Source organism: Actinoalloteichus caeruleus DSM 43889 (genome assembly GCF_000429185.2).
GTDB classification, from domain to species: domain Bacteria; phylum Actinomycetota; class Actinomycetes; order Mycobacteriales; family Pseudonocardiaceae; genus Actinoalloteichus_B; species Actinoalloteichus_B caeruleus.
The window spans coordinates 2,421,091-2,478,761 of the sequence record NZ_AUBJ02000001.1 but is presented as its reverse complement, the minus strand read 5'-3'; the positions used below and the strand labels follow the sequence as shown (position 1 = coordinate 2,478,761).

The window sequence follows — 57,671 nt, the reverse complement described above, 5'->3', positions numbered from 1 at the left end:
GCTGGAGCGACGGTCTTCCCTGCTAACAGGTCTGGACTACCTCCTGCGATGCTCAACATCTTCGCCCGCGCACCGGTGTCGCGGCTGACGGACCCGGTCGGCGCGTGGTTGGTGCGGCGGGGCCTGTCACCCAACGCGGTCACGGTCTTCGGCACGGTCGGCACCGTCGTCGGCGCGCTCTGGCTGATCCCGACCGGTCACCTCTTCCTCGGCGCCTTCGTCGTGACGCTGTTCGTGCTCTTCGACCTGCTCGACGGGGCGATGGCCAGGGCCAACGGTGGTGGCACGAGGTTCGGCGCGGTGCTGGACTCCTGTTGCGACCGGATCGCCGACGGCGCGCTGTTCGCCGCGATCACCTGGTACTGCTTCGTCCTCGCCGAGGACACGACGCTCGCGGCGCTGGCCCTGGTGTCCCTGGTCAGCGGGCAGGTCATCTCCTACGTCAAGGCGCGGGCCGAGGCGTCCGGGCTGAACGCCGACGGGGGGTTGGTGGAGCGCGCCGAACGGTTGACCTTCGGACTCGTCGGTGTCGGACTGCACGGTCTTGGCGTTCCCTACGTGCTGCCCGCGTCATTGTGGCTCCTCGCGGTGCTCTCGGTGATTACGGTGGTGCAGCGGCTGGTCGCCGTGTACCGATCCGCGAAGGAGAACGCAGCGTGAGTGACACGGTCGCGCGGGGGGCCGACTGGCGGGCCGCCCTGGCCGACAGGGGCTACGGGGCCGGCTGGGCGCTCGTCCGGACGGTGCCGCCACCTCTCGCCGACCGGCTGTTCACCCTCGGTGCCGACCTGGCCTTCGAACGGCGGGGCCGGGGGGTCCGGCAGCTGGCCCGCAACCTGCGCCGGGTGGTGCCCGACGCGGGACCGGCGGAGCTCGCGCGGCTGGTGAGGACGGCGATGCGTTCCTACGCGCGGTACTGGCGGGAGGCGTTCCAGTTGCCGGCCGTGGACCACGCCGCCGTCCGCCGGACCTTCGACCGGGGTATCGAGAACCCCTCGGCCCTCGACGAGGCGATGTCCGCCGGGCGCGGGGTGGTCGTCGCGCTGCCCCACAGCGGGAACTGGGACATGGCTGGCCTGTGGGCCGCCCACCGCTACGGGGGCCTGACCACGGTCGTCGAGCGGCTGCGCCCCGAATCCGTGTACGAGCGGTTCGTCGCCTACCGGGAGTCGCTCGGGTTCGAGATCCTGCCGGCCGATGGTGGGCGTCGCACGATGATGACCATGCTGGAGCGGCTCCGTGCGGGCGGGCTCGTGTGCCTGGTGGCCGACCGGGACCTCAGCAGTGGGGGCGTGCCGGTCGACTTCTTCGGGGAGCGGACCAGGATGCCGGCCGGGCCGGCCTGGCTCGCGGCCCGCACCGGGGCCACCCTCCTGCCCGCGACCACCTGGTTCACCCCGTCTGGTTGGGGGTTGCGGTTCGCGCGGCCGGTGGCGGCGGCGGGCGGCGCGGCCGGGGTGGCCGGGGCGACCCAAGCGGTGGCGGACGCGTTCGCCGAGGAGATCGGCCGCCATCCCGAGGACTGGCACATGCTCCAGCCCCTGTGGCTGTCCGACCTGCGGGCACGCGGCCGGCGGGCGGAGCCGGGGGACGCGCGGGTGGCGCCGCGCACCGGTCGGGAGACCGTGAAGGAGCCGCGACCGTGAGGGTGGGACTCGTCTGCCCGTACTCGCTGGAGGTGCCCGGCGGGGTGCAGGCCCACGTCGCGGACCTCGCCGCGACGCTGCGCGGCCTGGGGCACGAGGTCGACGTGCTGGCCCCGGCGGCCGAGGACGCAGAACTCCCCGAGTTCGTCACCTCCGCCGGTCGGTCGCTGGCCATCCCCTACAACGGTTCGGTGGCCAGGCTGTCGTTCGGGCCGAGGTCCTTCGCCCGGGTGCGGCGCTGGGTGCGGGAACACGAGTTCGACGTGCTGCACCTGCACGAGCCGGTGGCGCCGAGCCTCGCGCTGCTGGCGCTGATGGTGGCCGACGGGCCCATCGTCGCGACCTTCCACACCTCCACGCCCCGGTCGCGGGCGCTCACGGCGTTCCAGGGTGTGCTGCGGCCGTTCCTGGAGAAGATCACCGCCCGCATCGCCGTGTCCGACCTGGCGCGGCGGGTGCAGGTCCAGCACCTCGGTGGGGACGCGGTGCTCATCCCGAACGGGGTGGACGTCGGGTTCTTCTCCGAGGCGGCCCCGTTGGCCGGCTATCCACGAGCCGGGGGGACGGTCGGTTTCGTGGGGCGCTTCGACGAGCCCCGCAAGGGGATGCCGATCCTGCTCGACGCGTTGCGCCGCATCGCACCCGACCGGCCGGACCTGCGGCTGCTGGTCGTGGGCCGGGGGGACGGCGAGGAACTGCTCCGGGCGGCCGGGCCGGTGCTCGCCTCCCGGATCGACCTGCTCGGCCAGGTCGACGACGAGACCAAGGCCCGGGCTCTGCGCAGCGTCGACGTCTACTGCGCGCCCAACACCGGGGGGGAGAGCTTCGGCATCATCCTGACCGAGGCGATGGCCGCCGGCGCGGCGGTGCTCGCCAGTGACCTGGACGCGTTCCGCCGGGTCCTCGCGGGTGGCGGTGCGGGGGTGCTGCACGCGGTGGGTGACGCCGGCGCGTTGGCCGGGGAGCTGGCCGGGTTGCTCGACGACGACGACCACCGGGCGGGGATCGCCGCCCAGGGGCGACGGCAGGTGGAGACCTTCGACTGGCCGGTCGTCGCCAGGCAGGTGATGCGGGTCTACGAGACCGCGATGGCCGCGGACCCCCGGCGCGTCGCCGAGGCGGACGGGGAGCGGGCCGGATGACGGTGACCACGCTGCTCACCCTGGCGCTGGTGCTGCTGGTGTCGTTGGTGGTGCTCGGTGGGTGGTCGGTGCTGGTCGCGAACCGGCTGAACCGGCTGCACGTCCGCACCGACGCGGCGTGGGCCGCAGTGGACTCGGCCCTGGCGCGCCGGTCCGTGGTGGCCAGGGCCGTGGCGGAGGTGTGCCCGGACCAGGCGTTGGCGACCCGGCTGCGCACCGCGGCCGACCGGGCGGAGACGGCCGACCGCGACCGGCGGGAGGACGAGGAGAACGCGGTCGGGCGGTTGCTGGCCGAGTGGGACCGGGTCGCGCTGTCCCCGGGGCTGCGCGCCGAGCTCGAGGAGGCCGAGCTGCGGGTGATCCTGGCCAGGCGGGTGCACAACGACGCGGTGCGCGACACGCTGGCGTTGCGCCGGCACCGGGCCGTGCGGTGGTTGCGGTTGGCGGGTGGCGCCCCACCGCCGACCTACTTCGAGATCGCCGAGCCCGAGGGCGGGATGGACGCCGCCGGCACGGCGAGCCTGCGGTTGCGCCCGGCCGCCCGCGTGCTGCTCGTGGACCCCGACGACCGGCTGCTGCTCTTCGAGGGGATCGACCCGGTCCGGCCGACCGCGCCGTTCTGGTACACCGTCGGTGGCGGCGTGGAGGACGGTGAGAACCCCCGGACGGCCGCCGCGCGGGAACTGACCGAGGAGACCGGGCTCGCCGTCGCCCCGGCGGCGCTGGTCGGACCGGTGTGGCGGCGGTACGCCGTCTACAGCTTCGACGAGCAGGAGACGGAGACCGAGGAGTGGTACTTCCTCCTGCGGATCGCCGACCAGCTCGCCCCGGACACCTCCGGGTTCTCGGACCTGGAACGGCGGACGGTCCTGCGGCACCGGTGGTGGGACCTGGACGAGCTGGCCGCCTCCGACGTGACGGTCTACCCGGTGCGGCTCGCCGAGATGTTGCCGGAGGTGCTCGCCGGGGAGTGGGACGGCCGGACCCGGACCGTCCACTGACACCCGCGGCGTCGGCGTCCCGGCGTGCCCTGGCGGCCGTGCTGGCGCACCGGTTCGGGGGCCGCTGTCGCGGGCGACCGGCGTGTCGCCGACGGGGGTCGCGGCGGCCCGGTCGTGCGGACTCCGCCGACGGCGCCGGTGAGGTGGGAGGCCCGGGCCCCTCGTCCGCTGCTCGGTCACGCCTGGCGGCGGGTCAGCGATGTCGGCGGAGGAGCCGGGAGAGCGTCCACCTCCTGGGCACGGCGCCCTCGCGGACGAGCCAGCGGTGGAACCTCCGGGTGTCCTCGCGGGCGCCGACCCCCACCTCGCGGGGGTGGTCCTCGGCGTAACGGGCGAACAGGTCGGCGAAGGCATCCCCCAGGGCCGCGACCAGGTCGGGGCGGAGACGGCCCGCGACCCGCGTGCGTTTGGCGACCAGCGCCCTCGCCTGCGCCGCGATCCGGTCCGGCGGGAACCCCGGTGGCACGGGACCGGTGCCGAGCAGCGCCGCCACCAGCGCCCGTTGCCGGGCGGCGAGCTCGGCGCGCCGTGCCGTCAGCGGTTCCTCCGGGGTGGGCGGGTCGGAGGGGAGCGCCCGCCCGGCTTCGCGCCGCTGCCCGGGGTCAGCGGTCATCGTCGGCCCGTCGTGCGGGGGACCGGGTGGCGGTGCCGGCGAGGGCGGCGGCCCGGATCCCGGCGAGTTCGTCGGCCAACTCCGCGTCGGTGGGGTAGGCGTCGTCGCGTTCCACCATCACCCAGGGTGGCGCGGGTGCGCGTGCGGCCAGCTCCCGGACCAGGGTGAGCACCTCGCGGGGCACCGGGTGGGCGTGGGTGTCGTGGTACAGGCCGTCCCGCCACACCCCGCCGGCGACGTGCGCGTAGGCGAGGCGTTCCCAGGGCAGGGTGTCCAGGAACGTCGAGGGGGTCGTTCCGATGTTGTGCGCGTTGGCGTGGAGGTTGGCCAGGTCGACCAGCAGCAGGCAGTCGGTGCGTTCGACGAGTTCGGTCAGGAAGTGCTCCTCGCTGAGTTCCCGTTCTGGCCAGTCGAGGAGGGCGGCGATGTTCTCGAGGGCCAGCGGTCGGGGGAGGTCGCGTTGGACCGCGTTGACGTTGCTGACCAGGACGTCCAGCGCGTCCCTCGTCCTGGGCGGCGGGAGCAGGTGGCCGACGTCGAGGCCGCCGGCCCTGACGAAGGCGATGTGGTCGCTGACCACGGGGGCGTCCAGCGCCTCGCCCAGCTCGGCGAGGTGCCGGACCCGCCGCGGATCGACGGGTTCGGCCCCGGCGAGTGACAGCGTGACCGCGTGCGGGATGACCGGGGTGCCCCGGCGGCGCAGGACCTCGATGGACTCCGGGAGTTCGGTGGGGCTGAGGTTCTCGGCGACGACCTCGACGAAGTCCACGCCCGGGAGTCGTTCGACGGTCAGGTCGATCTCCGGGCGCCATCCGATGCCGATCCGGGGGGCCGGCTCCTCCGGCGTGTTGGGTGACGTCCTCACGTGTCCTCCTCCAGGGTGATCGTCCCACCGCCTCCGGGCAGGTCACCGGGTCTTCTGCCCAGGGCCGAGATGGCGCTCACCCGCCGCAGCCACCACCACCGCCGCCGCCACTGTCACCGCCGCCGCCGCAGGAGTGCGAGCTCCCTCCGCCGCCACCGGAGGAGGTACTCGCGGTGTGCAACGCGTCGCGCACCTCCGGATCCGGGTGGCCGGCGAAGCCGAGCAGCGCCACCGAGGTCAGGGCGGCCGGCCCGGCGGCCGACCCGCTACGGCTCCGGGCGGAGGTCGTCGGCGTGCCGCCCGGGAACCGGCCACGTGCTTCGGCGACGACGGCCTCCCCCAACGGGGTGCGGTCCGGCGCCCGGAGTGCTCGGAGGAGCACGAGCGCGACCAGCGCCAGGTTCACGACGACCAGCCCGATGAGGAAGCCGACGGGGCGGCCCGCGTTGACGCCGGTCACGAGGCGGAGGACGCCGAGGACCAGGGCCAGGTCCAGCGGGACCATCGCCAGCAGGCGCAGGGCGTGCCGCCCGGAGGGCACCACCAACCCCCGGTCCCTGAGGTCGGTGAGCAGTTCCCGTGCGGCGACGGTGCCCATCAGGGCCACCGGGCTGAGCCGCCGCCGTTCGCGGCCCGAGCCCGTCGACACCTCGACGGCGGCGAGGTGCAGCCGGTGGGTGGGTGTCGCGCCGGTGGCGTGCAGCCGCCCGCCCCGGGACACGCGCCACACGCCGTCGGCGATGAGTCCGGCGGTGACCGTGTCGGTGAGGCGCCTCGCGCCGCCGGCCAGGTAGGCGAGGCGGTGCGCGTCCACCTCGGGCGGCGGCCCCACCGCCGCCGTCCTCCGGCTCCAGCGGGGGATCGCCAGGCCCAGCAGCAGCCCGAACAGGAGGAGGACCGCGTACAGGGCCAGGAACGCCGGCCCGCTGATGCCCCAGGTCTGAGTCATGGTCTTCCCCCGACGGCGCACCGCCCACTCGACCGTGGGGCGCCCGATGTGATGGTAGGTGCCCGATCGGACGGGGGGAGCGGCTCGATGGTTCCGATCGTGTCACGCGGGTGGTCGACACCGGAGCGGCCGGGGGTGGTGGTCGACGGTCGGGACGGCGCTGGTGTGACCCGCTCCGGGGGCGTTCGGCCGGTGTTTCCTCGCGCAACCGAGCGGTCGCGCGGACGAGTCCTCCTCGCCGCGGTCGACACCCGGAGCGGCGTCGTCGGTCTCCACCGGTGACCTCCTCGGCCGGGTCTCCCGGCGTTCGGCGGGCGGGGGTGGCCGTCGCGGTCCAGCCCGGCTCAGGCGCCCCGCGCCTCGTAGCCCCAGAACGCGCGGCTGAAGTCGGCCCGTCCCGAGGTCAGCTGGTTCAGTTCCACCAGGTACCTGCTCAGCTCGGCCGCCGGGACCTCGGCCCGGACGACGGTCCAGCCCGCCTCCGGCGCGGGATCGGTCCCGAGCACCTGGGCCCGGCGTGCGGCGAGGTCCCCGAGCACCGAGCCGAGGCAGTCGTCGGGGGTGTGGATGGCCACTTCGTCGACCGGTTCCAGGAGGGGGAGGGCGACCTTGTTCGCCGCGTCGCGGAGCGCGAGCGCGCCCGCGGCCTGGAACGCCGCGTCCGAGGAGTCGACGCTGTGCGCCCGTCCGTCCAGCAGGGTGACCCGCACGTCCACCAGGGGCACGCCTTCGGTCAGGCCACGAGCCATCAACGCGCGGACGCCCCGCTCCACGCTGGGGACGAACTGGCGCGGAACCGACCCGCCCACGGTGCGGTCCTCGAAGTCGAAGCCCGCGCCCCGGGGCAGCGGTTCCACCTCGATGTCGCAGACGGCGTACTGGCCGTGGCCTCCGGTCTGCTTGACGTGCCGGCCGTGCCCGCGCGCGGGGCCGGCGAAGGTCTGGTGGAGCGCGACCCGCACCGGTTCGACGCGCAGGTCCACGTCCCCCACCCCGAGACGGGCCAGGACCAGGTCGGCGTGCCCTTCGCCGGTGCACCAGAGCACGAGCTGGTGGGTGTCCTCGTGTTGTTCGATCCGTAGCCCGGGATCGGCCGCCGCCACCCGGGACAGGTTCCTGCCGAGCAGGTCCTCGGTGGCCGGGTCGGCCACCGCGACGGCGATCGGTAGCAGCGGCTCCGGCAGGGCCCAGGGGCGGATGGTGAGGGGGCGTTCCGAGGCGGAGACCGTGTCGCCGGTCTCCGCGTTCGCCAGTCTGGTCACGGCGCAGATGTCGCCGGCCGCGCAGTGGCCGGTCTCCCGGAGCTCGGTGCCCAGCGGCGAGTGGATCCGGCCGACCCGTTCGGTGGTCGCGTGCTCGGGGCGGCCCGCCCCGTCCAGGCCGTGACCGGCGACGCGCACCCGGTCGTCGGGATGGAGCGTGCCCGAGAAGACGCGGAGCAGCGTCACCGGTCCGAGGTAGGTGTTCGCGAAGGAGCCCACCGCCTCGGCCAGCAGCGGGCCGTCCGGGTCGCCGCACGGGACCGTCTCCGGTGCGCCGTCCGCCCCCGTGACCTCGGGGCACTCCCGGTCGGCCGGGGAGGGGAGGACGCGTGCCACGACGTCCAACAACTCGGTCAGGCCGACCCCCCGGGTGGCGGAGACCGGGATGACCGGGTGGAGGTCCCCGGTGAGCACCGCCCGCGCCAGGTCGTCGAACAGCTGGTCCTGGGTGGGGGATTCGCCGAGGAGGTAGGTCTCCATCAGCGCCTCGTCCTCGCTCTCGGCGATGATGGCCTCGATGAGTTCGCGGTGGGCCGCGGCGGGATCCCGGAGGCCGATCCGGCCGCCACCCCGGGTGTCGGCCCGGGCGAGGACCGGGTGCGGAGCGGCCGGTTCCCCACTGGGGGTGGTGACCGGCAGGTACAGGGGGAGGACGCCGGGACCGAAGGCCCGGGCGCACTCCGCCAGCACCCGCTCCGGGTCAGCCCTCCGGTGGTCGAGCTGGGTGATGACCACCGCTCGCGGTGTTCCGGCCCTGGCGCACTCCCGCCACAACCGCGTGGTCGCCTCGTCCACACCGCCGTTGGCGCCGAGGACGAACAGGGCGGCGTCGGCGGCGCGGAGCCCGGCCCGGACCTGGCCGAGGTAGTCCGGGTAGCCCGTCCTGGTCGGTGACGGTGGTGCCCTCGTCCACCGAACCCGCCCTGGGGATGGTGCGGGTGGCCGCGAGCAGGGCCTCGACGAGAGTGGTCTTCCCGCCGCCCGACGGGCCGACGAGGACGACGTCGCGGATCCGTGTGGTGTCCACCGGCGGGGTGGCGGGCCGCCGGCCCTCTCCCGATCGCCTGTGTGCCATCGTCCGCACCTCCGACCCGTTGGGCGGGCGCGCCCCGCCGGCTGTCCCTCCCGGTCGGTTACCCGCCGGGCCGGTACGAATGCGCGCCGTCGACCGGCGTCCCGTGCCGGGGCTGGCGCTGCTGCCCGGGGCGGGCCGGCACCCCCGAGTGGTCTGCCGAAACGCGGTCGAACTGGCCACCTTGGTAGGCCACGTCGGACGTACGATGACGCCGACCAGGTAAGACGCGGTGCCGGTGGCCTGGCCCCCGGTGCCGGGTGACGCGAAAGGCGCGAGGCAGTGAGCTCGGTTGACAGCACGACGACGGACCCCACGAACGAGCAGGCGGCGCCGGTGACCGGGACAGCCCGCGTCAAGCGGGGCATGGCCGAGATGCTCAAGGGCGGTGTGATCATGGACGTGGTCACCCCGGAGCAGGCGAAGATCGCGGAGGACGCCGGCGCGGTCGCGGTGATGGCGTTGGAGCGGGTGCCCGCCGACATCCGCGCGCAGGGTGGCGTGGCGAGGATGTCGGATCCGGACATGATCGACGGCATCATCGACGCGGTGTCCATCCCGGTGATGGCCAAGGCCCGCATCGGTCACTTCGCCGAGGCGCAGGTCCTCCAGTCCCTCGGTGTGGACTACGTGGACGAGTCCGAGGTCCTCACGCCGGCCGACGAGGCGCACCACATCGACAAGTGGGCCTACACGGTCCCGTTCGTCTGCGGTGCCACCAACCTGGGCGAGGCGCTGCGGCGGATCGCCGAGGGCGCGGCGATGATCCGGTCGAAGGGGGAGGCCGGGACGGGCAACGTCGTCGAGGCGACGAGGCACATGCGGCAGATCCGTGCCGACCTGCGCCGCCTGACGGTGCTGGACGAGGAGGAGCTGTACGCGGCGGCCAAGGAGCTGCGGGCGCCGGTCGAGCTGGTGCGTGAGGTGGCGTCGCTGGGCAAGCTGCCGGTCGTGCTGTTCACCGCCGGCGGCATCGCCACCCCGGCCGACGCCGCGATGATGATGCAGCTCGGCGCCGAGGGCGTGTTCGTCGGGTCCGGGATCTTCAAGTCCGGCGACCCGGCCAGGCGCGCGGAGGCCATCGTGAAGGCCACCACCTTCCATGACGACGCGGACGTCGTCGCCAAGGTCTCGCGTGGCCTGGGCGAGGCGATCGTCGGCATCAACCTCAGCGACCTGCCCGAGGAGCGGCGGTACGCCAGCCGCGGCTGGTGACGTCGTCGGCGCGACCTGATCCGCCGGTGGTGGGTCCAGGTCGCGCGTCGACGGCTCGCGGTCGGAGGGGGTGGACCGGTTCCCGGTCCCTCAGACGTGTTCCATGATCAGCACCGCGCTGGTCCCGGGTTCCAACGCCTGGTAGTGGTGCGGCACGTCGCCGGGGAAGCTCGCGTAGTCGCCGGGGCCCAGGTCGATGACGTCGTCGTGGGGGCCGCAGCGCAGGCGGCCGTTGCTCACCACCAGGTGTTCGACGGTGCCCGGGATGTGGGGGTCGGCCTCGCGGGAGTTCCCGGGTTCCAGGGTGATGGTGTAGACGTCGCGCCGGGCTGCCGGTGGGCAGGAGGCCAGCAGGACCGCCTGGTAGGGAGCCGTCTCCGACCGCACCACCGGGCCCTCACCGGCCCGGACGACGCGGACCCTGGGGGCCGCGGGCTCGACGAGCCGGCTGAAGGGCACCCCCAGGGCCACTCCCAGCGCCCACAGGGTCTCGACGCTGGGGTTCCCGCCGCCGCCTTCGAGCTGGGACAGGGTGGACTTGGCGACGCCGGCCCGGCGGGCCAGCTCGGAGAGGGACATCCCCGCGCGTTGTCGTTCCCTGCGCAGCGCCCTGGCGATGGTCGCGAGGGGTGGGGCGTCGCCCGTTCCTCGGAGGGCCTCGGCCATTCGTTCGCTCCTTTGTACGATTGTTCGTTGTGACGAACGATCTCCTCCTGTTCAGGTTAGTGAGGCGGGCCCCGTGGTGAGCCCGTGGACCCGTCGACGCGGCCCGGTCCTGGAGCCGGAGGCACGTCGGGACATCGCCGCGATGGCGGTGGCCGTCGGCGTCGTCGGCCTGTCCTTCGGCGCGATCGCGGTGGCCAGCGGTCTGTCGATCTGGCTCGCGGTCCTGATGTCCCTGCTCGTGTTCGCCGGCGGCTCACAGTTCATGGCCGTCGGCGTCGTGGCCGCGGGGGCGCTCCGCTGGCCGCGCTCGCCGCCGGGCTCATCCTCAACGCCCGCCACCTGCCCTTCGGCCTGGCCATCGGCCACCTCCTCGGGCGCGGACTCGCCGCGAAGCTGGTCGGCAGCCACCTGATCATCGACGAGTCGGTGGCCTTCGCGATGGCCCAGCGGGATCCGGACCGGGCGCGCCGGGTCTTCTGGATCTCCGGGATCACGCTCTTCGTCGTGTGGCAGCCGGCCGTGGTGCTCGGCGGCCTGATCGGCGGCGCCGTCGGTGACCCCGCCGTCTTCGGCGTGGACGCCGCGTTCCCCGCGGCGCTGCTGGCGTTGCTGTTGCCCTCCCTGCGGGACGCCGCCACCCGCCGGGCGGCCCTCGTCGGCGGGGCGGTCGCCGTGCTCACCACTCCGCTGCTCCCCGCCGGCGTTCCGGTCCTGCTGGCCCTGTGCGGTGTCGCCCTGCTGCTGCCGTTGCCCCGCTGGGCGAGGAGGGAGTCCCCATGACCGTCACGACGATCGTGCTGCTCGCGGTCGGCACCTACGCCTTCCGCGTGGCCGGCCCGCTCCTGCGCGACCGGGTACGGCTGTCGGAGGCCGCGCGGCGGGGACTGGCCGTGGCGGCGACGACACTGCTGACCGCCCTGATGGCCACCGCCGCGCTCACCGAGGGGCCGGGATTCGCCGGCTGGGCCCGGCCGATCGGCGTCGCGGTCGGCGGACTCCTCGCCTGGCGCCGAGCCCCCTTCGTCGTGGTCGTGCTGGCGGCGGCCGGGACGGCGGCGGGCCTCCGGCTGCTCGGACTGCCCTGAACCGGCTGGCCCCCGTCCCGCCCGTACCGAGCTCACCCGCGCCTTCCGCCGACCGGGTGAGTACCTAAGATGTGACGTCGAGTGTTTTCCCAGCTTGGAGGTCTTCTCCGTGTCGATTGCGCAGCCGGTCGTCGGGGTGCTCGCACTCCAGGGCGACGTGCGGGAGCACCTGCTCGCGCTGGCCGAGCAGGACGTCGTGGCGCGCCCGGTGCGCCGCGCCGAGGAACTCGCGGAGGTGCACGGCCTCGTGCTCCCCGGCGGGGAGTCCACCACGATGAGCCGTCTGCTGGAGACCTTCGAACTGCTGGAACCGCTCCGCGACCGGGTCGCGGCGGGGCTGCCGGTCTACGGGTCCTGCGCCGGCATGATCCTGCTGGCCCAGGAGGTCCTCGACGGGCGGGAGGGACAGCACACCCTCGGTGCCATCGACATGGTGGTCCGGCGCAACGCCTTCGGTCGCCAGGTCGACTCCTTCGAGGCCGACCTCGACTTCGCCGGTCTCGGGTCGGGCGGGGACGCGGAACCGGCACCGCTGCGCGCCGTCTTCATCCGGGCCCCCTGGGTGGAGTCGGTGGGTGACCGGGTCGAGGTGCTGGCCAGGGTCCCCGAGATCCCGGCCGCCGGCCCCGCCGCCGGGCGGGTGGTCGCGGTGCGCCAGGGCAACGCGTTGGCCACCGCCTTCCACCCCGAACTGCTCGCGGCCGACGGCCGGGACGGCCGGGTGCACGAGCTGTTCGTCCGCACCGTGCGCGAGGCCTGACCCCCGGCCGCGCCCGACCGGAGGCGACTCGCCTCGTCCCGGCGACCAGTAGGATCGTCACGGCTCCACGCAGCGCCCGGAGCGCAGGAAGACGCATCGCGACGAAGACGGAGGAGAGATGAGCGGCCACTCCAAGTGGGCCACGACCAAACACAAGAAGGCCGCCCTCGACGCCAAGCGTGGCAAGCTGTTCGCCAAGCTGATCAAGAACATCGAGGTCGCGGCCCGCAGCGGGGGAGGGGACCCGGACGGCAACCCCACCCTGTACGACGCCATCCAGAAGGCGCGGAAGAACTCCGTCCCCCTCGACAACATCGAGCGGGCGCGCAAGCGGGGCGCGGGCGAGGAAGCTGGTGGGGCCGACTGGCAGACCATCATGTACGAGGGCTACGGCCCCAACGGTGTCGCCGTGCTCGTCGAATGCCTCACCGACAACCGCAACCGCGCCGCTGGTGAGGTGCGGACGGCGATGACCAGGAACAACGGTTCGATGGCTGACCCGGGTTCGGTTTCCTACCTGTTCAACCGCAAGGGTGTGGTGATCGCGCCCAAGAACGGTCTCTCCGAGGACGACATCCTCCTCGCCGTGTTGGACGCGGGCGCGGAGGAGGTCAACGACCTGGGGGAGAGCTTCGAGATCGTCGCCGAGGCCGGCGACCTCGTGGCGGTCCGGACCGCCCTGCAGAAGGCCGAGATCGACTACGACTCGGCCGACGCCAGCTTCCTGCCCTCCACCACGGTGCCCCTGGACGCCGAGGGCGCCCGCAAGGTGTTCCGCCTCATCGACGCGCTGGAGGACTGCGACGACGTGCAGAACGTCTTCGCGAACTTCGACGTCTCCGACGAGGTGATGGCCGAGGTCGGCTGACGACCGGGCCAGGGCGGCCCGGTCCCGGGTGTCCGGGCCCGGGCCCGCTCCGGAGGTCGTGACGGCTCCCCGCGACGCGGAGGGCTTCCTCCCAGCCCCGGTGGGGCGTCCCGTAGGGTCGCGCTGACGGGAGAAGTAGCGCGACGTCCCGCCCGGAGGTGCGTTTCGTGGCCGATGACCAGGAGCTCCGACGGAGGCTGCGGACCGCCGCCGAGGAGGACGGCGTCGCGATCGTGCACGTCGCCGAGGAGCGGAACGCGCCGCCCTTCGCCCAGACCGTCGGCGTCTACCGCAGTTGCGGCATGCCGGAGGTCGTGGTGATCGGCCTGCCGCCCAAGGTCGCCCACGCGGTGCTCAGCACATACTCGGAGCGGGCCCGCGCGGGGGAGGACTTCGTCCCGGGCCGGTGCTACGAACGGTTCCTCAAGGACCTGCCCGTCACCTTCGAACGGGTGCACCGGGGCTTCTACGCCGAGTACTTCGGGCACGCCTTCCTGCTCAACCGCAAGGGCACCTTCCCCGCCCTCCAGATGATCGTCGCCGCGCCGGACGGGTCCTGGCCGTGGCAACCGGACGCGCCGGGTGGGTTCGCCCAGTACCAGCCGGTGCTCACCGACAGCGGCCGCCCCGAGAGCTGGGTGCCGGGGGAGACCGGTCCCTGACGGGCCCGCCGCACCCCCGGACGGCTCCGGGCACCCCCGGGCCGGCCGTGCCCTCCGGGTGCGCCCGCGGGAACGCCGCCCCCTCACCTCCGCGCACGCGCGCCACCTGCCCGGGCGGCCACCGGCGGTGCCGGTCGGCCGGTGTCGACACCCGGCACGGCACGTGGCAGCCTTCTTGCGATGCCTGAGCTGCCCGATGTCGAGGGATTCCGTCGCGTCGTCGTGGAACACGCCCTGGGCCGGCCCGTCCGGGATGTCGTCGTGTTCGACGCCGCGATCCTGCACGGTGCCTCTCCCCAGGAGCTCGCCGCCGCCCTGCGCGGGCGTCGGTTCGCCCGGGCGGATCGGCACGGCAAGTGGCTGCTGCTGCGCTTCGAGGACCACGCCGCGCCGACCGGCGAGGACCGGCCCGCCGCGCCCGCCGACGGGAACCCGGCCGTTCCCGCCCCCGCCCCCGTCGACGGGGACGGCGTGGCAGGGGCCGGACGGGTGCCTGGGGGCCCCGTCCTCGCGCTGCACTTCGGGATGACGGGGTCGCTGCGCTGGCAGGCGCCTCCCGACCGCCGGCGCGGTCACCGCCACGACCGGGTGCGGATCGTCCTCGACGAGGGTGAGCTGCGCTTCCGCGACCAGCGCAAGCTCCAGGGCATCTGGCTGGCCGAGGACGAGCGCGGCGTCGACGAGCTGCTCGCCGGCCAGGGGCCGGACGCCGCCACCCTCGACTTCCGCGACTTCGACGCCCGCCTGCCCCCGTCCCGACGTGCCGTCAAGGCCGCCCTGATCGACCAGGGCGTCCTGGCCGGTATCGGCAACCTGCTCGCCGACGAGATGTTGTGGCGCGCGGGCATCCACCCGGACCGCAGCCTGGCCCGCCTGACCCCTCCCAGCGGCGGACGCTGCACCGCCAGCTGCGGCGGCTGCTCCCGCAGGCGGTCAAGGCCGGCCGGGTTCCCGACAAGAAGGGCTGGTTGACCGGGCTGCGGGACCAACCGGACGCCAGCTGCCCGGTCTGCGGCACCACCCTCGAGCACAGCCGCACCGCCGGACGATCCAGCCTGTGGTGCCCCCGCTGCCAACCACCGGGGTGAGCCGCGCCCGCTCCGGGCGCCGGGGAACCGGCCTCCGAGCCCCTCGCACGGCGGCGGCGGATCGGACCGCCGGTGGGAGGCGGGCGGGCGCGCCGCTCGCGGCGTGATCCACTCGAACCGGTAGCCTGATCGCTCGAACTGATGTTCGTCCGCCCCAGGCCGGGCGGTGGCCGGGTGGCCACCGGCACCGGAGGGCGGGCCGACCGGCGGGAGGCGAGGCGTGCGGGTGCTCGGCGTCGATCCCGGCCTGACCCGGTGCGGGATCGGTGTCGTCGACGGTGGCCACGGCCGGGCCGTGCGCTTCGTGGCCGTCGACGTGGTGCGCACGCCCGCCGACGCGGAACTCCCGGAGCGGCTGCTGGCCGTGTCCGACGCCGTCGAACGGTGGCTGGACGCGCACCGACCCGACACCGTCGCCGTCGAGCGGGTGTTCAGCCAGCACAACGTGCGCACGGTGATGGGCACCGCGCAGGCCAGCGGCGTCGTCGCCCTCGCGGCGGCCCGCCGTTCCCTCCCGGTCGTGTTCCACACCCCCAGCGAGGTCAAGGCCGCCGTGACCGGCTCCGGTCGGGCGGACAAGAAGCAGGTCGGGGCCATGGTCACCCGCATCCTGCGGCTCACCGAGGTGCCCAGGCCGGCCGACGCCGCCGACGCCCTGGCACTGGCGATCTGCCACCTGTGGCGGGGCCCGGTGTCCGCGCGGCTGGCCCAGGCCCAGGCCCAGGCGGCCCAGCTCGCCAAGGCCCACCGGGCCAGGCTGGCGGCGGCCAGGAGGAAGGAATGAGCCGGTGATCTCCTCGGTACGCGGAACGGTGCGCTCCGTCGGTCTCGACCACGCCGTCGTCGAGGTCTCCGGGATCGGGCTCGCCGTGCGCACCACCCCGACCACGCTGGCCGGGCTGCGACGTGGCGAACAGGTCGAGCTCGTGACCAGCCTCGTCATCCGGGAGGACTCCTGGACGCTGTACGGGTTCCCCACCGACGAGGTCAAGGAGCTCTTCGAACTGCTCCAGACCGTCTCCGGCGTCGGTCCCCGGCTCGCGCTGGCCATGCTGGCGGTGCTGGAACCGGACCAGCTGCGCACGGCGGTGTCCGAGGGCAACCTGACCACCCTCACCCAGGTGCCCGGCATCGGCCGCAAGGGGGCGGAGCGCCTCGTCGTGGAGCTGCGGGACAAGCTCGGCCCGGTGGCTCCCGCCGGCGGTGGGGACGGGGCGGCGGCGCCGGACGCCGGCCAGCGGCGCACCCACGTGGTCGAGGCCCTGGTCGGTCTCGGGTTCACGGCGAAGCAGGCGGAGCAGGCGGTGGAGAAGGTGCTGGCCACCGACGGCGGCGGGGACACCTCCGGGATCCTGCGGAAGTCCCTCGCGCTGCTGGGGCGCAAGCGGTGAGGCGTGGCCAGGTGGGACGACGTGAGGACGACGGGGCGGTGACGTGACGGACGACTGGGCGAATGACTGGGCGGACCTCGACGTCGGCTCCGGCGGAACGGGGGCCGGTCAGCGGGGCGGCGAGGACGCGCTGTCGACCAGCGCGGAACCCGGGGACCGGGATGTCGAGGCCACACTGCGGCCCCGGTCGCTGCCGGAGTTCGTCGGGCAGCCCCGGGTGCGCGAGCAGCTCGAGCTCGTCCTGACCGGGGCCAGGAACCGGGGTGCCCCTCCCGACCACGTGTTGCTCTCCGGGCCGCCCGGACTCGGCAAGACCAGCATGGCGATGATCATCGGGGCGGAGCTGGGCGCCTCGGTGCGGATGACCTCGGGGCCCGCCCTGGAGCGGGCCGGGGATCTCGCCGCCATGCTCTCCAACCTGGCCGAGGGCGACGTGCTCTTCATCGACGAGATCCACCGGGTGGCCCGGCCGGCGGAGGAGATGCTGTACCTGGCGATGGAGGACTTCCGGGTTGACGTGGTCGTCGGCAAGGGGCCGGGCGCCACCAGCATCCCGCTGGAGATCGCGCCGTTCACCCTGGTCGGCGCCACCACCAGGTCGGGGGCGCTCACCGGTCCCCTGCGGGACCGCTTCGGGTTCACCGCCCACATGGAGTTCTACTCCCCGGCGGAGCTGGAGCGGATCATCACCCGTTCCGCCAGCATCCTCGGGGTCGACCTCCGACCCGACGGCGCCCGGGAGATCGCCGGGCGCTCACGGGGCACGCCCCGGATCGCCAACCGGCTGCTCCGCCGGGTCCGCGACTACGCGGAGGTCCGTTCGGACGGCGCCGTCACCGTGGAGACCGCGCGGGCCGCCCTGCTGGTGTACGACGTCGACGAACTGGGACTGGACCGGCTGGACCGGGCCGTGCTCACCGCCCTGGTGCGGTCCTTCGGGGGAGGCCCGGTCGGGGTCTCGACGCTCGCCGTCGCCGTCGGGGAGGAGCCGGGGACGGTCGAGGAGGTCTGCGAGCCGTACCTGGTGCGGGCGGGCATGCTCGCCAGGACCCCCCGCGGCCGGGTCGCCACGGCCGCGGCCTGGGAACACCTGGGCCTGCTCCCGCCGGAGGACGCGGCGGCCGCGCAGACCGCGGGGCGGACCGCCCCTGGCGGCGAGGGTTAGAGTGGTGACGCACGGCGATTCGGTGCACGCGCACGAACGGAGTGTGTGCTCCCGGTAAGGGGCGGAACGCGGAGGACCTCTCGGGGACTGGCACACTGGGAATCGCAAACCCGAACAATCGGACGTGTCAACCCGCGTGGGCGTCCCCGAACGGAGAATGATGGAATCCTTCATCCTTCCGCTTTTCCTGCTGCTCATCGTGCTGCCGCTGTTCCTGGCGAGCCGGAAGCAGAAGAAGGCCATGCAGGAGATGCAGCAGCTCCAGGGCTCGCTGGAGGTCGGCGACAAGGTCATGACCACCTCGGGGCTCTACGCCACCGTCGCGGACACCAGCGATGACGAGACGATCGGCCTGGAGGTGGCCCCCGGCGTGGTGACCACCTGGGTGCGCGCGGCCGTCCGTGAGCGCGTGCAGCCGCCGGCCGAGGCCTCGGAGGCCACCAGCGAGTCCACCGACGAGACCGTCGGGCTGCCCGAGACCAACGGCCTGGCCAGCGAGCTGGCCGACGACAAGGACGGTTCGGACGCCGAGAAGGCCACGACCTCCGTCGGCGCCAAGGACGGCAAGAAGGACGACTGACCCGGTTGCCCGGGCTCGTCGGGCCCGGGTTCTCCAGGAGACGCCCGTGGTTGGCCTTCCACCGACGGTGGGAGGCCGACAGGCGTTCGTCGGGTCGCGGCACGAGGGTGACGCCCGGGCGTCCCGCCGCCTGGTGAGGACCGTTCGTCGGCGAGTCCGACCTGGCGGAAGACCTCGGCCAGCCCCGGCGTTATTCTCAGTGTCCGGAGGTGCTTCGGGGCACAAGCGGGCGGACCGCCGGCAGGCGGGCCGAGCAGAACGTCGAGAAGAGCCTGGAGCGTGCCGTTGAGTCAGGACGTCGAGCGTGCGACCACGGCGGCCGTCCCCGCGACGGGAAACCGGCAGCCGTCGGCGACCCGACGTGTCCGGGCTCGGCTGGCCAGGAGGATCACCGCGCAACGGTCCTCCTCCGTCAAGCAGGTGCTGGAACCGCTGGCCACCGTCCACCGCGAGCTGCACCCCAAGGCCGACCTGGCGCTGTTGCAGCGCGCCTACGACGTCGCCGAGGAGAAGCACCGCTCCCAGCGCCGCAAGTCCGGCGACCCCTACATCACCCACCCGCTGGCCGTGTCCACGATCCTGGCCGAGCTGGGGATGGACACCACGACGCTGGTCGCCGCGCTCCTGCACGACACGGTGGAGGACACCGACTACTCCCTGGAGCGGTTGAGCGCGGACTTCGGTGACGAGGTGGCGCACCTCGTCGACGGCGTGACCAAGCTCGACAAGGTCAAGCTGGGAGCGGCCGCCGAGGCCGAGACGATCCGCAAGATGGTCATCGCGATGGCCCGCGACCCGAGGGTGCTGGTCATCAAGCTGGCCGACCGGTTGCACAACATGCGGACGATGCGCTTCCTGCCGCCGGAGAAGCAGGCCAGGAAGGCCAAGGAGACCCTGGAGGTCCTGGCCCCGCTGGCCCACCGGCTCGGCATGGCGACCGTGAAGTGGGAGCTGGAGGACCTCGCCTTCGCGATCCTCCAGCCCAAGAAGTACGACGAGATCGTCCGCCTGGTCGCCAACCGCGCCCCGTCCCGGGACACCTACCTGCGGGAGGTCATCCAGCAGGTGTCGGCCAACCTCGACCTGGCCCGCATCGGCGCCAAGGTCGAGGGCCGCCCCAAGCACTACTACTCGATCAACCAGAAGATGATCGTCCGGGGACGGGACTTCGACGACATCCACGACCTGGTCGGGGTGCGCATCCTGGTCGACGAGGTCCGCGACTGCTACGCGGCGATGGGCGTGGTGCACGCGCTGTGGCAGCCGATGCCCGGGCGCTTCAAGGACTACGTCGCCCAACCGCGCTTCGGCGTCTACCAGTCGCTGCACACCACGGTCATCGGTCCGGACGGGAAACCGCTGGAGGTGCAGATCCGGACCCACGAGATGCACCGGACGGCCGAGTACGGCATCGCCGCGCACTGGCGGTACAAGGAGACCAAGGGCACCCATCGGGGCAAGGCCGTCGAGGTCGACGAGATGGCCTGGATGCGGCAGCTCCTGGACTGGCAGCGGGAGGCGGCCGACCCCGGCGACTTCCTGGAGTCCCTGCGGTACGACCTGGCGGCCCGCGAGATCTTCGTCTTCACCCCCAAGGGGGACGTCGTCACCCTGCCGACCGGCTCGACCCCGGTCGACTTCGCCTACGCCGTGCACACCGAGGTGGGGCACCGCTGCATCGGTGCCCGGGTGAACGGGCGGCTGGTCGCGCTCGAGCGGACCCTGGAGAACGGTGAGGTCGTCGAGATCTTCACCTCGAAGGCGGAAGGCGCGGGACCCAGCCGCGACTGGTTGTCGTTCGTCTCCTCGCCCCGGGCCAAGGCGAAGATCAAGCAGTGGTTCGCCAAGGAACGCCGGGAGGAGGCGATCGAGACCGGCAAGGAGGCGATCGCCAAGGAACTCCGCCGGGTGGGCCTGCCGCTCCAACGGCTGGTCTCGGCCGACACGATCGGCGCCGTCGCGCGGGAGCTGCACTACACCGACATCAGCACGCTGTACGCGGCCGTCGGGGAGAACCAGTCCTCCGCCAAGCACGTCGTGCAACGGTTGATGGCCCTGGTGGGCGGCGAGGAGCACGCCGAGGAGGAGCTGGCCGAGCGGTCCACGCCCTCCACCGTGCCGCACCGGCGGCGGGTCACCGGGGACGCCGGCGTGACGGTCAAGGGGATGCGCGACATCTGGGTGAAGCTGGCCCGGTGCTGCACCCCGGTCCCGGGCGACGAGATCCTCGGGTTCGTCACCAGGGGCGGCGGGGTCAGCGTGCACCGCACCGACTGCACCAACGCCGACGACCTGCGCGCGGCCCCCGAACGGCTCGTCGACGTGGAGTGGGCGCCCTCGGCGTCCTCGGTCTTCCTCGTCGCCATCCAGGTGGAGGCCCTGGACCGGCACCGGCTGCTCTCCGACGTCACCAAGATCCTGGCCGACGAGCGGGTGAACATCCTCTCCGCGTCCGTCACCACCTCCCGCGACCGGGTGGCGGTCAGCCGCTTCTCCTTCGAGATGGGCGACCCGAAGCACCTCGGTCACGTGCTCAAGGCGGTGCGCAACATCGAGGGTGTCTACGACGTCTACCGGGTGACCTCGGTGGGCTGAGCGGGAGCCCCGCGCGCTTCCCCGGTGCTGGGCACCCCGCCGCCGGTGGAGCGCGGCACCCCAACGCGGCCCGGCTCGCGCGGCGGATGCCGGCGGGCCTGTCGCCCGGCCCCGGCCGTGACCCGCGCTGGAGGCGGGGCGCTGGTGGTGGCCCTCCCCTTCCGGTACGACCGGCGGGCTGTCGCTCCGTCCCCCGCCTGGTGGGTAGGGCGGGCTCGTCCGGCGCGTCGGCCGGCACCACCGCGCGAGCGACCCCCGGGCACGACGAGGCCCGGCCGCCGTGCGGCGGCCGGGCCTCGGGGGACGTCGTTCGTCCGGGTGGCTCAGCTCGCGATGGTGACGGTCTCGATGGTCACCTCGGTGTTGGGTGCGCCACCGCCCGCCTGCGCCTCCATGGAGCCGTCGTGACCGGCGGCCGCGATCTCGTCGACGACCTCGAGCCCGCCCTCGTCGATGGAGCCGAACACCGTGTACTGCGGGCCCAGGGCGTTGGAGTCGCCGTAGACCATGAAGAACTGGCTGCCGCCGCTGTTCGGGGCGCCGGAGTTGGCCATCGCCAGCGTGCCGCGCGGGTAGGTCTGCTCCGGGTCGATCTCGTCCGGGACGTTGTACCCGGGGCCGCCCATGCCGGTGCCGCTCGGGTCGCCGCACTGGAGGACCTCGAGGGCGTCGGTGCTGTCCACCAGCCGGTGGCAGGGGGAGGCGTCGAAGTAGCCGCTCTCCGCGAGGTGCAGGAAGCTCTGCACCGTGCACGGCGCCTGCTCACGGTCGAGGGTCAGCGGGATCTCGCCCTCGTTCGTGCCGAGGGTCACCGAGACGGTGCCCTCCGAGGGCGTCGGGTCCGGGTCCTCCGGCATCCCGACCTCGGGCAGGCCGTCGACGGGCGGCTGCTCGGCCTCGATGTAGGCGCAGGGGCCCTCCGTGGTCACCGCCTCGGGCATCTCGGGTTCGCCGCTGGTGGCGGGGTCGGTGGCGTCCGAGGCGGTCTGCTCGTCGTCGCCACCGCCCATCGTGGCCAGGAAGTAGACCAGACCGACGACCAGCACGGTCCCCAGCACGGTGGCGCTGACGCCGATCGTGCGGCGGCGCTTGGCCCGTTGTGCCCGGCGTTCCAGCTGGCGCTCCAGCTTGCGTTTGGCTGCCTGGCGGCGTTGCTCGTTGCTCGGCACCTCGCTCCCTCCCAGGGATCGACACGGCGGTGGCAGCCGGTGAGTCTATGTCGAGAAGCCGTACGAGCGTAGTGAGAGGTTCGTGCCTGGTGCGGTCGGGGCAGTCGACTCCGACCCGTGGCGGCGCGGGCAGGGCGGTGGGGAGCGCGCCGGGCCGGGGGCGGACGACCTCCGGCCGGCGGGGGCGGGAGGTCGGGGGACGGGCCGGGAGGGACCGCACCGTTGCGCCGACCGCCGACGGCCCCGAGCCGGTCGCGACCGTGGCGCCCGGCTCCGGTGGGCCGCCGCCATGCCCCCTCCTCGACGTCGTGGCGGGCCACCACCCGGACCGGGTTCGTGCCGTGCCTCCGCCGGTGACACCGCACGCCTCCGCCGGTGACACCGCACGCCTTCGCCGGTGACACCGCACGCGCGTCCCCGGCGCGTCGGCACCCACCCGGGTCGTCGGGTCGAGGCCGGAGCGGGAGCCGGGACGAGATGCCAACCGAGGTGGCCACACCGGTTGGCTAGGCTGTGGCGGGTCGCTCCGCGCTGCCCGGCGCTCACACGGTGTGCCGGACCGTCACGCGACGCGACCACGGACACCACCCCGCTGGAGGTTCTCGCGTGCTCGTCGTCGGCTTCCCGGCCGGTCCGCTCCAGGCCAACTGCTACCTGCTGGCACCGGCGGAGGGCGAGGGCTGCGTCATCGTCGACCCCGGCCAGGAGGTCGGGGAGCCGCTGGCCGAACGGCTCCGCACCCACCGGCTGACCCCGCTGGCGGTGCTGCTCACCCACGGGCACTTCGACCACTCCTACTCCGCCGCCTCGATCTGCGAGGAGTACGGGGTTCCGGTGTGGGTCCACCCCGACGACCGGCCGATGCTGGCCGACCCGCTGCGGGGACTCGGACCGGACGTCGCCGCGCTGCTGGGTGGGCGACTGGAGATGAGCGAGCCGGCGGAGGTCCGGGACCTCGCGGACGGCGCCACCCTCGAGTTCGGTGGCCTGTCGATCGGGGTGGACCACACGCCAGGCCATACCGGCGGGTCGGTGTGCTTCCACACCGGCCCGCCGGGAGGCGACGGTCCGGACCGTCTGATGTTGTCGGGGGACACCCTCTTCGCCGGTTCGATCGGGCGGACGGACCTCCCCGGCGGCGACCACGAGCGGATGCTGACGACCCTGCGGACCAGGGTGTTGACGCTGCCAGACGAGACGACCGTGCTGCCCGGCCACGGACCGACCACGACCATCGGCCGCGAGCGTGCCGTCAACCCCTTCCTGCGCAGAGGACTGTGATCCGCACACCATGACCGCCTTCACCGCACCCCGAGGCATCCCGGACTACCTGCCGCCGGAGTCCGCCGCGCTGCTGACCGTCCGCGACACCCTCGCCGAAGCCGCGCGACGCGCCGGCTACGGCTACGTCGAGCTGCCCGTCTTCGAGGACACCGCCCTCTTCGCGCGGGGCGTCGGCGAGTCGACCGACGTGGTCAGCAAGGAGATGTACACCTTCACCGACCGGGGCGGCCGGTCGGTGACCCTGCGCCCCGAGGGCACGGCCGGGGTGATGCGCGCCGTCATCGAGCACGGCCTGGACCGGGGACAGCTGCCCGTGAAGCTGTACTACACGGGGCAGTTCTTCCGTTACGAGCGCCCGCAGGCCGGCCGGTACCGGCAGCTGCTCCAGGTCGGCGTCGAGGCGATCGGCGTGGACGACCCCGCGCTGGACGCGGAGGTCATCGCGGTCGCCGACGCGGGCTACCGGGCGCTCGGCCTGACGGGGTACCGGCTGGAACTGACCAGCCTGGGTGACTCGACCTGCCGCCCCGAGTACCGGGAGCGGCTCCAGGAGTTCCTGCGGGCCCTTCCGTTGGACGAGGAGACCCGCCGGCGCGCCGAGATCAACCCCCTGCGGGTGCTCGACGACAAGCGACCGGAGGTGCGGGAGCTGCTGGCCGACGCTCCCCTGATGGTGGACCACCTCTCGCCGGAGTGCCGTGAGCACTACGAGGAGGTCAAGGAACACCTGACCGGGCTGGGGGTGAAGTTCACCGAGAACCCGCGCCTGGTCCGGGGCCTCGACTACTACACCAAGACCGCCTTCGAGTTCGTCCACGACGGACTGGGCGCGCAGTCCGGTATCGGCGGCGGTGGCCGCTACGACGGCCTGATGGCCCAGTTGGGTGGTCAGGAGCTGTCCGGCATCGGTTTCGGGTTGGGGGTCGACCGGACCCTGCTCGCGGCGCGCGCCGAGGGGCTGGCCGTTGGGGACGAGGCCCGCTGCGAGGTCTACTGCGTCCCCCTGGGGCAGGCGGCGAAGCGGCAGCTGGTGCGGATCGCGGCGGCGCTGCGCGGCGCCGGGGTCCGGGTCGACCTCGCCTACGGGGGCAAGGGGCTCAAGGGGGCCATGAAGGCCGCCGGGCGTTCGGGGGCCCGGTTGGCCGTCGTCGCGGGGGACCGGGACCTGGAGCAGGACGAGGTGCAGCTCAAGGACCTCCGGGACGGGTCCCAGCGCGCCGTCGGGCGTGCCGAGCTGCTCACCACCGTGAAGGAGGCGTTGGCCGGGTGAGTGAGCGGGCAGCCGAGACCGACCGCATCCCGCTCGACCTGCTCCCGCCGGAGTTCCTCCGCAAACGGGCGAAGTCGGTCGGGATCGGCGCTGTGCTCGTCGGGGCCGCCCTGGGCGGCCTGTTCGGCCTGGTCGGGGGGCGCACCGCCGGTCTGGTGGCGGCGGCGGTCGTCGCCGTTCCGCTGTTGCTCCTCGCCTGGGCGGAGTCGCGCCGTCGGTGTTGGCTCTCGGGCTCGGAGCTCTCCGTGCGCGCCCTGGGCACGCGGACCGTCGACCTGGCCGAGCTGACCGACATCACGGTGCTGGTCGCCGACCAGCGGGGTGTGCGGACCATCGGCGTCCTGGTCCAGGGCGGACCACGGCGGCGGCTGGTCAACGTGGCCGTGGCCCTCTACGCGGGTTCCGGCGGCCGGGAACTGGGCGTGTACGAGCTGCGGCGTCTCGCGGACGCCCTCGCGGCCACGGGGGACACCCGGGCGCTGGTCCTGTCCCAGTTGTTGATCGCCCAGCTCCGGGCCGACGCGCGTGGGGAGGCCGCCGCCGACCGGCCCCTCTACCAGCTGGCGTCGTTGGTGCCGGCTGGTCGGGTGCCCCGGCGGATCGGCTCCGACGCGGTCGCCCGCTTCGTCGCCGCCCTGGACTGATCCCGGCGGTCCCGCCGCGGCGGTCGCTCCGCCGGGGAGGAGGACGGGGGGCGGTGGTCCGGTTCCGAGCGCCGGCGCCGACCGCCGGCCTCGGAAGGCGCCCGTTCCCCCGTCCGCTCCCGGGTGTCCGACGTGCCGCCGGCGGGACCGTCCCCGTTCCCGTCCTCCTGCTCGGTGCCGCCGCCGTCCTCGGGGCCGGGGTCGGACCGGGGGGTGCGGTCGCCGGGGTTCGGCGGGTCCTCCCGGGAGGCGACGACGGCCGCGATCGCCGTGGTGATCGGGACCGCGGCGACCAGGCCGATGCTGCCCACGAGGGTTCGGACGATCTCCTGCGCCACCACCTGGGCGCCGACGAGCGTGCCGAAGTCGATCCCGGAGAGCGAGTAGGCGAGGAGCATCGGCAGCGCGGCACCCGCGTAGGCCAGGGCGAGCGTGTTCACCGCCGCCGAGATGTGGTCCCGACCGATGCGCAGCCCGGCCGCGTACAGCTGCCGCCACCCCAGGGCGGGGTTCGCGGCGCGGAGCTCCCAGACCGCGCTGGTCTGGGTGACGGTGACGTCGTCGAGCACGCCGAGCGCGCCGATCAGTGCACCGGCGAGGAGGAGACCGCGCGGGTCGATGCTGCCGCCGACGATGGTGATGAGGTTGGTGGTCTCGTCGTCCAGGCCGGTGAGCCGGGTCGTCGAGGCGAAGAACACCCCGAGCAGGGCGATCAGGCCGAGGCTGAGCAACGTGCCCAGCACCGCCGTCGAGGTCCGGGCGGAGAAGCCGTGCGCGAGGTACAGGACGATGAACATGATCACGCCGGAGCCGACGACACCGACCAGGACGGCGTCCTGCCCGGCGAGGATCGCGGGGAGCACGAAGAAGACGAGCACGAGGAAGCTGAGCGCCAGTCCGAGGAGGGAGGTCAGTCCCTTCCACCTGGCGAGCAGCACGACGGACAGCGCGAACAGCGCCGCGAGCCAGGCCAACGCCGGCCCGCGCTGGTAGTCCACGACCTGGTAGGACATCGGGTTGTCCGGCTCGCTGCCCGCGTAGGAGAGCACCACCTGGTCCCCGACCGCGAAGCGCGGGGTGCCGGGTTCGACGGGCAGGACCTGCGTGATGACCCGCCCCGCCCCCTCACCGCTGGTGAGGGTCACGTCCAGCCGCACGCAGTCCTGGTCGCCACCTCCTGGCGGCGGCGCGGGAGGTGGGGGGTTCGCGCCGGGTTCGGCCAGGCTCGTCTGGCACGAGGACGCCGCCGTGGCGGTGATGTCGCCGTTCACCGGTTCGGCGCCGAAGCCCAGTTCGGAGGGGTTGGGCGACTCGTACCCGGAGGGGTAGAGCCACACCATGCCGCCCAGGGCGGCCAGCAGGCACGGGGTGAGGAGCCAGGCCAGCAGCAGCCGGACCCGGCGCGAGGCAGGGGTGCTCGGCCCGTGCCCGTGCCCGTGTCCGTGCCCGGCTGGGGGCGGGCCCTGCGGCGGTGGGCCGGATCCGCCCCCGCCACCACCGGGGGCCGGGTTCCCCTCCGCCGGCCGCCTCCCTCGGACGCGGCCAGCCCCTCCACCGGGGGTCGCCGGCCGTCCTCCTGGGCGGGCTCGGCCGGCGCGGTCCCGCTCGGCCCCGGCGCCCCGCCGCTCACGTCGTGGCGCCGTACCCGGTTCGGAGCCGTCGTCCGGCCGGGGCCGGGCCCGTCGGGTGCCGCCCGGCGCTGAGGTCGGCGCCTCGGCACGCCCCGCGCCGGTGGAGGACCGGGACCCCGGCCTCGGGTCGGGCGGTGGGGCGGACGGCGGCTCCCCGGTCTCCCCGGTCTCCCCGGTCTCACCGGTTCCGCCGGGCACCGACGTGCCGGGGAGGTCGCCTCGCCCGTGGCCCGCACCCGCTGGTCGACGACTGCTCCTGGGCCGGCCGTCCCGGTGGGGGGAACCGGCGACAGGTGGTAGCTCGTCGGTGCGTTCGGTGGCGCTCTCCGGGGGGTGCTCCCGGCCGGGGGCGGGGGTTCCCGCCGAGCGGAACCAGTCCTGGTCGCCGTTGCCGTTCATCCAGACTCGCCGACGGCCGCCGCTTCGCGCGGCGGGAGCGCCGGGTCCTCCCCTCCGTGCTGGTCGGGCCGGTGGCGGCGCGTCCCCTGGGCACGCGTGGGCGGTCCGAGGACCGCCGGGGTGCGTCGGCCGCGACGCGGGACCGATCAGCGCCGCCGGCTCATCCTAGGTCCGGACCGGGCAGCGTGCCCGCCGTCACCGGCGCTGGTCCCAGCGGGCGCTGTGGACCGGCTGGACGGCGGGTGCGGCGTTGGTCCGGGCTCGCAGCCCGGCGCCGCCTCCCGCCGACGGCAGCTCGGGGCCGATGAGGTCCACCGGGGCGGGGAGAACAGGGGAGAGGGGAACGGGGGAGGGGCGGGTCCCCGGCCGAGGGGGCCGGCGCAGCTCAGCGCGCCGAAAGGCCAGCACCAGCACGGCGAGGACCAGGCCGGCCGCGCCGAACCAGAGCGCACGGGTCAGCCACCACTGGGTGCTCCAGCTGTCGGGCAGGTGCAGGTCCAGCGCGAACAGCGCAGCGCCGATGACGAAGAACATCGCGGTGAGGTGCCACAGGTACAGCGTCATGCTGTGCCGCCCGATCCAGCCGACCAGGGCGGCCACCGTGGGGCGGGCGGCCAGCCGTTCCAGGCGTCGCCGCCACAGCAGCGCGAGCGACAGGTGCAGCCCGGTCAGGGCGAGCAGGCAGACCGTCGGCGGGTTCATGTTCGACAGCGGGGCGCCCGGCATACCGACCATGCTGGCCGGGTAGGGCCCAACCGCCACCAGCAGCGCGAGCAGGGCCAGGCTCCCGAGGGCGCCGACCAGGAGCGTGCCGCGGGGGATCGTGGTCAGCGGACCGGCCGCGTAGGCGTAGCCGAGCAGGTACGGGACCGCCCAGACCAACACGATGTTGATCAGGCCGAGCACCGGCAGGTCCAGGGTGAAGCGCGCGAGGTCGACCAGCGCCGCGCCGGCGGCCACCGCGAGGGTCAGCCGGTGGCCGAACCGCGCGAAGGCGCGGAACAGCAGCGGCGACAGCAGCAGCAGGATCAGGTAGACGCCCAGGTACCACAGGAGCTGCGGTGCGAGCGTCGCCGCCGAGTGCGCGGCCGACGTCGGGACCCCGATGAGGGGCAACACGACGGCGGCGGCGATCCAGAACGCGGCGAACACCGCGACGGGCGGGAGCAGACGTCGGATCCGAGCCCGGACGAAGGACAGGGTCGGGCGCGGGCGGCGGCTGAGCTGGAGGTGGGTGGCGCAGCCGGAGGCGAAGAACATCAGCGGGATGACCTGGAACGCCCAGGTGGCCAGCCAGCCCCACCCGTGGACGAGGGCGTTGCCGATCTCCAGCTGATGCCCGTTCCAGGCCACCTCCGGGATGACCCAGTGCATCACGATCACGCAGATCGTTCCCCAGGCGCGCAGCAGGTCCACCAGGCGGTCCCGGCCCGGCCTGGCCGTCGATGGTCGGAGGGCGGTGATGCCCGCGGCGGGTGGCGCGGCTCCCGGGGCGGTGGCTCCCGCGTCCGCCCTGACGTCCCGGGCGGGCAGGTGAGGCCGGGGACGTGCCCGTGTCGGAGCGCTCATCGGCGGTTCCCGCCGTCGCCCGGCGGTGCGGCCCCGGTCCTCGGGTAACGGCGGTGGTTCGGCCGGGTCGGATGTCGTCCCGCCGACGGCCGGGCGGGCACGGTGGTCCTTCAGCGTTCCCGGCGAGTGGAGACGCGAATCGGTCATGTCGGTGCTCCCGGTGGTCGGTGAGGGGCGCACGAGGAGGACGAGTCCCCTCGGCCGGCGGTGCGCGACCGCCCGGGTCCGGTGCCCTCGCTTGACTGACTGGTGAACTGGTGGAGTGTCACCTGTAAGTGAGATCTTACATGCGTCGCAACCGGGTGCTCGTTGTCCGTCGCTCGAATGTGTGTTCGAATGCTCGCCGTGCGATGGGACGGACAGCGGGCGGACGGAGCGGCCCGGAGCGAGGCGGTGCTCCCCGGCATGGAACAGCCGCTACGGCTCCACGGGTTCCTCCGCGAGACCACGACGCCGGAGTTCGCGGGCATCACCTTCTACGAGGTGATGGCCAGGAGCGTCCTCAACCGGGTACCGGGCGGGTCGATGCCCTTCGGCTGGACGGTCAACCCCTACCGGGGGTGCACCCACGCCTGCGTCTACTGCTTCGCCCGGCGGACCCACACCTACCTCGACCTGGACGCCGGCCACGACTTCGACACCCGGGTCATCGTCAAGGTCAACGCCGGCGAGGTGCTCCGCAGGGAACTGGCCAGACCGGGCTGGACGGGGGAGCACGTGGCGATGGGCACCAGCACGGACCCCTACCAGCGGGCGGAGGGCCGCTACCGGTTGATGCGCGACATCCTGGGAGCCTTGGCCGACGCGGGCAACCCCTTCTCCGTCCTCACCAAGGGCACGCTGCTCCTGCGGGACCTGGACCTCCTCGAGCGCGCCGCCCGCCGCACCTCCGTCTCGGTGTCGATGTCGGTGGGTCACCTCGACGAGCGGCTGTGGCGTTCGGTGGAGCCGGGCACCCCCTCCCCCCGAGCGCGGCTGGACGCCGTGCGCCGGCTGACCGACGCCGGGGTGGGGTGCGGTGTGCTGATGGCCCCGATCCTCCCCGGCCTGGGGGATTCGGCGGAGCGGATCGACAGCGCCGTGGCCGCGATCGCCGCCGCTGGCGCGACGAGCGTGACGCCGGTGGTGCTCCACCTCCGCCCCGGGGCGCGGGAGTGGTACCTGGCGTGGCTGGCCCGGGAGCACCCTGGACTGGTCGAGCGGTACGAACGGCTGTACCGGGACGGGGCGTACGCGCCGAAGGCCTACCAGCGCGTCGTCGCCGAACGGGTCCGGCTGGCCGCCCGTGCCCACGGCCTGCTCCGTGAACGGCCCGGGGAGCACCGGGGCTCGGGAGCGACGTCGTCGGCGGCCCCGCCCAGCCGTCCGAGCCGGGAGCACGCCACCCAGCTCACGCTCCTCTGACCCACCGCGTTCCGGGGCGCCCGGACCCGGGCGCCGTGCCGGCCGCCGACGGGGACGAGGAGGCGGCGGCCGAACCCAGCTCCGGGCTCCGCCGGCGGGAGCGCCGGCTCGGGCGCGGGCGTGTCCGTTCGCCCGTCACCCGCCCGGAGTGTTCCCCGGACAGGTTCGGCATCCCACCGGAGCGGCGGCTCGCCGGAACCGGTCCGAACTTGCTTCACTTCCCGCGCGTCCGTGACCCAGCCGGAGGGACACCCCCATGCGCAGCTCCGCCGCTCCGAGTCGTCGCCCGCGCCCGGACCCCACCTCCGTGGCCGACACCGCCCGGCCCCGTGCCCGTCGCGGCGCGCCCGCACCGGGAAGGCGGCCCCTCCGCACCGCGCGGCGGGTCGCGGTCGGCGCGCTCGCGCTGCTCCTCGCGCTCGTCGCGCCGACGGCCCCCGGCGGGCGTCCGGCCGCCGCCACTCCCGCCGGGACGAACGGCACAGCCCTTCCCGAGCAGCGGAACGGGGGCGACCGCCTCTACGTGGGCTCGGCGAACCCCGACGCCGTGCTGGTGGTCGACCCGGCCGCCGGGGACGTCGTGCGGACGGTCCCGGTCGACGCCCCGCCCAGCGACCTGGCGGCCTCGCCGGACGGTGGCCGGGTCTACGCCCTGACGCGCGCCGGCGCCCAGGCCGTCGTGACCGTGATCGACACCGCCGACGGTGGGGTGGTGGCCACCTTCCCCGCCCGCGACCGCGATGCCTTCTACCTCGACGTCACCTCCGACGGGTCAATGCTGGTCGTCAAGGCCGTCGCCGGGGACACCCTGACCGTGCTCGACGCGGCGACGGGCGAGCTCCACGGCACGGTCGACCTCGGCGTCCGCACCCTGCGGCCGGTCAGCACGGACGACGGGCGGACCCTGTTGCCCGCCGCCGCCGCGCCCGAGGTGCTGGTCGTCGACGCGGCGGAGCTGTCGGTGGGCACCGCCCGGCTGCCCTCGCCGGCGGCGCTGCTCCGCCCGACCGGTGGGCGGCTCCTCCTCGTCGACCAGGGTGACCAGCGGCTCCTCCGCGACCTCGACGCGGGCACCTTCGAGGTGCTCTGGGAGGCGCGGACCGAGGTCGCGCACGGCGACGCCGCGGTCTCGGCGGGACCCGACGACCCGGTCTACGCGGTGCGCGTCGACGAGGACGCCGTCTCCGCCGTCGACCGGGAGACCGGCGCGGCCTCCGCCGTCCCGGTCGGAGCGGGACCCACCGCGTTGGCCGTCTCGGGGGACGGGCGACGGGTCTTCGCGCTCAACGCGCGGGAGAGCAGCATCTCCGTGATCGACGCGGCGGCGGGTGAGGTCAGCGCCACCCTCGACCTGCCGGGCGAGCACGCGCCGGTGATGACCCACCTGGTGCGCGCCGGATCTGGGTGAACCCCTCCCGCCCGGGACCGCGTGCCGCCGTCGCCTGGCGCATGGGTGCGAGATCGTGCCAGGAGGACGCCCGCACGACCCAGAAGCCGGCCGGGAACCGTGCTCGCGCCCCGGGCGCTCGCCCCTCCCGGTCACCCCACCTCGGCGGGCGACAGCGCGTCGCGCTCCAGGTTCAGCCACCCGCTCGGGGCGAACCGCAGCGTCGAGGGGAGCGGAACGGCGACGGTCTCGGCCACCTCGAAGGTCCAGGCCAACAGGTGGAAGTTCCTCGGTGAGCGGAACTTGTCCCGCGTGTACTGGTCCTTGTACCAGCCGTCGACGCTGAGGGTGCGGTCCTGGTCGCGGAAGAAGGTGCCCAACTGGTCGAACCCGTCGTCGAGCGAGGTGACGACGAAACGCGGGGAGACGCTGCCGACCCGGACCAGCCGGCGTAAGGCCCGGCGCCGGGAGGGGCCGCCGTCGCACACGTAGTACTCGAAGCCGGGGGTCATCACCGACAGCGGCGACCGGCTCAGCACCTGCCCCGCCGGCCACAGGTGCCAGCCGCTGTCCTCGGTGAAGGGCTGCGGCGGTTGCCACCAGCCGTGTCTGCGGATCCAGATCTTCGACCTGTTGTCATCGGTCACGTCGGACTCCTCCAAGGGGTCGGTAACGCCTGTTCATCGGAGCAAGCTGTGACGGTGTTGCAACTAGTCGTAACGGACGACGCCGCCGCGGCGCGATCGGGCGATCGGCCCCTCACTCGGGGGGCGGAACGCTTCGGCCGGATCAGGCGGGGCCGGGGGTCCGCGGTCCGTCGCCGGCGCGGGGGCCGGGCGATTCGCGGTCGCCGGGCCGTGGGCCGGGAAACCTGCTCGACGGCGGTGGTCGGGGATTGGCTAGCCTCTTGAGGTCACCCTGGCGTACCTGGCTGGCGACCCAGCCTACGCACATCTCAGGACAAGGAGACCCGAACTCGTGTTGCGCACGCATGAGGCCGGCGCCCTGCGCGCCGAGCATGTAGGCCAGACCATCACCCTCACCGGGTGGGTGGCGCGCCGTCGCGATCACGGGGGAGTGATCTTCATCGACCTTCGCGACGCCTCCGGCGTCGCCCAGGTGGTCTTCCGCGAGGGCGAGATGGCCGAGCGGGCCCACCGCCTGCGCTCCGAGTTCTGCCTGCGGGTCACCGGCGAGGTCGTCGTCCGCCCGGAGGGCAACGAGAACCCCGAGATCCCCACCGGCGAGATCGAGGTCACGGTCACCGAGCTGGACGTGTTGTCCGAGTCGGCCGCGCTGCCCTTCCCGCTCGACGAGCACGTGGAGGCGGGGGAGGAGGTCCGGCTGCGGTACCGGTACCTGGACCTGCGGCGTTCCGGTCCCGCCCGCGCGCTGCGGCTGCGCAGCGAGGCCAACCGCGTCGCCCGCTCCGTGCTCGACGAGCGGCGGTTCGTCGAGGTCGAGACCCCGACCCTCACCCGGTCCACTCCCGAGGGCGCCAGGGACTTCCTCGTCCCGGCCCGCCTCCAACCCGGCTCCTGGTACGCGTTGCCGCAGTCCCCGCAGCTGTTCAAGCAGCTGCTCATGGTGGGCGGGGTGGAGCGCTACTACCAGATCGCGCGCTGCTACCGGGACGAGGACTTCCGGGCCGACCGGCAGCCGGAGTTCACCCAGCTCGACATCGAGATGAGCTTCGTCGAGCAGGAGGACGTGATCGAGCTCGGCGAGCGCATCGTCTCCGCGCTGTGGGCCGAGCTGGCGGACCACGAGATCACCACGCCCATCCCGAGGATCACCTACCACGAGGCCATGTCGCGGTACGGGACGGACAAGCCGGACCTGCGGTTCGGTCTCGAACTGACCGAGATGACCGAGTACTTCTCGGAGACGACCTTCCGGGTCTTCCAGGCGCCCTACGTGGGCGCCGTGGTCATGCCGGGTGGCGCGGACCAACCGCGCCGCCAGCTCGACGCCTGGCAGGACTGGGCGAGGCAGCGCGGCGCCAAGGGACTGGCCTACGTGCTCGTCGCCGAGGACGGCACCCTGGGTGGCCCGGTCGCCAAGAACCTCTCCGACGGGGAGCGGGAGGGACTGGCCAAGGCGGTCGGCGCCGCTCCCGGCGACTGCGTCTTCTTCGCGGCCGGCCGGCCCTCCGACGCCCGGGCGCTGCTGGGGGCGGCCAGGCTGGAGATCGCGCGCCGCACGGGAATGGTCGACGAGGACGCGTGGTCCTTCGTCTGGGTCACCGACGCGCCCATGTTCGAGTCCGTCGACGAGACCGACGACGTCGCCGTCGGCTCCGGCCGGTGGACGGCGGTGCACCACGCCTTCACCTCGCCGACCCCCGAGTGGATCGACCGGTTCGACCAGGACCCGGAGCACGCCCTCGCCTACGCCTACGACCTCGTCTGCAACGGCAACGAGATCGGCGGTGGCTCGATCCGGATCCACCAGCGCGACGTGCAGGAGCGCGTCTTCGAGGTCATGGGGATCGGTTCCGAGGACGCGCGGGAGAAGTTCGGGTTCCTGCTGGACGCCTTCAAGTTCGGCCCCCCGCCGCACGGCGGCATCGCCTTCGGGTGGGACCGCATCGTCATGCTGCTGGCTGGCGCGGACTCGCTGCGCGACGTCATCGCGTTCCCGAAGTCGGGAGGCGGTTTCGACCCGTTGACGCAGGCTCCGGCGCCCATCACCCTCCAGCAGCGCCGGGAGGCCGGTGTTGACGCGAAGCCGGTCAGGAAGACCGCGGAGGCATGAGGAACGCGGGGTGTCCGGGTGCGACACGCCCGGACACCCCGAATTCACCTTGATGTACTACGCAGAGTGGCCAAATGAGGACCCGAACAGCGGTAGGGTCGGAAGAGATGAGTCTGGAGATTGCGGTCGGTCGGCCAACGGCGGTCGACGGCACAACCGAAGAAACCACTGGGATGACTCCAACGGTTGCCGCCGCTGAGTCCGCGCTGTCCCGTCGCTTCGGAGCCCCGGTGCGGCTGGGCGACCCGGAGGACCTGGGCGGCAGCGGCCGCGCTGTGGTGATCAGGGTCAGGGTGGTCGAGAACCCGTTCTCGCTGCCCCGATCGCTGGTGATCAAGCACTACCAGGGCCCCGCGCCCGAGGCGGCCGCCGACCCCTTCGCCCACGAGGCGGCCAGCTGCCAGTTGCTCACCGCCCTGCCCTCCGAGACCTGGGTGGGTCCGGAACTCGTCGGTCAGGACGCCAGCGAGCGGCTGGTCATCCTGGAGGACCTCGGCCGCGCCCCGACCCTGACCGACCGGCTGGAGGGCTCGGACACCCGGGCCGCCGAGACGGCCCTGCTCGCCTGGGCGAGGGGGCTCGGTCGCCTCCACGCCAGCACGGCCGGGCGGGAAGCGGACTTCGACACCCTGGTCCGCCGGCTCGGCGGGCTCGAACCGGCGCGGCCGGCCGCCGTCGAGGACTCCGAACGGATGCTGGCCGAGCTGCCGACCCTGCTGGCCGAGACGGTCGGCGTCGACACCCCGGACGCGGTGCTGGCGGAGTTGGGTGAGGAGGTCCGCCTCTTCGCGCGCGGCCGCTACCGCGCGTTCAGCCCTTCGGAGATCTGCCCGGACAACAGCGTCGTCACCAGCTCCGGGGTCCGCTTCCTCGACTTCGAGGGCGGCTGCATGCGCGACATCGCGCTGGACGCGGTCAACCTCAGCGTGCCCTTCGCCTCCTGCTGGTGCGGCTCGGCGATCCCCGCTCGCATGTCCCAGGCGATGCTCGCGGCGTGGCGGTCCGAGGTCAGCGCCGTGTGGCCCGAGCTCGACGACGACGCCGTGCTGATGCCGTGGCTGCTCAGGGCGCAGCTGCTGTGGGCCTGGCTGACCACCTGGAAGCTGTTGGGCATCGCCAACGAGCGGAGCGCCGACGTCCCCGCCGCCAACGACCACGGCGACCCGATCCTGCGGTACCTCACCCTGCTCACGCAGTGGGAGCGCCTCGCCGGGGACGAGCGGCTCAGCCCCACCATGCGGGAGCACGCCGAGCAGGTCGCGGAGGGCATCCGGGCGCACTTCGGCCTCAAGACCCAGCAGTTGCCCACCTACCCGGCCTTCCGCTGACCACGGCGTCCCCCCGGCGGTCGCCGGACCGACCCGACCGGGTCGCCGGGTAGCGTCGTCGCCGTGGCAGACGGACTCTTCGACGAGGGCCTGTTCGAGGCGCAGGTCCAGCAGGACGCCGACGAGGCGGTCGCGGCGAACGCGCCCCTCCCGGTGCGGATGCGACCCCGCACGCTGGACGAGGTGGTGGGCCAGGACCACCTCCTGCACCCGGGGGCGCCGCTGCGGCGGTTGGTCGAGGGCGGGGCTCCCGCCTCGGTGATGCTGTACGGGCCGCCCGGCACCGGCAAGACCACCCTCGCCTCCCTGGTGTCGCTCGCCACCGGTCGCCGGTTCGTCGCGCTCTCCGCGCTCTCCGCCGGGGTGAAGGAGGTGCGCGCGGTCATCGAGGAGGCGCGGCGTCGCCTCGGCCGGCGGTCCGAGCGGACGGTGCTGTTCATCGACGAGGTCCACCGCTTCTCCCGCACCCAGCAGGACGCCCTGTTGGGTGCGGTGGAGGACCGGATCATCCTGCTCGTGGCCGCGACCACCGAGAACCCGTTCTTCTCCGTGGTCGCCCCGCTGCTCTCCCGGTCGCTGGTCCTCCAGCTGCGGCCGCTCGAGGACGAGGCGGTCCGCGAACTCGTCCGGCGGGCGTTGGCCGAGGAACGGGGCTTGGGGGGACGGCTGGAGCTCGCCACCGACGCCGAGGACCACCTGGTCCGCCTCGCCGGCGGCGACGCCAGGAGGGCGCTCACCGCCCTGGAGGCGGCCGCCGAGGCCAGTGACTCCGTCGGGGAGGCCACGATCACCCTCGACACCGTGGAGGACACGGTGAACCGGGCCGCCGTGCGCTACGACCGGCAGGGCGACCAGCACTACGACGTGACCAGCGCCTTCATCAAGTCCATCCGGGGGTCGGACGTCGACGCCGCGCTGCACTACCTGGCCAGGATGGTCGCCGCAGGGGAGGACCCGCGCTTCATCGCGCGCCGGCTGGTCGTGCACGCCAGTGAGGACATCGGCCTCGCCGATCCGACGGCCCTCACCGCCGCCGTGTCCGCCGCCCAGGCCGTGCAGCTCATCGGGATGCCCGAGGCACGGCTCGCGCTGGCCCAGGCGACGATCCACCTGGCGACCGCCCCGAAGTCGAACGCGGTGATCACGGCGATCGACGCGGCGGTGGCCGACGTGAACCGGGGGGCGGTGGGCGCCGTGCCGCCGCACCTGCGCGACGGGCACTACGCGGGCGCCGCTCGGCTCGGGCACGCCGAGCGGTACCGGTACCCCCATGACGTGCCCGAGGGCGTGCTGACCCAGCAGTACCCGCCCGACCAGCTCGTCGGCCGCGACTACTACCAGCCGGCGGCCCGGGGAGCGGAACGGGCCCTCGCCGACCGGGTCCCCCGGCTGCGACGGGTGGTGCGCGGCGACGAGTCGAGCGGGGACGGAGCCGGCCGGGACGGCCAGTGAACCGGTGCGTGTCGTCGCGGGCGCGGCCCCGGGGGTGCGGGGCTCCGGAGGTGGCCGGCGAGTGCGGCCGGCCGCGCGGTGTGTCGCGGGCCGTCGCTGGTCCGCATGGCCGGCGACCCGGGCGTGTCCGTTGTTGATCACCGCGTGTGACACGATCCGGAGAATGTCGAGTGCTGCCACCGGACTTGTCGCTTGTTCGTGAGAAGTACGGGATGCAGCGGGGAGAATTCTGACCGGGAGTGCGGAACTCCTTGCTCGAATTGGTGAAATTCGGCGGAGGACTCACACCTTGTGGTCTTGGCGCTGGCATGGGCGCTGCCAGTCAAGTATGAAGTACCTGCTGGCGATCAAGCCGTGCGTCGGCCCGACCAGTGCGGGTAGTCCCCGAGCGGACGGGACAACCCGAGGTCGCGGTGGTCAGCGGCGACACGGTGACCACCGGACCGGGCGGGCTGACGGTGGCCCGGCGCACGACAGCCGCCAACGGTGGTTCGTGGCCACCAGTGGAAACCAGAGGACACGCCACAGCCGAGAAGCCCGCGGTGGTCCGGCCGGGAATCGGCACGGTCGGGAATCGCGCGGACCTTTCCGGTGATCGGGTGTGATCGTGCTCAAGGGAGGGAAACGCGTATGGGCTGGCTGTTCAGCCAGATATTCCTGTGGTGCCTGGTTTCTTTCGCGCTCGGGGTGGTCGCGGTCACGCTGCTCGTGCTCCGCCCGATGCGGAGGCGGGCGAGCGGGGCGGCGGCGGCCGGCGACGCCGAGAACACCTCGGCGACGGACCAGGCGCCTCTCGACCACCTGCTCTCCGAGGGCGAGCGGGACGCCGCCCCCGTGGCGGGCTCCGACCGGCCGGCCGCCGACGGGCTGGAGGAGCCGGAGGACGGGTCGGAGGACGTGTCGGAGCGGGAGAAGCGGGACGCGGAGGCGCTGCGGGACGTACCCGTCTCCGTGATCGTCGTCGCCGACCAGGAGGAGACGTCGGCCGACCGCGCCGAGGAGGAGCCCGTGGGGTCCGCGAACGGTGCCCCGGGCACATCCGACCGGCGGGCCGGAGCCGCCGCCGTGGCCGGTGCGGGCGACGGAGCCGGCGCACCGGAGGCCGCCAGCGGCGCGACGTCGGTGCCCAGCGCCCGGACCGACCCCGACCTGAACGGCCGGGCCGCGACCAACGGGAGCCGGGCGCACGCGTCCGTGGAGGAGGACGGCCCGGCCGGCACCGAACTGGCGACCCCGGAACGCGAGGACACGCCCTCGACGGGCCCGTACCCGAACTCGGTGCTCGCGGAGGCCGATGCCACCGGCCACCCGGAGGGCTACCCGGTGAAGGCCAAGAAGCGGTCCATGACCTACCACACCGAGGACTCGCCCTACTACCGCCGCACCAAGGCGGACATCTGGTTCCGGTCGGCCGACGACGCCGAGCGGGCCGGCTTCGCCGCCTGGCGCGCCAGGCGGCGGGTGACCACCTCGGCCTGAGCGCCGCGAGGACGCCCACCGGGTCGACAGTCGCCGCCCGGTGGGCGTCGGCGTGCCCGGGGAGCGCTGGGCCCAGCGGCCCCACCGGCCGGCCCGGTCGCGCCCCCACGAGTCACCAGCCGTCGGGGGGTGGGAGCGGTGGCACGTCGCGCAGCGGACTGGGAACGGTCCCCCTCGGGCGGATGGCGTGCCGGTAGGGGAGTTCGGCGTACCCGGTCTGGACGAGGCGGTCGCCGTTGAGCGGGTACCGGGGGAACTCCGGCACCGTCAGGGATCCGGCCTCGATCCGGTCGGCGAGTTCCGGGAACCGCCGCCGGTAGGCGTCGATCTCGCCGCGCACCCGCCCCCACAGCCGGGGGCGCGCCAGGCCGTGCCGCTCCTCCAACAGGACCGCCAGGGGGCGGAGGACGCCGACCAGCAGCGCGTCCACCAGGTACTGGCGCAGCACGGGCCACGGCTTCCTGGGGAGCACCCTGTCGTGGGAATCGGGTTCGGGGCCGCGCTCGGGGACCGCGTCGAGGGACACGTTCACGTCGTCGATGAGGTCCTTGAGCACCGCCCCGGTCGGGAGCCCCCGCGCGTCGGTGGTGATCAGCACGTTCTCCCCGTGGGGGTTCACGGTGATCCCGTAGCGGTAGAGCAGGTGGAGCAGCGGGCGCAGCAGCACGCGCAGCAACGCGGCCACCCAGGCGTCCACGTCGTGGTCACCGGCCTCCAGGTAGGCACCCACCAGGTCGCCGCCGTGCGGGTCGACGTGCAGGACCGCGGCGAGGGGCCAGCAGCCCTGGTCGGGGCCGAGCAGCGGGTCCACGGGTTCCCGCCACACGCAGCCCAGCGTCTCCAACCAGGTGTAGGGGACCTCGCCGGCCGCGCTCAGCCGTGGGTGCCGCACCGTCACCGACGCCACCTCGCCCAGGAGGGTGGCCCCCCAGCCGGCGAACCGCTCGTCGGCGGCCCAGAGGCCCCGCAGCCACCGCGTCACCGAGGGCGCGGCGACGGTGCAGTGCGGCGGGATGCCCCGCCAGACGGCGGTGTTCAGGATGCGCAGCGGCAGCTTCACCTGGAGCCGGTCCGGCCTGTCCACGTTGGACATGGTCCGGATCGACTGGGTGGGCAGGTACCGGTCGGGGGCCGTGCCCAGTTCGACGATCCGCCCGGTGGCCAGCTCCGGAGCCCACAGGGTGCGCACCACGTGGTCGAGCTGCCAGGGGTGGACCGGGAACCACACGTGGGTGCCGGGGACGAGGCCGGCGTCGCGGAGTACGGAGGCGAACCGTTCGCGGGTGTCCTGGTCGAGTTCGCTGGCCACCACGCCGTCCTCGGAGAGGTCGGGGGTGCCGCGGAACTCGGCGAGCCCCCGCTGGACGGCCAGCCACGGCAGCCGCAGCGGGGTCCTGGCCTCCGGTGCGTAGGCGGCCAGGTCCGAGGCCGCGAATCCGACCCGGCCCTTGTTCGCCACCAGCCAGGGGTGTCCGGTGAGGTGGCCCTCCACTTCGGCGTGGCCGAGGGTGGCGAGTGTCCTCGCGGGCAGCGCCGTCGTCGCCAGCTCCACGTCGGCGGTGAGCGTCGCGGTCAGCTCCGACAGGTAGTTCGCCAGGGTGGCCGGCGGCATCCCGATCACGGGGGCCGCGTCGAGCAGGAACTGCTGGACGTCCTCCGCCGGTTGGGTGAGCCGGTCACCGAGCAGGCCGGTGGCCCGGCGGCGGATGCTCCCGGGGCAGACCGACCACCCGCCGAAGTCGGTGCGGTCGGCGGAGAAGAGGTAGGTGGCGGTGGGCAGCTCCAGGAGGTGGTCGCCGTCCTCCTGGCGGGCGGGGCGAAGGAGGTCCTCGAAGGACAGTTCCCCGATGAGCTTGGCCAGCAGGGCCCGGGAAGCCCTGGACCAGGCCGCCGCGCGGAGGGCGGTGCGGGTCGGTGGGGACGGGTGCCGGTCGTCCCGGGGCACGGGAGGGCCGTCCCTCCGTGTGGCGTCCTCCGGGGCGGCGCTCGACGTGCCCTCGGCGCCCCCGGGGGGCGACGGCGCGTCGCGGTCCGGTGTCCGCGTTCCCCGGACGCCCGGGGTGGAGCGCCCGGCGGAACCCGAACCGGGTTCGGCCGGGTCGGCGGCCGGGGCGGGCCGGGCCGAGCCGGCGGTGGTCCCCTCCGTCGTGCGTCGTGCCACCTCAGGCACCTCCGTCGAGCGTCGGTGGGGCGAAACGGGTGAACGCGGTGTCGCGGGGCGGGGGGTAGCACTCCCGGCCGGTGACGGCGTTGAGGATGGTCGCGTTGCGCACCGCACCGATGCCCAGGTCGGGCGCGGCCACCCCGTGGCTGTGCAGGTCGGCGTTGGAGACGAACACCCGCCCGGTGACGTGGGGGGCGAGCTCGACGGAGTGGTCGAGCCGCACCACCGGCCGGTCCGCGTGGTCGGTGCGGATCGCCGGCGTCAGCGGGTCGAGGAGGCTCGGGGGGCGGTGCCGGTAGCCCGTCGCCGCGACGACCAGGTCCGTCCGGTGCCGGAACTCCCGGCCGGTGTCGGCGTGGTGGCAGGTCAGGACGACACCCCCGGACGGGTCCTCCTCGGCTCCGAGCACGGCGACGCCGGCACGGAGTTCCACGTCGGCGGATCCCGGGCGCAGCTGCCGCCGGTAGAGCGCGTCGTGCAGCTCCTCCAGGGTGGATTCCGAGATGCCCTTGTAGTGCCGCCACTGCTCGGCGACGAGGGTGTCCCGCACCGCGCCGTCCAGGCCGTGGAAGTAGCGGACGTAGTCGGGTGTGGTCATCTCGAGCACGAGCTTGCTGTAGTCGAGCGGGGCGAACACGGGTGTCCTGGTCAGCCAGCTCACCGCCGGGGCCTCGGTTGCCCTGCGCAGCAGGTCGAGCGTGACCTCCGCTCCGGACTGCCCGGAGCCCACCACGGTGACCCTGCCCGCCTGGTCGACGGCGGTGGCGCGGCGCAGGTAGTCCCCGCTGTGCACCAGACGTTCGGCGGGGAGTCCGGCGAGTGCCGGGGGGATCGAGGGTTCGGTGCCGATCCCGAGGACCAGGTCCCGGGCCAGCACCGTGGTGGTGGTTCCCGAGGTGTCCCGGACGTCGACGGCGAAGCGGCCGGAACGGACGTCCCAGGTCACGGTCTCCACCCGGTGCCCGAACCGGACGGCAGGTAACCGGTCCGCGGCCCAGCGGAGGTAGTCCTGGTACTCCAGCCTGGTCGGGTGGAAGCGTTCCCGCACGTAGAAGCGGTACAGCCGGCCCCGGTCCCGGAGGTAGTGGAGGAAGGACAACGGGTGCCCGGGGTCGACGAGGGTCACCAGGTCCGCGAGGAAGCTGACCTGGAGCAGCGCGTCGTCGAACATCAGCCCCGGGTGCCAGCTGAGTTCGTCGTGCTCCTCGCAGACGACCAGGTCGAGGTCGTGCACCGTGGACGCGAGGGCGGCGAGTCCGAGGTTGAACGGACCACACCCCACCGCCAGCAGGTCGGTGCTGGCCGGCAGCGGAGCGGTGGACCGGGGTGGGGACGTGCTCACGTGGGGAGGTCTCCTTCGGAACGGGGACGCACCATGAGGGCGGCGAGTTTGTCGGGCAGCGTGATCTCACCGAGGTGGCGGAACCCGGCGGCCAGGAAGCACCGGACCGATCCGACGTTCGCGACGGCCGGTTCGGCCACCACCCGGCGGCAGGCCGGTTCCTCCGCCAGCACCGCGGTGGCGAGCGCGACGAGCAGCTCGCGGCCGAGGCCCTGGCCGAGCTGGGCGCGGTCCCCGATCGCCAGGTGGACCCCGACGTCATGGGGAAGGAACGGGTAATGGGCGGCCAGGCGGTTGCGGCACACCCGGTAGATCTCCAGGTACCCCAGGGGGACGCCGTCCCGGAGGGCCAGGACCGGCCGCGAGTGGGCACCGGCGAGTTGGTCGTCGATCTCCTGTTCCCAGCGGTGACGGGTCCAGGCCTGCGCCCAGAACGCGGCGACGTGCGGCGTGCGCATCCACTGGTAGACGAGGTCGAGGTCCTCGGCGGCGCGGGCACCGGAGCCGGGGGACGCCATCGCCCGCAGTCGCCAGCGCCCGGCGAGCTCCGGGACCGGGGGAGCCGGCACCTCGGTGCGGTCCGGGACGGAGGTGTCGGAGGGGGCCGGGCTGGTGGGAGGACTGCTCACGGGGTGGCTCCTGTCAGCGGGTTGGGGGCCGGCAGGTACACCGACTGGGCGTCCAGTGGGGCGAGGACCTCGTCGATGCCGTGGAGCCGGGTCAGCAGGTTGGCCTTGCAGGGGAGGGTGACGGTGTCCAGCCAGCGCCGGGCCAGCCGGTCGCCGTCCGGCCCGGCGGCGGCCAGGTCGGGCAGCGCGGCGCGCAGCCGGTCGGCGAGCAGGACCAGGCCCGTCTCCTCGGGGAGCAGCCCTTCCTCCCCGAGGCAGCCGACGACGGCCAGCGCCTGGTTGCGGAGGAGGTAGTAGGACAGGCGGTCGTCGACGAGGCGGTCGTCGACGACGGCGAGGGTGGACTCCTCGCTCCCGGTGCGGGCCAGCACCGAGGGCAGCCGGGACGCCGCCAGGTAGTAACCCTGGTTGTCGCGGAAGGCCCCGCCCACGACGTCCCCGGCGCCGTCGAGGCGGACGAGGGTGTTCTGCTGGTGCGCCTCCAACCCGATACCGGTCACGGCGTAGAGGTGCAGCATGGGCACGAGCACCCGGTCGGTGTAGTCGACCACCCAGCGCCGGGCCGCGGCCGGGCCGCGACCGGCGAGCAGCCCGCCGAGCAGGCTGGGCCCGCAACCCGGTCGGGGAGCCACCAGACCGGCCAGGCAGCGGTGTTCGGCGATGTCCTCCGGGGACTCGCGCACGGCGACGTCGAGGCCGGTGACCTCCGGGCCTCCCGGTCGGCCTGGGTCGTCGATGGCCAGCCAGCCCGGGTCCCGGATGATCCGGAAGCGCGGGTGGGCTCGCTCGGTGGCCTCGCCGTGGCCGGCGTCGAGCAACCGGTGGACCTCCAGTCCCCGCCGGAGTTCCGTGCGGGTCGACTCGCGTCGTGAGTTGGTCAGCCGCAGCCCGAGCGAGAGTTTCAGCATGACGGGGGAGCCGGGCTGGTAGAGGGTCCGCACGCTCGACGTGGGCCACCACGGCCGGCCGGCGGCGCCGAGCGGCACGAGGCGGCCCGAGCGCACCATCGCCTCCAGCCGTGGCCGGCGCACCGCGACGGCGGCCTGCCACGGGTGGGCGGGGACGAGCACCCGGCCGGGGGCGTGTCCAGGCCGGAGATCTCGGCGAGCAGCGCGGCGGTGTCGCGGCCGCCGAGCGCGGGCGAGCCGGTGACCGCGTCCTGGGAGACGAGGTCGGCGTCGACGGCGAACCAGTGGAGCTGGAACGAGCCCCGCAGTTCCGGCGAGTACCGCGCCGCCTCCTCCTCGGCCAGTCCGTCCCTGCTCTTGGCCGCCGGGTGGTGCAGGTGCCCCAGCACCAGGGACTGCTCGGCCGCCAGGAAGCCGTCCCGCTCGTCGGTCGGGCGCTCCCGGTGGTGGCGGATGAACCCCCGGACGCGGATGACCGAGTCGGCCGTCCGGGCCACGAGGTCGGCCACCTCGCCGGGGTCGACGCCGCCCCTGGCCGGGTCCCGGCCGGCCTCGCCCCGGGCGGCCTCGTCGGCGAGCAGGGCCGCGACGACGACCGGGTCGGCCTCGCCGGCGTCCTCCCCTGAGGTCCCGGTGAGGCGGACCGGCCCGAAGCGGTGCCATTCGGTGGGTGAGCGGCGCAGCACCGGGGCGCGCAGCACGAGGCCGCCGCGCCGGAGCGGCACGGTCAACTCCCCGGTGGCCGGTACGGCGATCGCCTTCTCCCGCACCCAGCAGCGCAGCAGGGCCTCCAGGTGGGCGTGCGCGGCCGCGACGCCCGGGTCCGGGTCGCACAGCGGGTCGGGGCCGGGAGGTTCCGATGGCCGGGGGGCGTGATCGTCGGCGACGGCCGTGCCGGCGGGCTGTTCGGTCATGCGTAGCGCTCCTTCCAGGCGGCCTCGGCCCGTTCTCCGGCGTCGAGCACGGCGGCGAGGATCGCGTCGAGGTCCTCGGTGGCGGCGGCCGGGTTGATCAGGGTGAGTTTGAGGCTGGTGAGCGGTGCGGTCTCGGCCCCGTGCAGCGTGACGGCGCTCCGCCCGACCAGTGCCCGCGCGTCCCGCAGCAGGTCGCGGCGCAGCGCGGCGTTCACGGCGTCGGCGTCGACGCCGGGAGTGGGCAGGTAGCGGAAGAGGAGGGTGCTGATCGTCGGCTCGGCCAGCAGTTCGAGACGGGGTTCGGCGACCACCAGGCCCCGGGCGTGGTTGGCGAGGTCGTGGCAGTGGTCGACCATCGCGCCGAGTCGGGCCCGGCCGTAGGCGAGCAGGGAGGTGGCGATCTTCACCGCGTCGGGTCGCCGGGTGGTCTGGAGGGTGTGGCCCAGCAGGCCGCCGAACCCCTCGGCGGCGTCGTCGGAGGGGTTGAGGTAGGCGACCTCCCGGGACAGCGGCGCGAAGGAGGCGCCGTCGGCGACGAGCAGGACGCTGGCCGGGGCGGGCTGCCAGCCCAGCTTGTGCAGGTCGCCGGTGATGGAGTCGGCGCCGGTGATGCCCGCCAGCAGGGGGGAGAGCCGTTCGGAGAAGAGGGTGCCGAAGCCGTGGGCGGCGTCGACGTGCAGCCAGAGGTCGTGGTCGGCGGCGATCTCGGCGAGTTCGGGCAGCGGGTCCACGCTCCCGAAGTCCGTGGTCCCGGCGGTGGCGACGACGGCGACCGGGGTCCGCCGGCCGGGGAGGTCGCGGAGTTCGCGCACGAGCGCCTCGGGTCGCATCCGCCGGTGGCGGTCGACCGGGACCGGGTGCACCGCGGCCTCACCGAGGCCGAGTGCCGCGCAGGCGCGGTGCAGGGAGAAGTGGGCGAGCTCGGAGCAGAACACGACCGGGCCGGGGAGGGCCGCGAGCCCGTCCTGCCGGGTGTTGATCCCCAGACGGGCCGCGGCGGTGTCCCTGGCGAGCAGGAGGCCGAGCAGGTTGGACAGGGACCCGCCCGGAGTGAGCACCCCGTCGGAGGCGGGGCCGAGGCCGGCGAGCCCGGCGAGGGTGCGCACCACCCAGCGCTCCACGGCCACCCCGGACGGGCCGGAGTCGTAGGTGTCGACGGAGGGGTTGGCCAGGGACACCAGGGCGTCGGCGGCGGCCGCGATCGGCAGGCTCGGTGCCTGGAGATGGGCGGCGGTCCTGGGGTGGCGGAGGTCGACCCCGAACCCGGACAGCGCGATCGCGAGCCGGCGCAGGGCGGCGGCCTCGCCGATGCCGCGTCCGGGCAGCTGGGGCGGACCGAGCAGCCGGTCGACGGTGTCGAGCACTTCGGCCGGATCACCGGCCGGCAGCGGTCGGCCGGGTGGGATGGCGTCCTCGCGGACGGCGGTGAGGTGGGTGAGGAGCTCCGCCACGGGATCGGACCGCGTCCAGGGTTCCGGGCTCGATGGTGGGGCCGGGACGGTCAGCAGGGACGCTCTGGCGACCTGGGGCACGGAACCTCCGGCGGGTGATCAGGGCGTTCAGGTAACCGAACGGCCACCGTACGTGTTGTTAGGTTAGGCTAACCACAACATCAACATTGTCAAGAACTGAGTCGCGGCTCACGTTCAGCCAGCGCTCGTGCTGATCTTGGTCGGGCGGGGGACTCCTGGCCGCCGCCGAGGCGGGACGGGGTACCCTGACCGCTGATCCCGTGAGATTCGCCGTCCGTCCCCGTGGACGAGCGCGGTGGAGTGTGGCGCCTTCTCACCCGACGGGCGTTCGGCGCCCGTTGTCGAACATTTCTCGTATTTCCCAGGAGGCATGTGTGTCGGCAGGCCAGATCGCCGCTCTCGTGGCTGCCGGCGCGTTCGTGCTGCTGGTGTTGCTGCTGGCCATCCCGCTGGTCAAGCTGGGGCGGACGCTGGACGAGGCGACCATCGCCATCCGCAAGGCGCACGAACAGTCCGAACCCCTGTTCACCGAGGCCAACACCACGTTGACCCACGTCAACACCCAGTTGGAGCGAGTGGACGGCATCACCTCGAACGCGCGTACCGTGTCGGGCAACGTCTCCGCGCTGAGTTCCCTGTTCACCGCGACCCTCGGTGGGCCGCTGGTCAAGGTGGCGGCTCTGTCCTACGGCGTGAGCAAGGCGGTTCGTCGGCGCGGGAAGAAGAAGGCCGGGGAGGACCGCCCGTCCCGTCGGTCCGGCCGCCGGGGAGGGCGTCGATGAGCAGGATGTTCTGGTTCGGTGTCGGAATCGCCGCCGGCGTGGCGCTGAGCAGGCGGGCGACCGCCGCCGCGCGGCAGGCCACCCCGGCCGGGGTGGCCGCCAACCTCGGCGAGGCGATCAGCGAGCTGGCGAGCGCGGTCGGTGCCTTCGGCGCGGAGGTCCGCGCCGGCATGAACGAGCGGGAGCGTGAGCTGGCCGACGTCGTCGAGCGGCGCACCGGGCTCCCCACCGCCCGCCGGGTCGACTTCGAGTACTCGGCGCGCACCGAGCGGTTCCGCCCGGTCGCCGGCGAACTCGCTCCGGCGGACGCGGCCAGGCCGGTCCGTGCCCGGTCCGTGGACCGGTCGGGGCGCGGACGAGCGCGTCGGGCGGAGAGCTGAGACCGGGCGGCCACCGCCGCCCGTCCTCCTCCGCCGCCCCCGACCGTCCCGACCACCGGCGCCCGCGGCGCCGCACCACGCGAGGAACCCGATCGTGCAGACCCACGAGATCCGCAAGCGTTTCCTGGACCACTTCGAGCGCGCCGGCCACACCGTCGTCCCCAGCGCCTCGCTGATCCTCGACGACCCGACCCTGCTGTTCGTCAACGCCGGCATGGTGCCGTTCAAGCCCTACTTCCTCGGTGAGGCCACCGCCCCCTACCCGAGGGCGACCAGCATCCAGAAGTGCGTGCGCACCGGGGACATCGACGAGGTCGGCAAGACCAGCCGGCACAACACCTTCTTCCAGATGGCCGGCAACTTCTCCTTCGGCGACTACTTCAAGGAGGGGGCCATCGAGCACGCCTGGAACCTGGTCACGGGTTCCGAGGCCGACGGTGGCTACGGCCTGGACCCGAACCGCATCTGGGTGACCGTCTACCACGACGACGACGAGGCCGCCGGCCTGTGGAAGCGGATCGCCGGGTTGCCGGAGGAGCGCGTCCAGCGGCGGGGGATGCAGGACAACTTCTGGTCGATGGGCGTGCCGGGACCCTGCGGCCCCAGCTCCGAGATCTACTACGACCGGGGCCCCGCCCACGGCCCCGACGGCGGCCCGGTGGTCGACGAGGACCGGTTCGTCGAGATCTGGAACCTGGTGTTCATGCAGGACATCCGAGGCGAGGGGCCGGGCAAGGAGGGCTACCCGATCCTGGGCACCCTGCCAGCCAAGAACATCGACACCGGACTCGGTGTCGAGCGGCTGGCCGCGCTGCTCCAGGGCGTGGACAACGTCTACGAGACCGACCTGGTCCGCCCGGTGATCGAGCGGGCCGAGGCGCTGACCGGGCGCCGCTACGGGACCAACCCGGTCGACGACGTGCGGTTCCGGGTGATCGCCGACCACGCGCGCTCGGGCGTCATGCTGATCGCCGACGGGGTGACCCCCGGGAACGAGGCCCGGGGCTACGTGCTGCGGCGCCTGCTCCGCCGCATCGTGCGGTCGGCCCGCCTGCTCGGCGTCACCGACCCGGTGCTCGGCGACTTCAGCGCGGTCGTGCGGGACGCCATGGCCCCGGCCTACCCCGAGCTGGCCACCGACTACGCCCGCATCGAGGCGGTCATGCGCGCCGAGGAGAACACCTTCCTCACCACGCTGGCCAGCGGGTCGAAGATCTTCGACCTGGCGGCGGGGGAGACCAAGGCCGCCGGCGGCACGACCTTCTCCGGGGACAAGGCCTTCCAGCTGCACGACACCTACGGCTTCCCCATCGACCTCACCATGGAGATGGCCGCGGAGGCCGGGCTCACCGTCGACGAGGACGGCTTCCGCAAGTTGATGGCCGAGCAGCGCGCCCGCGCCAAGGCCGACGCCGCCGCCCGCAAGACCGGCCACGGCGACCGCTCGGTGTACCGGGAGCTGCTGGACCGGGGCGCGACCGAGTTCACCGGGTACGAGGAGCTGGAGAGCGAGGCCACCGTCCTCGGGGTGCTCAGCGAGGGCGTGCGCACCGGGCACGCCGGCGAGGGCGACATCGTCGAGCTGGTCCTCGACCGCACCCCCCTCTACGCGGAGTCCGGCGGGCAGGAGAGCGACGCCGGGACCATCGTGGCCGACGGCCTCGAACTCGAGGTCGTCGACGTCCAGAAGGTGGCGCGCAAGCTGTGGGTGCACCAGGTGCGCGTCCGCCGGGGCGAGCTGGTCGAGGGCCAGCAGGTGCTGGCCAAGGTCGACCCGGAGTGGCGAGTCGGAGCGCGGCAGGGCCATTCGGGCACGCACGTGGTGCACGCCGCCCTGCGCGAGGTGCTCGGCCCCTCGGCGTTGCAGAGCGGTTCCTACAACAAGCCCGGGTACCTGCGGCTCGACTTCGCCTGGCCAGGGGGGCTCTCCCCGGAGACCCGCAGCGAGATCGAGGAGGTCTCCAACCTGGCGGTGCGCAGCGACTTCCCGGTGCACGTGCTCTACACCTCGATGCCCGAGGCGCAGCGGCTCGGCGCGCTGGCGCTGTTCGGGGAGACCTACGACGAGACCGTGCGCGTCATCGAGATCGGCGGTGAGTGGTCCCGCGAGCTGTGCGGTGGCACCCACGTGGAGCGCTCGGCGCAGATCGGCCCGGTCGCCCTGCTCGGCGAGTCCTCCGTCGGCTCGGGCACCCGGCGGATCGAGGCCTACGTCGGGATCGAGGCCTTCCGCTTCATGGCCAGGGAACGCGCCCTCGTGCAGAACGTGGCCGGCATGTTGAAGATCCCGAGCAAGGACGTGCCCGCCCGGGTCGAGAACCTGGTCGAGCGGCTGCGGGCCGCCGAGAAGGAGCTGGAGAAGCTGCGCGCGGCGGCCCTGCTGTCCTCGGCGGGGGAGTGGGCGGCCGCCGCCGAGGACGTCCACGGCGTCCGCCTGGTGGCCAGGGAGGTCAGCGGTGCCTCGGGTGGCGACCTGCGGAACCTGGCCACCGAGGTGCGCAACCGGCTGGGGGCCGGGCCGGGCGTCGTCGCCCTCTTCTCCGGGGACCAGGCCGCCGGCAAGGCCAACTTCGTGGTGGCGACCACCAGCGGTGCCCGCGAGCTCGGCGTGGCCGCCGGCAAGCTGGTCCCCTCCTTCGCCGAGCACATCGGCGGTCGGGGCGGCGGCAAGCCCGACATGGCCCAGGGCGGCGGCGGGCGTCCCGCCGGGATCCCGGACGCGATCGTCGCGCTGCGGGTCGGGCTGGCCGGTGCGGTGGCCGATCGGTGAGCCGCCGGGAGCGGGGCAAGCGGTGGCGGCCGGGTGACCCGGACCGCCCGGGGCACGCCGACGCCGGACCGGGGCGCCGCCTCGGGGTCGACGTCGGCTCCGTCCGGGTGGGCCTCGCGCTCAGCGACCCCGGACCGGTGCTGGCCACCCCGCTCACCACGCTGGCCCGCGACGAGGCGGCGGACCGGGACATCGACCAGCTCGGCGCGCTCGTCGCGGAACACGGGGTGGTGGAGGTGGTCGTCGGACTGCCCAGGACCCTGGCCGGTGACCACGGCGCCTCCGCCGACTACGCCAGGCGCTACGCCGCGAAGATCGCCGAGCGAGTGACACCGGTTCCGGTGAAACTGGCCGATGAGCGGCTCACCACCGTCAGCGCGACCCGCATGTTGTCCGATCTAGGGGTCCGAGGGCGGCGTCAGCGGCAGGTCATCGACCAGGCCGCTGCCACGGAGATTCTGCAGGGCTGGCTGGACGCGCGTGCGGCGGCACTCCGGCCCCAACCGGATACCTGTGAGGAGAACTCGTGAGCGATGACCTGGGCTTGTTCGAGGACGAGGCCGAGGAGGACCGCGCGAGTGACGCCCGAGGGGGCGGCGCGGGCAAGCGGCGGAACAGGAAGTCGGTGGTCACCCTCGCCGTGGCGGTCCTGCTGCTCGGCGTGGTCGGCGTGGGGGCCTACTACGGGGTGCGGGAGCTGTCCGGCATCGGGGGGTACGAGGACTTCGAGGGCGAGGGCAGCGGCAGCGTCATCGTCGAGGTGCCGGAGGGCGCGAACCTGAGCCAGATCGGCCAGGCGATGGTCGACGAGGGCGTGGTCGCCAGCGTCCGCGCCTTCACGGTCGCCGCCGAGCAGGACGCCCGGGCCCGGGGCGTCCAGCCGGGCTTCTACGAACTGCGCTCGGAGATGTCGGGCGAGGCGGCCGTGTCGATGCTGCTCGACGGCGGCTCTCTCGGCCAGGTCGAGATCCGGGGCGGCAAGCTGCTGCACGACGTCGACCTGCCCAACGGCGACGTCGACCCGGGCATCATCTCGCTGCTCGCCCAGGCGAGCTGCCACGAGGCCGACGGGGCCGAGTCCTGCGTCTCCACCGAGGAGCTGTGGGACGTCGCCACCAACGCCGACCTGGCCGAGTTGGGCGTGCCGGAGTGGGCGGTCGGCCCGGCGTCGGCCGCGCCCGCGCCGGAACGGCGGTTGGAGGGCCTGATCCTGCGCGGCATGTACACGGTGCGGCCGGGTTGGGACGCCCAGGAGATCCTGACCCACGTCATCAGCAGGTCCGCGCAGTCGATGCAGGCGATCGGCATGCCGGAGCTGACCAACGAGACCGGCTTCACCCCCTACGAGGTGCTCATCATCGGCTCCCTCAACGAGAAGGAAGCCGTCGAGCGCGACTTCGCGAAGGTCGCCCGCGTCACCTACAACCGGCTCCAGGCCGACCAGCAGAAGCTGGAGTACGACTCGACGGTCAACTACTGGAACAACAAGTCCGCGATCAGGACGCGGCCGGAGGAACGCGCCGACACCTCCAACCCGTACAACACCTACCAGCACCTCGGGCTGCCGCCCACGCCGGTCTCCGCGCCCAGCGTGGAGGCCCTCCAGGCCGCCGCCCAGCCCGAGGAGGGCGACTGGATGTACTTCGTGAAGTGCGAGACGGACGGCACCACCTGCTTCAACTACACCTTGGACGAGCACCAGGCGGACGTGCAGCGGGCACAGGAGGCAGGGGTGTGGTGACGGCTCGTGACGCGGCGCGTCACGCCGCCGTGCTCGGTTCCCCGGTCGAGCACTCGCTCTCCCCGGTGTTGCACGAGGCCGGTTACGCGGCCCTCGGCCTGGAGGGGTGGAGCTACCGGCGCATCGAGTGCGACGAGGTCCGGTTGCCGGGCCTGGTGCGCGGGCTCGGCCCGGAATGGGCGGGCCTGTCGGTGACCATGCCCGGCAAGAGGGCGGCCCTCCGGTTCGCCGACGAGGTCACCGCCACCGCCCGCGCGGTCGGGGCGGCCAACACCCTCGTCCCCGTGGTGGCGGAGGACGGCGGCCCCCGCTGGCGGGCGGACTGCACCGACGTCGCCGGGGTGACCGGGGCGTTGCGCGCCGCCGGCTACCGGCCCGCCGGCGGCCCGGGGCTCGTCCTCGGCGCGGGTGGTACCGCGAACGCTGCGGTGGCGGCGGTGGCGGAGTTCGGGTTGTCCGGGGTGACGCTGGTGGTGCGGGACGCCGCCCGCGCCGAGGAGACGGTGGCCTGCGCGGGCCGGGTCGGGCTCGACGTCGAGGTCGTCACCTTCGACCGGGTGTCCCTGCGCGCGCTGGCCGCCGAGGCCGACCTGGTGGTCTCGACGGTCCCGGCCGGGGCCGCCGACCGGCACGCCGAGCACCTCGCCGTGGCGCGGTGGCTCTTCGACGTCGTCTACGCCCCGTGGCCCACCCCCGTGGGCACGGCCGTCGCCGCCGCCGGTGGGCGTCTGGTCACCGGGTTGGACATGCTGCTGCACCAGGCCTTCGGGCAGTTCGAGCAGTTCACCGGCCGGGTCGCGCCGAGGGAGGCGATGCGGGACGCCCTGCGGGCCGCCACCGGGAACACCCTGCCGCTCCCGCTGGCCCCCGGGGACGTCTGAGACCCAGGCCGGCACCGACGCGGCCCGGGATGTCAGTCGACCGCGCCGTCGAGAACCCGAACCCCCGGCCCGAGCAGCCCGTCGGCGGCGGTGTCGGCGAGCACCGCCAACAGGGTGTCCCGCAGGGCGCGGGCGGCGTGCGTCGGCGCCGTGTCACCCCGGTGCGCCAGCGCCACCGTCCGTGACAGCCCGGGGGCGGCCAGCGGCGTCCTGCGCAGCCCGGGGCGGTCGGCCAGCACCATGCTCGGCACGATCGCGACGCCGAGCCCGACCTGGACGAAGCGGAGGACCGCGTCCAGCTCGCCGCCCTCGACCACCATGCGCGGTTCGAGGCCGGCCGCGCGGAACGCGGCGAGCGTGACGGTGCGCAGGTCGTAGCCGGGCCGGAACATGATCATGGGGTGGTCGGCCAACGCCCGGACGTCCAGCGGGTGCCTCGGCAGCGGGTTGGCCTCCGACGAGGCGACCACCAGCTCCTCCCGCAGCAGCTCCGTGGTGGACAGGGCGGGGTCGGTACCGCCGGGGGGAGTGATGATGAGGGCCAGGTCGAGCCGGCCCTGGGTCAGCTCCCGGATCAGGTCCTGCGAGCCGCCCTCCTCCACCACCAGCCTGATCCCGGGGAAGCTCTGGTGGAAGCGCCGCAGCACCGGGGCCAGCACGGTGAGGCACAGGCTCGGGGTCGCGCCGATCTGGACCCGCCCCCGGCGCAGTCCCACCAGTTCGCCCACCTCCCGGCGGGCCGTGTCCACGTCGGCGGTGATGCGGGTGGCGAGCGGGAGCAGCGCCTCCCCGGCCGGGGTGAGGGTGATGTTCCCCCGCGACCGGCGGAACAGGGCCGCGCCCAACTCGCCCTCCAGCGCGCGGATCTGCTTGCTCAACGAGGGCTGCGCGACGTGGCACTGGTCCGCCGCCCGGGTGAAATGGCGGGTCTCGGCGACCGCGAGGAAGTAGACGAGCTGCTGGAGGGTCACGATGTATAGCGTATGGCTACCAACAGCAGAATCTCCATATATTGGACGACTCGTGGTGTCTGGTCCTACCGTCGCTCCGTGACCCTCACCAGTGGTAAGGCAGCGACGCCTGGCCGCGCCGCCCGGAGCCCGCGCCGATCCGGTCCGCTCCGCCGGCTCTGGGCCTCCAGCGTGGGCAAGAAGGCGGTGATGGCCGTCACCGGCTTCATCCTCTTCTTCTACGTCGTGGCGCACATGGTCGGCAACCTGAAGATCTTCTTCGGGGAGACGGCCTTCGACTCCTACGCCCGCTGGCTGCGCGCGATGGGGTCGGCCGTCCTCGGCGAGAGCGGAGTGCTGTGGACCATCCGGATCGTCCTGCTGGTCAGCGTGCTCCTGCACATGACGGCGGCCATCCAGCTCGCGAGGAGGGCGCGGGCGGCCAGACCGTCCGGCTACCGCCACCGCCCCCCGGTCCAGGGCGGCTACGCCGCGCGCACCATGCGGTGGGGCGGGGTCATCATCGCCCTCTTCGTCATCTACCACGTCCTCGACCTCACCGTCGGCTGGCTCAACCCGCACGGCGTGCCGGAGGAACCGTTCCTCAACGTCACCTCGGGTTTCCAGCAGTGGTGGGTCGTACTCATCTACACGGTCGCGATCCTGGCCCTCGGACTCCACGTCCGGCACGGCGTCTGGAGCGCGTTGCGGAGCCTGGGCACGGTGCGGGCCAGCCACGGCCCGCTCGCCAGGACCGTCGCCCTGGTGGTGGCCGTCGCGTTGACCGCCGGCTACCTGTCCGTCCCGTACGCCGTCCTGTTCGGCCTGGTGGAGTGAGGTTTCCCGTGCGATACGACGAAGGCGAACCGCTGGTGGACCGCGCGGCGCCGGACGGCCCCCTCGAGACCCGGTGGGAACGGGCCCGCTTCGGCACCCGACTGGTGAACCCGGCCAACCGCAGGCGGCTGCGGGTCATCGTGGTCGGCACCGGGCTGGCGGGGGCCTCGGCCGCCGCCACCCTGGGCGAGCTCGGCTACCGGGTGTCGTCCTTCTGCTACCAGGACAGCCCCCGGCGCGCGCACAGCATCGCCGCCCAGGGCGGGATCAACGCGGCCAAGAACTACCGCAACGACGGGGACAGCGTGTACCGGCTGTTCTACGACACCGTCAAGGGCGGGGACTTCCGGGCCAGGGAGTCCAACGTGTACCGGCTCGCCGAGATCAGCACCGCCATCATCGACCAGTGCGTCGCCCAGGGGGTGCCCTTCGCCCGCGAGTACGGGGGGCTGCTGGACACGCGGTCCTTCGGCGGGGCGCAGGTCTCCCGCACCTTCTACGCGCGGGGGCAGACCGGGCAGCAGCTGCTGCTGGGCGCCTACCAGGCGCTGTCCCGCCAGATCGCGGCCGGCACCGTCACCATGCACCCGCGCACCGAGATGCTCGACCTCGTCGTGGTGGACGGCCGGGCCAGGGGAGTCGTCATCCGCGACCTGGTGACCGGGGAGGTGAGCACGCACACCGCCGACGCCGTCGTGCTGGCGACCGGCGGGTACGGCAACGTGTTCCATCTGTCGACCAACGCGAAGGGGTGCAACGCCACCGCGATCTGGCGGGCGCACCGGCGGGGGGCACTGTTCGCCAACCCCTGCTACACCCAGATCCACCCGACGTGCATCCCCGTCAGCGGCGACCACCAGTCCAAGCTGACCCTGATGAGCGAGTCACTGCGCAACGACGGCCGGGTGTGGGTGCCGGTGGACCCCGACGAACGACGGGCTCCCGGTGACATCCCCGCCGAGGACCGCGACTACTACCTGGAGCGGACCTACCCCAGCTTCGGCAACCTCGTGCCCCGGGACATCGCCTCCCGGGCGGCGAAGAAGGTGTGCGACGACGGACGCGGCGTCGGACCGGGCGGCCTCGGGGTCTACCTCGACTTCGCCGACGCGATCGACCGGCTCGGCCGGGAGGCCGTGGAGACCCGCTACGGCAACCTGTTCGAGATGTACCAGCGCATCACCGGCGAGGACCCCTACCAGGTCCCGATGCGCATCTACCCTGCCGTGCACTACACGATGGGCGGCCTCTGGGTGGACTACGACCTCCAGTCGACCATCCCCGGCCTCTTCGTCATCGGTGAGGCGAACTTCTCCGACCACGGGGCGAACCGGCTCGGTGCGAGCGCGCTGATGCAGGGGCTGGCCGACGGGTACTTCGTACTGCCCAACACCATCGCCGGCTACCTCGCCGACGGACCGTTCCCCGAGGTCACCGACGCGCACCCCGACCTCGTGGCCGCGCGTTCCGACGTGGAGGAACGGGTGCGGCGGCTGTTGTCGGTCGAGGGTGACCGCACCGTCGACTCCTTCCACCGCGAGCTGGGGAGCCTGCTCTGGGACCACTGCGGGATGGAACGCACCGAGGAGGGGCTGCGGCACGCCCTGGAGCGGATCCCCGAGCTCCGCGCCGAGTTCTGGCGCCGGGTGCGGGTACCAGGGTCGGGGGAGGGCCTGAACCAGTCGTTGGAGCGGGCCGGCCGCGTCGCCGACTTCCTGGAGCTCGCCGAGCTCCTGTGCCTGGACGCCCTGCACCGCACCGAGTCCTGCGGCGGCCACTTCCGGGCCGAGAGCCAGACCCCCGACGGTGAGGCCCTGCGCCGCGACGACGAGTTCGCCTACGTCGCGGCCTGGGAGTACACGGGAACCGGCACGCCCCCGCTCCTGCGCCGGGAGTCCCTGACCTTCGAGCACGTCGAACCGACCCAGCGGAGTTACCAGTGAGATTCACCGTGCGTGTGTGGCGCCAGACCGGGTCGGAGGACGCCGGCCGGCTGGTGGAGTACGACGTCGACGACGTCAGCCCCGACATGTCGTTCCTGGAGATGCTCGACGTGCTCAACGAGCGGTTGACGCTGCGGGGCGAGGAACCGGTGGCCTTCGACCACGACTGCCGTGAGGGCATCTGCGGCATGTGCGGGCTGACCATCAACGGGGTGGCGCACGGCCCTCGGCGGGCCACGACCACCTGCCAGCTGCACATGAGGGAGTTCACCGACGGCGACACCATCGTGGTGGAACCGTGGCGGGCCGCGCCGTTCCCCGTGGTGCGGGACCTGGTGGTCGACCGGGGCGCGCTCGACGAGGTGGTCCGGGCCGGCGGGTACGTGAGCGTGTCCACCGGCAGCGCGCCGGAGGCGCACGCGACGCCCGTCGCGCGGGCCGACGCGGACAAGGCCTTCGAGTCGGCCGCCTGCATCGGCTGCGGTGCCTGCGTGGCGGCCTGCCCCAACGGGTCGGCGATGCTGTTCACCGCCGCCAAGGTCACCCACCTCGGCCGGCTGCCACAGGGAGCGCCGGAGCGGGACACCCGCGCGCTGGACATGCTCGCCGCGCACGACGAGGCGGGTTTCGGCGGCTGCACCAACACCGGCGAGTGCACCGCGGTCTGCCCCAAGGGGATCCCCCTGGCCGACATCGCCCAGTTCAACCAGGACGTGTTGCGAGCGTCCCTGCGCGGTGCGGGCGGTCGGCCGGCCTGACCGGTCGGCCGGTGCCGCTCGGGCGCCGGCGTGGGCCCGCGGCGCGGTGGTGGGACACGCGGTGCGGTGGATGCGGGCGGCCCGCCGACCTCGACGGTCGGCGGGCCGTTCCGCGTGACCCGTTGGCGCGGTGTACGGGTCAGTCCGTGGCGGGGGAGCGGCCGGTCTCGCCCTTCGCGGGCGTCGTGGTGGACGGCGCGCTCGCCCCGTCGCCGCCGGCCACCCCCTCGGCGAGTGGCGTGGGCCGCTCGCCCTCGTCGGGCGGGGACGCCGCCGCGCCCTCCGGTTCCTCGTCCCGCTCCCGTCCTGGCGTCGCGAGGTTCCACCGTGTGATGACCCAGCGGAAGACCAGGTAGTACACGACGGCGAACGCCAGCCCGATCGGGATGATCAGCCAGGGCCTGGTGGCGATGCCCCAGTTCAGCACGTAGTCGATCGCACCGGCGGAGAACCCGAAGCCGTGGTGCACACCGAGCGCGTTGGTGACGGCCATCGACAGCCCGGTGAGGAGGGCGTGCACCACCAGCAGCGGCCAGGCGACGAAGACGAAGGCGTACTCCAGTGGCTCGGTGACGCCGGTGAGGAAGGAGGCGAGCGCGGCCGAGAGCATCAGACCGCCCACCAGCTTGCGCTGGGAGGCCCGCGCGGTGTGGTAGATCGCCAGCGCCGCCGCCGGCAGGGCGAACATGAAGATCGGGAAGAAGCCGGACATGAACGTCCCGGCGGTCGGGTCGCCGGCGAAGAACCTGTTCAGGTCGCCGGAGGTGCCCTCGTGGTCACCGAAGATGAACCACACGAAGGA

49 protein-coding genes and 3 pseudogenes (1 of these 52 running past the window's edge) are annotated in these 57,671 nt (G+C 73.7%); 35 read left to right on the top strand and 17 right to left on the bottom strand.

Translation table 11 applies throughout. The features are described from left to right. The first annotated feature begins 48 nt into the window (after nt 1-48). Genes pgsA through G443_RS08915 form a run of 4 tightly spaced genes read left to right on the top strand, consistent with a single transcriptional unit; the run spans nt 49 to nt 3,789 of the window. Nucleotides 49-660 (top strand): phosphatidylinositol phosphate synthase, encoded by a 612-nt coding sequence (gene pgsA, locus G443_RS08930; protein WP_026418928.1) that lies wholly within the window; start codon nt 49-51, stop codon nt 658-660. Further along, a complete protein-coding gene (locus tag G443_RS08925; RefSeq protein WP_245588806.1) occupies nt 657-1,646 on the top strand; it encodes a phosphatidylinositol mannoside acyltransferase in 990 nt (329 codons plus the stop codon). The genes pgsA and G443_RS08925 overlap by 4 nt, the downstream gene beginning before the upstream one ends. Next, complete coding sequence (locus tag G443_RS08920; protein WP_026418927.1) at nt 1,643-2,788, top strand: glycosyltransferase family 4 protein; 1,146 nt, start codon at nt 1,643-1,645, stop codon at nt 2,786-2,788. Before G443_RS08925 ends, G443_RS08920 begins: the two co-directional genes overlap by 4 nt. Continuing rightward, nucleotides 2,785-3,789, top strand: a complete 1,005-nt coding sequence (locus tag G443_RS08915; protein ID WP_026418926.1) for an NUDIX hydrolase — start codon at nt 2,785-2,787, stop codon at nt 3,787-3,789. The genes G443_RS08920 and G443_RS08915 overlap by 4 nt, the downstream gene beginning before the upstream one ends. Before the next feature lie 193 nt (nt 3,790-3,982). Here G443_RS08915 and G443_RS08910 read toward each other — a convergent pair whose 3' ends face one another. The 4 genes and pseudogenes from G443_RS08910 to G443_RS08895 form a co-directional block, all read right to left on the bottom strand. Further along, a complete protein-coding gene (locus G443_RS08910; protein WP_081893525.1) occupies nt 3,983-4,402 on the bottom strand; it encodes an SCO6045 C-terminal-like domain-containing protein in 420 nt (139 codons plus the stop codon). Beyond that, a complete protein-coding gene (locus tag G443_RS08905; protein WP_245588805.1) occupies nt 4,392-5,267 on the bottom strand; it encodes an MbnB/TglH/ChrH family RiPP precursor modification enzyme in 876 nt (291 codons plus the stop codon). Before G443_RS08905 ends, G443_RS08910 begins: the two co-directional genes overlap by 11 nt. A 76-nt stretch (nt 5,268-5,343) precedes the next feature. Beyond that, nucleotides 5,344-6,216, bottom strand: a complete 873-nt coding sequence (locus tag G443_RS08900; RefSeq protein WP_026418924.1) for a TIGR04222 domain-containing membrane protein — start codon at nt 6,214-6,216, stop codon at nt 5,344-5,346. A gap of 344 nt (nt 6,217-6,560) precedes the next feature. Beyond that, nucleotides 6,561-8,553, bottom strand: a pseudogene (locus G443_RS08895) (elongation factor G). Between the two features lie 279 nt (nt 8,554-8,832). Here G443_RS08895 and pdxS point away from each other — a divergent pair. After that, complete coding sequence (pdxS, locus tag G443_RS08890) at nt 8,833-9,765, top strand: pyridoxal 5'-phosphate synthase lyase subunit PdxS (RefSeq protein ID WP_026418923.1); 933 nt, start codon at nt 8,833-8,835, stop codon at nt 9,763-9,765. Nucleotides 9,766-9,855: 90 nt separating this feature from the next. Here pdxS and G443_RS08885 read toward each other — a convergent pair whose 3' ends face one another. After that, nucleotides 9,856-10,431, bottom strand: coding sequence for a helix-turn-helix domain-containing protein (locus G443_RS08885; protein ID WP_026418922.1), 576 nt, complete (start codon nt 10,429-10,431; stop codon nt 9,856-9,858). 142 nt (nt 10,432-10,573) lie between these two features. Between G443_RS08885 and G443_RS25830 the strand changes: the two are divergent. From G443_RS25830 to G443_RS08830, 12 genes and pseudogenes are all read left to right on the top strand, one after another. Next, nucleotides 10,574-11,211: pseudogene (locus G443_RS25830) on the top strand (AzlC family ABC transporter permease). Continuing rightward, nucleotides 11,208-11,516 carry an AzlD domain-containing protein gene (locus G443_RS08875; RefSeq protein ID WP_026418920.1) on the top strand — a complete coding sequence of 103 codons (309 nt, stop codon included), beginning with the start codon at nt 11,208-11,210 and terminating at the stop codon, nt 11,514-11,516. The pseudogene G443_RS25830 and the gene G443_RS08875 overlap by 4 nt, the downstream one beginning before the upstream one ends. A gap of 115 nt (nt 11,517-11,631) precedes the next feature. Continuing rightward, on the top strand, nt 11,632-12,276 hold the full coding sequence (pdxT, locus tag G443_RS08870) for a pyridoxal 5'-phosphate synthase glutaminase subunit PdxT (protein ID WP_026418919.1): 645 nt from the start codon (nt 11,632-11,634) through the stop codon (nt 12,274-12,276). Between the two features lie 118 nt (nt 12,277-12,394). Continuing rightward, a complete protein-coding gene (locus tag G443_RS08865) occupies nt 12,395-13,144 on the top strand; it encodes a YebC/PmpR family DNA-binding transcriptional regulator (protein WP_026418918.1) in 750 nt (249 codons plus the stop codon). A 167-nt stretch (nt 13,145-13,311) separates the two neighbouring features. Beyond that, on the top strand, nt 13,312-13,806 hold the full coding sequence (locus tag G443_RS08860) for a DUF4262 domain-containing protein (RefSeq protein WP_026418917.1): 495 nt from the start codon (nt 13,312-13,314) through the stop codon (nt 13,804-13,806). Nucleotides 13,807-13,986: 180 nt separating this feature from the next. Then, nucleotides 13,987-14,778 (top strand): DNA-formamidopyrimidine glycosylase family protein, encoded by a 792-nt coding sequence (locus G443_RS08855; protein WP_253860195.1) that lies wholly within the window; start codon nt 13,987-13,989, stop codon nt 14,776-14,778. Then, on the top strand, nt 14,775-14,894 hold the full coding sequence (locus tag G443_RS25825; RefSeq protein ID WP_372492964.1) for a zinc finger domain-containing protein: 120 nt from the start codon (nt 14,775-14,777) through the stop codon (nt 14,892-14,894). The genes G443_RS08855 and G443_RS25825 overlap by 4 nt, the downstream gene beginning before the upstream one ends. 220 nt (nt 14,895-15,114) lie before the next feature. After that, the gene (gene ruvC, locus G443_RS08850) at nt 15,115-15,678 is read left to right on the top strand and encodes a crossover junction endodeoxyribonuclease RuvC (protein WP_026418915.1); all 564 of its coding nucleotides are present in this window, start codon (nt 15,115-15,117) and stop codon (nt 15,676-15,678) included. Between the two features lie 4 nt (nt 15,679-15,682). Next, nucleotides 15,683-16,285 (top strand): Holliday junction branch migration protein RuvA, encoded by a 603-nt coding sequence (ruvA, locus tag G443_RS08845; protein WP_026418914.1) that lies wholly within the window; start codon nt 15,683-15,685, stop codon nt 16,283-16,285. Between the two features lie 130 nt (nt 16,286-16,415). Continuing rightward, the gene (gene ruvB / locus G443_RS08840; protein ID WP_035274754.1) at nt 16,416-17,450 is read left to right on the top strand and encodes a Holliday junction branch migration DNA helicase RuvB; all 1,035 of its coding nucleotides are present in this window, start codon (nt 16,416-16,418) and stop codon (nt 17,448-17,450) included. A gap of 160 nt (nt 17,451-17,610) precedes the next feature. Beyond that, nucleotides 17,611-18,030, top strand: a complete 420-nt coding sequence (gene yajC / locus G443_RS08835; protein WP_026418912.1) for a preprotein translocase subunit YajC — start codon at nt 17,611-17,613, stop codon at nt 18,028-18,030. Between the two features lie 285 nt (nt 18,031-18,315). After that, complete coding sequence (locus G443_RS08830) at nt 18,316-20,625, top strand: RelA/SpoT family protein (protein WP_026418911.1); 2,310 nt, start codon at nt 18,316-18,318, stop codon at nt 20,623-20,625. Nucleotides 20,626-20,948: 323 nt separating this feature from the next. Here G443_RS08830 and G443_RS08825 read toward each other — a convergent pair whose 3' ends face one another. Beyond that, a complete protein-coding gene (locus tag G443_RS08825) occupies nt 20,949-21,794 on the bottom strand; it encodes a peptidylprolyl isomerase (protein WP_026418910.1) in 846 nt (281 codons plus the stop codon). Between the two features lie 606 nt (nt 21,795-22,400). Here G443_RS08825 and G443_RS08820 point away from each other — a divergent pair. The 3 genes from G443_RS08820 to G443_RS08810 are packed head-to-tail and all read left to right on the top strand — an operon-like array spanning nt 22,401 to nt 24,992. Then, a complete protein-coding gene (locus tag G443_RS08820; RefSeq protein WP_026418909.1) occupies nt 22,401-23,075 on the top strand; it encodes an MBL fold metallo-hydrolase in 675 nt (224 codons plus the stop codon). 10 nt (nt 23,076-23,085) lie between these two features. After that, nucleotides 23,086-24,348, top strand: a complete 1,263-nt coding sequence (gene hisS, locus G443_RS08815) for a histidine--tRNA ligase (protein WP_026418908.1) — start codon at nt 23,086-23,088, stop codon at nt 24,346-24,348. Further along, the gene (locus G443_RS08810) at nt 24,345-24,992 is read left to right on the top strand and encodes a hypothetical protein (protein ID WP_026418907.1); all 648 of its coding nucleotides are present in this window, start codon (nt 24,345-24,347) and stop codon (nt 24,990-24,992) included. Before hisS ends, G443_RS08810 begins: the two co-directional genes overlap by 4 nt. On the opposite strand, the gene G443_RS25425 is transcribed toward G443_RS08810, so the two are convergent. Beyond that, nucleotides 24,902-27,022, bottom strand: coding sequence for a YibE/F family protein (locus tag G443_RS25425; protein ID WP_081715443.1), 2,121 nt, complete (start codon nt 27,020-27,022; stop codon nt 24,902-24,904). The two genes, G443_RS08810 and G443_RS25425, sit on opposite strands and share 91 nt — an antisense overlap. A gap of 195 nt (nt 27,023-27,217) precedes the next feature. Continuing rightward, on the bottom strand, nt 27,218-28,738 hold the full coding sequence (locus G443_RS08800) for an acyltransferase family protein (RefSeq protein ID WP_155886132.1): 1,521 nt from the start codon (nt 28,736-28,738) through the stop codon (nt 27,218-27,220). A 189-nt stretch (nt 28,739-28,927) separates the two neighbouring features. On the opposite strand from G443_RS08800, the gene G443_RS08795 reads away from it, so the two are divergent. Both G443_RS08795 and G443_RS08790 read left to right on the top strand, forming a co-directional pair. Then, the gene (locus G443_RS08795; RefSeq protein ID WP_162147303.1) at nt 28,928-29,995 is read left to right on the top strand and encodes an Rv2578c family radical SAM protein; all 1,068 of its coding nucleotides are present in this window, start codon (nt 28,928-28,930) and stop codon (nt 29,993-29,995) included. 256 nt (nt 29,996-30,251) lie between these two features. Beyond that, entirely contained in the window at nt 30,252-31,403 is a 1,152-nt protein-coding gene (locus G443_RS08790; protein ID WP_026418905.1) for a PQQ-binding-like beta-propeller repeat protein, read from the top strand. 131 nt (nt 31,404-31,534) lie between these two features. Here G443_RS08790 and G443_RS08785 read toward each other — a convergent pair whose 3' ends face one another. Beyond that, nucleotides 31,535-32,029: a hypothetical protein gene (locus G443_RS08785; RefSeq protein WP_026418904.1), complete on the bottom strand. Its 495-nt coding sequence runs from the start codon at nt 32,027-32,029 to the stop codon at nt 31,535-31,537. Nucleotides 32,030-32,360: 331 nt separating this feature from the next. Here G443_RS08785 and aspS point away from each other — a divergent pair, with 331 nt between their 5' ends. From aspS to G443_RS08765, 4 genes are all read left to right on the top strand, one after another. After that, the gene (aspS, locus tag G443_RS08780) at nt 32,361-34,139 is read left to right on the top strand and encodes an aspartate--tRNA ligase (protein WP_026418903.1); all 1,779 of its coding nucleotides are present in this window, start codon (nt 32,361-32,363) and stop codon (nt 34,137-34,139) included. A gap of 173 nt (nt 34,140-34,312) precedes the next feature. Further along, the gene (locus G443_RS08775; RefSeq protein ID WP_051313963.1) at nt 34,313-35,467 is read left to right on the top strand and encodes a hypothetical protein; all 1,155 of its coding nucleotides are present in this window, start codon (nt 34,313-34,315) and stop codon (nt 35,465-35,467) included. Between the two features lie 63 nt (nt 35,468-35,530). Further along, entirely contained in the window at nt 35,531-36,919 is a 1,389-nt protein-coding gene (locus tag G443_RS08770; RefSeq protein WP_026418901.1) for a replication-associated recombination protein A, read from the top strand. A 630-nt stretch (nt 36,920-37,549) separates the two neighbouring features. Further along, the gene (locus G443_RS08765) at nt 37,550-38,398 is read left to right on the top strand and encodes a sunset domain-containing protein (RefSeq protein ID WP_026418900.1); all 849 of its coding nucleotides are present in this window, start codon (nt 37,550-37,552) and stop codon (nt 38,396-38,398) included. Between the two features lie 112 nt (nt 38,399-38,510). Here the strand turns inward: G443_RS08765 and G443_RS08760 are convergent, their stop codons facing one another. The 6 genes and pseudogenes from G443_RS08760 to G443_RS08735 all read right to left on the bottom strand — a co-directional run bounded on the left by G443_RS08760 (nt 38,511) and on the right by G443_RS08735 (nt 45,887). After that, nucleotides 38,511-40,559 carry an IucA/IucC family protein gene (locus G443_RS08760; RefSeq protein WP_245588804.1) on the bottom strand — a complete coding sequence of 683 codons (2,049 nt, stop codon included), beginning with the start codon at nt 40,557-40,559 and terminating at the stop codon, nt 38,511-38,513. A gap of 1 nt (nt 40,560) precedes the next feature. After that, entirely contained in the window at nt 40,561-41,904 is a 1,344-nt protein-coding gene (locus tag G443_RS08755) for a lysine N(6)-hydroxylase/L-ornithine N(5)-oxygenase family protein (RefSeq protein ID WP_035292122.1), read from the bottom strand. After that, a complete protein-coding gene (locus G443_RS08750) occupies nt 41,901-42,533 on the bottom strand; it encodes a GNAT family N-acetyltransferase (protein ID WP_245588803.1) in 633 nt (210 codons plus the stop codon). Before G443_RS08750 ends, G443_RS08755 begins: the two co-directional genes overlap by 4 nt. Continuing rightward, a complete protein-coding gene (locus G443_RS25820) occupies nt 42,530-43,603 on the bottom strand; it encodes an IucA/IucC family protein (protein WP_372492963.1) in 1,074 nt (357 codons plus the stop codon). The genes G443_RS08750 and G443_RS25820 overlap by 4 nt, the downstream gene beginning before the upstream one ends. 137 nt (nt 43,604-43,740) lie before the next feature. Beyond that, nucleotides 43,741-44,355: pseudogene (locus tag G443_RS25815) on the bottom strand (IucA/IucC family protein); the annotation flags it as partial. Then, nucleotides 44,352-45,887: a pyridoxal phosphate-dependent decarboxylase family protein gene (locus G443_RS08735; protein WP_026418896.1), complete on the bottom strand. Its 1,536-nt coding sequence runs from the start codon at nt 45,885-45,887 to the stop codon at nt 44,352-44,354. The gene G443_RS08735 and the pseudogene G443_RS25815, both read right to left, overlap by 4 nt. 314 nt (nt 45,888-46,201) lie before the next feature. On the opposite strand from G443_RS08735, the gene G443_RS08730 reads away from it, so the two are divergent. From G443_RS08730 to G443_RS08705, 6 genes are all read left to right on the top strand, one after another. Then, a complete protein-coding gene (locus tag G443_RS08730) occupies nt 46,202-46,609 on the top strand; it encodes a DUF948 domain-containing protein (RefSeq protein WP_016696743.1) in 408 nt (135 codons plus the stop codon). Beyond that, a complete protein-coding gene (locus G443_RS08725; protein WP_081715440.1) occupies nt 46,606-46,989 on the top strand; it encodes a hypothetical protein in 384 nt (127 codons plus the stop codon). Before G443_RS08730 ends, G443_RS08725 begins: the two co-directional genes overlap by 4 nt. A gap of 94 nt (nt 46,990-47,083) precedes the next feature. Then, nucleotides 47,084-49,759, top strand: a complete 2,676-nt coding sequence (gene alaS / locus G443_RS08720) for an alanine--tRNA ligase (protein WP_026418895.1) — start codon at nt 47,084-47,086, stop codon at nt 49,757-49,759. Beyond that, nucleotides 49,756-50,289 carry a Holliday junction resolvase RuvX gene (ruvX, locus tag G443_RS08715; protein WP_016696739.1) on the top strand — a complete coding sequence of 178 codons (534 nt, stop codon included), beginning with the start codon at nt 49,756-49,758 and terminating at the stop codon, nt 50,287-50,289. The genes alaS and ruvX overlap by 4 nt, the downstream gene beginning before the upstream one ends. Further along, the gene (locus G443_RS08710) at nt 50,286-51,500 is read left to right on the top strand and encodes an endolytic transglycosylase MltG (protein WP_026418894.1); all 1,215 of its coding nucleotides are present in this window, start codon (nt 50,286-50,288) and stop codon (nt 51,498-51,500) included. Before ruvX ends, G443_RS08710 begins: the two co-directional genes overlap by 4 nt. Beyond that, nucleotides 51,494-52,381, top strand: coding sequence for a shikimate dehydrogenase (locus G443_RS08705; RefSeq protein WP_081715439.1), 888 nt, complete (start codon nt 51,494-51,496; stop codon nt 52,379-52,381). Before G443_RS08710 ends, G443_RS08705 begins: the two co-directional genes overlap by 7 nt. Nucleotides 52,382-52,413: 32 nt before the next feature. Here the strand turns inward: G443_RS08705 and G443_RS08700 are convergent, their stop codons facing one another. After that, entirely contained in the window at nt 52,414-53,352 is a 939-nt protein-coding gene (locus tag G443_RS08700; protein ID WP_026418892.1) for a LysR family transcriptional regulator, read from the bottom strand. A gap of 78 nt (nt 53,353-53,430) precedes the next feature. On the opposite strand from G443_RS08700, the gene G443_RS08695 reads away from it, so the two are divergent. From G443_RS08695 to G443_RS08685, 3 genes are read left to right on the top strand one after another with little or no spacing between them, the layout of a single operon-like run. Beyond that, entirely contained in the window at nt 53,431-54,168 is a 738-nt protein-coding gene (locus tag G443_RS08695; protein WP_308208842.1) for a succinate dehydrogenase cytochrome b subunit, read from the top strand. An 8-nt stretch (nt 54,169-54,176) separates the two neighbouring features. After that, nucleotides 54,177-56,111, top strand: a complete 1,935-nt coding sequence (locus G443_RS08690; protein WP_026418890.1) for a fumarate reductase/succinate dehydrogenase flavoprotein subunit — start codon at nt 54,177-54,179, stop codon at nt 56,109-56,111. Then, nucleotides 56,108-56,869 carry a succinate dehydrogenase/fumarate reductase iron-sulfur subunit gene (locus tag G443_RS08685; protein ID WP_026418889.1) on the top strand — a complete coding sequence of 254 codons (762 nt, stop codon included), beginning with the start codon at nt 56,108-56,110 and terminating at the stop codon, nt 56,867-56,869. Before G443_RS08690 ends, G443_RS08685 begins: the two co-directional genes overlap by 4 nt. 139 nt (nt 56,870-57,008) lie before the next feature. On the opposite strand, the gene G443_RS08680 is transcribed toward G443_RS08685, so the two are convergent. After that, nucleotides 57,009-57,671, bottom strand: the 3' end of a protein-coding gene (locus tag G443_RS08680; RefSeq protein ID WP_081715438.1) for a PTS transporter subunit EIIC. It continues 705 nt past the right edge of the window; 663 of the gene's 1,368 nt are visible here — the last part of the coding sequence; the start codon falls outside the window, past its right edge; it ends in the stop codon at nt 57,009-57,011.

Excerpts from the sequence above, each read along its gene's own strand:
- G443_RS08855 (WP_253860195.1), top strand. The coding sequence starts at position 13,987 with ATGCCTGAGCTGCCCGATGTCGAGGGATTCCGTCGCGTCGTCGTGGAA.
- G443_RS08875 (WP_026418920.1), top strand. The coding sequence starts at position 11,208 with ATGACCGTCACGACGATCGTGCTGCTCGCGGTCGGCACCTACGCCTTC.
- G443_RS08900 (WP_026418924.1), bottom strand. The coding sequence starts at position 6,216 with ATGACTCAGACCTGGGGCATCAGCGGGCCGGCGTTCCTGGCCCTGTAC.
- G443_RS08800 (WP_155886132.1), bottom strand. The coding sequence starts at position 28,738 with ATGACCGATTCGCGTCTCCACTCGCCGGGAACGCTGAAGGACCACCGT.
- hisS (WP_026418908.1), top strand. The coding sequence starts at position 23,086 with ATGACCGCCTTCACCGCACCCCGAGGCATCCCGGACTACCTGCCGCCG.
- G443_RS08725 (WP_081715440.1), top strand. The coding sequence starts at position 46,606 with ATGAGCAGGATGTTCTGGTTCGGTGTCGGAATCGCCGCCGGCGTGGCG.
- G443_RS25425 (WP_081715443.1), bottom strand. The coding sequence starts at position 27,022 with ATGAACGGCAACGGCGACCAGGACTGGTTCCGCTCGGCGGGAACCCCC.
- G443_RS08765 (WP_026418900.1), top strand. The coding sequence starts at position 37,550 with ATGGGCTGGCTGTTCAGCCAGATATTCCTGTGGTGCCTGGTTTCTTTC.
- G443_RS08790 (WP_026418905.1), top strand. The coding sequence starts at position 30,252 with ATGCGCAGCTCCGCCGCTCCGAGTCGTCGCCCGCGCCCGGACCCCACC.
- G443_RS08885 (WP_026418922.1), bottom strand. The coding sequence starts at position 10,431 with ATGGCCGAGGCCCTCCGAGGAACGGGCGACGCCCCACCCCTCGCGACC.
- G443_RS08795 (WP_162147303.1), top strand. The coding sequence starts at position 28,928 with ATGCTCGCCGTGCGATGGGACGGACAGCGGGCGGACGGAGCGGCCCGG.
- G443_RS08865 (WP_026418918.1), top strand. The coding sequence starts at position 12,395 with ATGAGCGGCCACTCCAAGTGGGCCACGACCAAACACAAGAAGGCCGCC.
- pgsA (WP_026418928.1), top strand. The coding sequence starts at position 49 with ATGCTCAACATCTTCGCCCGCGCACCGGTGTCGCGGCTGACGGACCCG.
- yajC (WP_026418912.1), top strand. The coding sequence starts at position 17,611 with ATGGAATCCTTCATCCTTCCGCTTTTCCTGCTGCTCATCGTGCTGCCG.
- G443_RS08915 (WP_026418926.1), top strand. The coding sequence starts at position 2,785 with ATGACGGTGACCACGCTGCTCACCCTGGCGCTGGTGCTGCTGGTGTCG.
- G443_RS08910 (WP_081893525.1), bottom strand. The coding sequence starts at position 4,402 with ATGACCGCTGACCCCGGGCAGCGGCGCGAAGCCGGGCGGGCGCTCCCC.
- G443_RS08775 (WP_051313963.1), top strand. The coding sequence starts at position 34,313 with ATGACTCCAACGGTTGCCGCCGCTGAGTCCGCGCTGTCCCGTCGCTTC.